The sequence below is a fragment of the Ruegeria sp. D6 genome (assembly GCF_056534365.1).
In genome coordinates this window covers 622,075-677,907 of record NZ_JBQFPH010000002.1, presented here as the reverse complement: position 1 = coordinate 677,907, position 55,833 = coordinate 622,075, and the positions used below count along the sequence as shown (strand labels likewise).

55 protein-coding genes, 1 tRNA gene and 1 pseudogene (2 of these 57 cut by a window edge) are annotated in these 55,833 nt (G+C 57.7%); 15 read left to right on the top strand and 42 right to left on the bottom strand.

Annotated elements, in window-relative coordinates:
- The 3 genes in view from ugpE to ACR0A1_RS10875 are tightly spaced (at most 3 nt apart) and all read left to right on the top strand, a layout consistent with a single transcriptional unit that may run on beyond the window.
- Positions 1-209: the final stretch of a sn-glycerol-3-phosphate ABC transporter permease UgpE gene (ugpE, locus tag ACR0A1_RS10885; protein WP_170392936.1), read on the top strand. Its footprint begins 628 nt before the window's first position; the window shows 209 of its 837 coding nt (coding positions 629-837); the start codon falls outside the window, past its left edge; it ends in the stop codon at positions 207-209.
- A 3-nt stretch (positions 210-212) separates the two neighbouring features.
- On the top strand, positions 213-1,268 hold the full coding sequence (gene ugpC, locus ACR0A1_RS10880) for a sn-glycerol-3-phosphate ABC transporter ATP-binding protein UgpC (RefSeq protein ID WP_480867439.1): 1,056 nt from the start codon (positions 213-215) through the stop codon (positions 1,266-1,268).
- On the top strand, positions 1,268-2,215 hold the full coding sequence (locus ACR0A1_RS10875) for a glycerophosphodiester phosphodiesterase family protein (RefSeq protein ID WP_480867437.1): 948 nt from the start codon (positions 1,268-1,270) through the stop codon (positions 2,213-2,215). Before ugpC ends, ACR0A1_RS10875 begins: the two co-directional genes overlap by 1 nt.
- 431 nt (positions 2,216-2,646) lie before the next feature.
- Here ACR0A1_RS10875 and ACR0A1_RS10870 read toward each other — a convergent pair whose 3' ends face one another.
- From ACR0A1_RS10870 to ACR0A1_RS10835, 8 genes are all read right to left on the bottom strand, one after another.
- Positions 2,647-3,255: a histidine phosphatase family protein gene (locus ACR0A1_RS10870; protein WP_170392710.1), complete on the bottom strand. Its 609-nt coding sequence runs from the start codon at positions 3,253-3,255 to the stop codon at positions 2,647-2,649.
- Positions 3,256-3,672: 417 nt separating this feature from the next.
- A complete protein-coding gene (locus ACR0A1_RS10865; protein ID WP_480752233.1) occupies positions 3,673-5,172 on the bottom strand; it encodes a mannitol dehydrogenase family protein in 1,500 nt (499 codons plus the stop codon).
- Positions 5,172-5,945, bottom strand: coding sequence for an L-iditol 2-dehydrogenase (locus ACR0A1_RS10860; protein WP_480752234.1), 774 nt, complete (start codon positions 5,943-5,945; stop codon positions 5,172-5,174). The genes ACR0A1_RS10865 and ACR0A1_RS10860 overlap by 1 nt, the downstream gene beginning before the upstream one ends.
- A complete protein-coding gene (locus tag ACR0A1_RS10855) occupies positions 5,942-6,946 on the bottom strand; it encodes an ABC transporter ATP-binding protein (RefSeq protein ID WP_480752235.1) in 1,005 nt (334 codons plus the stop codon). Before ACR0A1_RS10855 ends, ACR0A1_RS10860 begins: the two co-directional genes overlap by 4 nt.
- Before the next feature lie 11 nt (positions 6,947-6,957).
- Complete coding sequence (locus ACR0A1_RS10850) at positions 6,958-7,788, bottom strand: carbohydrate ABC transporter permease (RefSeq protein WP_010443328.1); 831 nt, start codon at positions 7,786-7,788, stop codon at positions 6,958-6,960.
- 12 nt (positions 7,789-7,800) lie between these two features.
- Positions 7,801-8,667, bottom strand: coding sequence for a carbohydrate ABC transporter permease (locus ACR0A1_RS10845; RefSeq protein ID WP_170392706.1), 867 nt, complete (start codon positions 8,665-8,667; stop codon positions 7,801-7,803).
- Between the two features lie 109 nt (positions 8,668-8,776).
- A complete protein-coding gene (locus ACR0A1_RS10840) occupies positions 8,777-10,081 on the bottom strand; it encodes an ABC transporter substrate-binding protein (RefSeq protein WP_170392705.1) in 1,305 nt (434 codons plus the stop codon).
- A gap of 95 nt (positions 10,082-10,176) precedes the next feature.
- Positions 10,177-11,202, bottom strand: a complete 1,026-nt coding sequence (locus tag ACR0A1_RS10835) for a LacI family DNA-binding transcriptional regulator (protein ID WP_170565216.1) — start codon at positions 11,200-11,202, stop codon at positions 10,177-10,179.
- Positions 11,203-11,323: 121 nt separating this feature from the next.
- Between ACR0A1_RS10835 and ACR0A1_RS10830 the strand changes: the two are divergent.
- A pseudogene (locus ACR0A1_RS10830) lies at positions 11,324-12,124 on the top strand (FGGY family carbohydrate kinase).
- A gap of 27 nt (positions 12,125-12,151) precedes the next feature.
- Positions 12,152-12,757: an FGGY-family carbohydrate kinase gene (locus ACR0A1_RS10825; protein ID WP_480867432.1), complete on the top strand. Its 606-nt coding sequence runs from the start codon at positions 12,152-12,154 to the stop codon at positions 12,755-12,757.
- Positions 12,758-13,584: 827 nt separating this feature from the next.
- On the opposite strand, the gene ACR0A1_RS10820 is transcribed toward ACR0A1_RS10825, so the two are convergent.
- The 17 genes from ACR0A1_RS10820 to ACR0A1_RS10740 all read right to left on the bottom strand — a co-directional run bounded on the left by ACR0A1_RS10820 (position 13,585) and on the right by ACR0A1_RS10740 (position 32,195).
- Positions 13,585-13,659 (bottom strand) — tRNA-Phe (locus ACR0A1_RS10820).
- A gap of 79 nt (positions 13,660-13,738) precedes the next feature.
- Positions 13,739-13,921: a DNA gyrase inhibitor YacG gene (locus ACR0A1_RS10815; RefSeq protein ID WP_170402469.1), complete on the bottom strand. Its 183-nt coding sequence runs from the start codon at positions 13,919-13,921 to the stop codon at positions 13,739-13,741.
- Positions 13,918-14,940 (bottom strand): ribonuclease E/G, encoded by a 1,023-nt coding sequence (locus ACR0A1_RS10810; protein ID WP_480867430.1) that lies wholly within the window; start codon positions 14,938-14,940, stop codon positions 13,918-13,920. The genes ACR0A1_RS10815 and ACR0A1_RS10810 overlap by 4 nt, the downstream gene beginning before the upstream one ends.
- Complete coding sequence (locus tag ACR0A1_RS10805) at positions 14,937-15,515, bottom strand: Maf family protein (protein ID WP_480867428.1); 579 nt, start codon at positions 15,513-15,515, stop codon at positions 14,937-14,939. Before ACR0A1_RS10805 ends, ACR0A1_RS10810 begins: the two co-directional genes overlap by 4 nt.
- A gap of 10 nt (positions 15,516-15,525) precedes the next feature.
- A complete protein-coding gene (infA, locus tag ACR0A1_RS10800; RefSeq protein ID WP_005978431.1) occupies positions 15,526-15,744 on the bottom strand; it encodes a translation initiation factor IF-1 in 219 nt (72 codons plus the stop codon).
- A 90-nt stretch (positions 15,745-15,834) separates the two neighbouring features.
- The gene (locus ACR0A1_RS10795; protein ID WP_480867427.1) at positions 15,835-16,710 is read right to left on the bottom strand and encodes a carbon-nitrogen hydrolase family protein; all 876 of its coding nucleotides are present in this window, start codon (positions 16,708-16,710) and stop codon (positions 15,835-15,837) included.
- A 703-nt stretch (positions 16,711-17,413) separates the two neighbouring features.
- Complete coding sequence (locus ACR0A1_RS10790) at positions 17,414-17,968, bottom strand: DUF333 domain-containing protein (RefSeq protein ID WP_480867426.1); 555 nt, start codon at positions 17,966-17,968, stop codon at positions 17,414-17,416.
- Positions 17,969-18,054: 86 nt separating this feature from the next.
- Positions 18,055-18,399 (bottom strand): DUF427 domain-containing protein, encoded by a 345-nt coding sequence (locus ACR0A1_RS10785; RefSeq protein WP_170392698.1) that lies wholly within the window; start codon positions 18,397-18,399, stop codon positions 18,055-18,057.
- A gap of 63 nt (positions 18,400-18,462) precedes the next feature.
- Complete coding sequence (locus tag ACR0A1_RS10780) at positions 18,463-20,253, bottom strand: aminopeptidase P family protein (protein ID WP_480867423.1); 1,791 nt, start codon at positions 20,251-20,253, stop codon at positions 18,463-18,465.
- A gap of 77 nt (positions 20,254-20,330) precedes the next feature.
- Positions 20,331-21,497, bottom strand: coding sequence for an alpha/beta hydrolase (locus tag ACR0A1_RS10775; protein WP_480867421.1), 1,167 nt, complete (start codon positions 21,495-21,497; stop codon positions 20,331-20,333).
- Positions 21,498-21,762: 265 nt separating this feature from the next.
- A complete protein-coding gene (gene cobT, locus ACR0A1_RS10770) occupies positions 21,763-23,640 on the bottom strand; it encodes a cobaltochelatase subunit CobT (protein WP_170513326.1) in 1,878 nt (625 codons plus the stop codon).
- Between the two features lie 121 nt (positions 23,641-23,761).
- Entirely contained in the window at positions 23,762-24,748 is a 987-nt protein-coding gene (gene cobS / locus ACR0A1_RS10765) for a cobaltochelatase subunit CobS (RefSeq protein ID WP_010437533.1), read from the bottom strand.
- A gap of 145 nt (positions 24,749-24,893) precedes the next feature.
- Positions 24,894-28,241 carry an error-prone DNA polymerase gene (locus ACR0A1_RS10760; RefSeq protein WP_480867419.1) on the bottom strand — a complete coding sequence of 1,116 codons (3,348 nt, stop codon included), beginning with the start codon at positions 28,239-28,241 and terminating at the stop codon, positions 24,894-24,896.
- A complete protein-coding gene (locus tag ACR0A1_RS10755; RefSeq protein ID WP_480867417.1) occupies positions 28,238-29,713 on the bottom strand; it encodes a Y-family DNA polymerase in 1,476 nt (491 codons plus the stop codon). The genes ACR0A1_RS10760 and ACR0A1_RS10755 overlap by 4 nt, the downstream gene beginning before the upstream one ends.
- A 100-nt stretch (positions 29,714-29,813) precedes the next feature.
- Complete coding sequence (locus ACR0A1_RS10750) at positions 29,814-30,545, bottom strand: amino acid ABC transporter ATP-binding protein (RefSeq protein WP_480867415.1); 732 nt, start codon at positions 30,543-30,545, stop codon at positions 29,814-29,816.
- Complete coding sequence (locus ACR0A1_RS10745) at positions 30,545-31,378, bottom strand: amino acid ABC transporter permease (protein WP_010437538.1); 834 nt, start codon at positions 31,376-31,378, stop codon at positions 30,545-30,547. Before ACR0A1_RS10745 ends, ACR0A1_RS10750 begins: the two co-directional genes overlap by 1 nt.
- 1 nt (position 31,379) lies before the next feature.
- Positions 31,380-32,195 (bottom strand): ABC transporter substrate-binding protein, encoded by an 816-nt coding sequence (locus ACR0A1_RS10740; protein ID WP_170402438.1) that lies wholly within the window; start codon positions 32,193-32,195, stop codon positions 31,380-31,382.
- A 322-nt stretch (positions 32,196-32,517) separates the two neighbouring features.
- Here ACR0A1_RS10740 and ACR0A1_RS10735 point away from each other — a divergent pair, with 322 nt between their 5' ends.
- Positions 32,518-33,078 (top strand): CHAP domain-containing protein, encoded by a 561-nt coding sequence (locus tag ACR0A1_RS10735; protein WP_170392689.1) that lies wholly within the window; start codon positions 32,518-32,520, stop codon positions 33,076-33,078.
- 152 nt (positions 33,079-33,230) lie between these two features.
- On the opposite strand, the gene ACR0A1_RS10730 is transcribed toward ACR0A1_RS10735, so the two are convergent.
- The gene (locus ACR0A1_RS10730; protein WP_170392688.1) at positions 33,231-33,716 is read right to left on the bottom strand and encodes a RidA family protein; all 486 of its coding nucleotides are present in this window, start codon (positions 33,714-33,716) and stop codon (positions 33,231-33,233) included.
- Positions 33,717-33,915: 199 nt separating this feature from the next.
- Entirely contained in the window at positions 33,916-35,307 is a 1,392-nt protein-coding gene (locus ACR0A1_RS10725; protein ID WP_170392687.1) for an aminotransferase class III-fold pyridoxal phosphate-dependent enzyme, read from the bottom strand.
- 221 nt (positions 35,308-35,528) lie between these two features.
- On the opposite strand from ACR0A1_RS10725, the gene ACR0A1_RS10720 reads away from it, so the two are divergent.
- Complete coding sequence (locus tag ACR0A1_RS10720; protein ID WP_480867412.1) at positions 35,529-37,157, top strand: acyl-CoA synthetase; 1,629 nt, start codon at positions 35,529-35,531, stop codon at positions 37,155-37,157.
- Here the strand turns inward: ACR0A1_RS10720 and ACR0A1_RS10715 are convergent.
- The 6 genes from ACR0A1_RS10715 to ACR0A1_RS10690 all read right to left on the bottom strand — a co-directional run bounded on the left by ACR0A1_RS10715 (position 37,154) and on the right by ACR0A1_RS10690 (position 41,666).
- Positions 37,154-37,486, bottom strand: coding sequence for a DOPA 4,5-dioxygenase family protein (locus ACR0A1_RS10715; protein ID WP_480592560.1), 333 nt, complete (start codon positions 37,484-37,486; stop codon positions 37,154-37,156). The genes ACR0A1_RS10720 and ACR0A1_RS10715 overlap by 4 nt on opposite strands.
- 88 nt (positions 37,487-37,574) lie before the next feature.
- Positions 37,575-38,213 carry a maleylacetoacetate isomerase gene (gene maiA / locus ACR0A1_RS10710; protein ID WP_480867410.1) on the bottom strand — a complete coding sequence of 213 codons (639 nt, stop codon included), beginning with the start codon at positions 38,211-38,213 and terminating at the stop codon, positions 37,575-37,577.
- Positions 38,214-38,220: 7 nt separating this feature from the next.
- Positions 38,221-38,763 (bottom strand): VOC family protein, encoded by a 543-nt coding sequence (locus ACR0A1_RS10705; RefSeq protein ID WP_170392683.1) that lies wholly within the window; start codon positions 38,761-38,763, stop codon positions 38,221-38,223.
- A gap of 4 nt (positions 38,764-38,767) precedes the next feature.
- A complete protein-coding gene (locus ACR0A1_RS10700) occupies positions 38,768-38,965 on the bottom strand; it encodes a DUF2783 domain-containing protein (RefSeq protein ID WP_480867408.1) in 198 nt (65 codons plus the stop codon).
- 5 nt (positions 38,966-38,970) lie between these two features.
- Entirely contained in the window at positions 38,971-40,581 is a 1,611-nt protein-coding gene (locus ACR0A1_RS10695) for an FAD-dependent oxidoreductase (protein ID WP_480752249.1), read from the bottom strand.
- Positions 40,582-40,715: 134 nt separating this feature from the next.
- Positions 40,716-41,666: an MBL fold metallo-hydrolase gene (locus tag ACR0A1_RS10690; RefSeq protein ID WP_170497905.1), complete on the bottom strand. Its 951-nt coding sequence runs from the start codon at positions 41,664-41,666 to the stop codon at positions 40,716-40,718.
- A gap of 52 nt (positions 41,667-41,718) precedes the next feature.
- On the opposite strand from ACR0A1_RS10690, the gene ACR0A1_RS10685 reads away from it, so the two are divergent.
- Positions 41,719-42,282 (top strand): DUF2585 domain-containing protein, encoded by a 564-nt coding sequence (locus ACR0A1_RS10685; protein WP_480867405.1) that lies wholly within the window; start codon positions 41,719-41,721, stop codon positions 42,280-42,282.
- A gap of 20 nt (positions 42,283-42,302) precedes the next feature.
- Here the strand turns inward: ACR0A1_RS10685 and fahA are convergent, their stop codons facing one another.
- On the bottom strand, positions 42,303-43,562 hold the full coding sequence (gene fahA / locus ACR0A1_RS10680) for a fumarylacetoacetase (protein ID WP_480867403.1): 1,260 nt from the start codon (positions 43,560-43,562) through the stop codon (positions 42,303-42,305).
- A gap of 22 nt (positions 43,563-43,584) precedes the next feature.
- The gene (locus tag ACR0A1_RS10675) at positions 43,585-44,208 is read right to left on the bottom strand and encodes a LysE family translocator (protein ID WP_170625077.1); all 624 of its coding nucleotides are present in this window, start codon (positions 44,206-44,208) and stop codon (positions 43,585-43,587) included.
- Between the two features lie 65 nt (positions 44,209-44,273).
- Between ACR0A1_RS10675 and ACR0A1_RS10670 the strand changes: the two genes are divergently transcribed.
- Both ACR0A1_RS10670 and ACR0A1_RS10665 read left to right on the top strand, forming a co-directional pair.
- Positions 44,274-44,726: a MarR family winged helix-turn-helix transcriptional regulator gene (locus ACR0A1_RS10670; protein ID WP_170392676.1), complete on the top strand. Its 453-nt coding sequence runs from the start codon at positions 44,274-44,276 to the stop codon at positions 44,724-44,726.
- A 62-nt stretch (positions 44,727-44,788) separates the two neighbouring features.
- Positions 44,789-46,024 carry an adenylate/guanylate cyclase domain-containing protein gene (locus ACR0A1_RS10665; protein ID WP_480867400.1) on the top strand — a complete coding sequence of 412 codons (1,236 nt, stop codon included), beginning with the start codon at positions 44,789-44,791 and terminating at the stop codon, positions 46,022-46,024.
- Positions 46,025-46,080: 56 nt separating this feature from the next.
- Here ACR0A1_RS10665 and ACR0A1_RS10660 read toward each other — a convergent pair whose 3' ends face one another.
- Positions 46,081-47,019, bottom strand: a complete 939-nt coding sequence (locus tag ACR0A1_RS10660) for a hydrogen peroxide-inducible genes activator (protein ID WP_255611813.1) — start codon at positions 47,017-47,019, stop codon at positions 46,081-46,083.
- A gap of 122 nt (positions 47,020-47,141) precedes the next feature.
- On the opposite strand from ACR0A1_RS10660, the gene ACR0A1_RS10655 reads away from it, so the two are divergent.
- On the top strand, positions 47,142-47,828 hold the full coding sequence (locus ACR0A1_RS10655; protein ID WP_480763895.1) for a GNAT family N-acetyltransferase: 687 nt from the start codon (positions 47,142-47,144) through the stop codon (positions 47,826-47,828).
- A gap of 46 nt (positions 47,829-47,874) precedes the next feature.
- Here ACR0A1_RS10655 and ACR0A1_RS10650 read toward each other — a convergent pair whose 3' ends face one another.
- On the bottom strand, positions 47,875-48,684 hold the full coding sequence (locus ACR0A1_RS10650) for a division plane positioning ATPase MipZ (protein WP_170402416.1): 810 nt from the start codon (positions 48,682-48,684) through the stop codon (positions 47,875-47,877).
- 218 nt (positions 48,685-48,902) lie between these two features.
- Between ACR0A1_RS10650 and ACR0A1_RS10645 the strand changes: the two genes are divergently transcribed.
- From ACR0A1_RS10645 to ACR0A1_RS10635, 3 genes are all read left to right on the top strand, one after another.
- Entirely contained in the window at positions 48,903-49,790 is an 888-nt protein-coding gene (locus ACR0A1_RS10645) for an AEC family transporter (protein WP_480867398.1), read from the top strand.
- Between the two features lie 118 nt (positions 49,791-49,908).
- Positions 49,909-51,498 (top strand): MFS transporter, encoded by a 1,590-nt coding sequence (locus ACR0A1_RS10640; protein ID WP_170508534.1) that lies wholly within the window; start codon positions 49,909-49,911, stop codon positions 51,496-51,498.
- Positions 51,499-51,549: 51 nt separating this feature from the next.
- Positions 51,550-52,227 carry an SOS response-associated peptidase gene (locus ACR0A1_RS10635; protein ID WP_480867396.1) on the top strand — a complete coding sequence of 226 codons (678 nt, stop codon included), beginning with the start codon at positions 51,550-51,552 and terminating at the stop codon, positions 52,225-52,227.
- A gap of 86 nt (positions 52,228-52,313) precedes the next feature.
- Here ACR0A1_RS10635 and rpmE read toward each other — a convergent pair whose 3' ends face one another.
- Entirely contained in the window at positions 52,314-52,535 is a 222-nt protein-coding gene (rpmE, locus tag ACR0A1_RS10630) for a 50S ribosomal protein L31 (protein ID WP_170392669.1), read from the bottom strand.
- Between the two features lie 11 nt (positions 52,536-52,546).
- Positions 52,547-52,930: a 50S ribosomal protein L19 gene (gene rplS, locus ACR0A1_RS10625; RefSeq protein WP_170328369.1), complete on the bottom strand. Its 384-nt coding sequence runs from the start codon at positions 52,928-52,930 to the stop codon at positions 52,547-52,549.
- 370 nt (positions 52,931-53,300) lie between these two features.
- On the opposite strand from rplS, the gene ACR0A1_RS10620 reads away from it, so the two are divergent.
- Positions 53,301-54,101: a glycoside hydrolase family 25 protein gene (locus ACR0A1_RS10620; protein ID WP_170508530.1), complete on the top strand. Its 801-nt coding sequence runs from the start codon at positions 53,301-53,303 to the stop codon at positions 54,099-54,101.
- 2 nt (positions 54,102-54,103) lie between these two features.
- Here ACR0A1_RS10620 and trmD read toward each other — a convergent pair whose 3' ends face one another.
- The 3 genes in view from trmD to rimM are tightly spaced (each overlapping or abutting the next) and all read right to left on the bottom strand, a layout consistent with a single transcriptional unit that may run on beyond the window.
- A complete protein-coding gene (gene trmD / locus ACR0A1_RS10615) occupies positions 54,104-54,907 on the bottom strand; it encodes a tRNA (guanosine(37)-N1)-methyltransferase TrmD (protein ID WP_480567467.1) in 804 nt (267 codons plus the stop codon).
- The gene (locus ACR0A1_RS10610; protein ID WP_480867393.1) at positions 54,904-55,719 is read right to left on the bottom strand and encodes a hypothetical protein; all 816 of its coding nucleotides are present in this window, start codon (positions 55,717-55,719) and stop codon (positions 54,904-54,906) included. The genes trmD and ACR0A1_RS10610 overlap by 4 nt, the downstream gene beginning before the upstream one ends.
- A protein-coding gene (rimM, locus tag ACR0A1_RS10605; protein WP_480867391.1) for a ribosome maturation factor RimM crosses the window boundary here: on the bottom strand, positions 55,719-55,833 show its 3' end. It continues 389 nt past the right edge of the window; only the last 115 of its 504 coding nucleotides appear in the window; the start codon falls outside the window, past its right edge; the stop codon is at positions 55,719-55,721. Before rimM ends, ACR0A1_RS10610 begins: the two co-directional genes overlap by 1 nt.

Below are 55,833 nucleotides of genomic sequence, written 5' to 3'. Positions count from 1 at the left end.
ATCAATATCTCTGGCCGCTGCTCATCACTACCGATCCTGAAATGAACACCATCGTGATGGGTATCAAACAGATGTTCCCATCCGGCGACGACGTGGCGGAATGGCCGGTCATCATGGCCACTTCGATTTTGGCAATGATCCCGCCGGTCATCGTAGTGGTGTCGATGCAAAAGCTCTTTGTCCGCGGCCTCGTCGATAGCGAGAAGTAAGAAATGGCAACAGTAAACTTAGAGAATGTCAAAAAGAGCTTTGGCCCGACGGATGTTATCCATGGCATCGACATAGATATTGCGGACGGTGAATTCATCGTGATTGTTGGCCCTTCGGGCTGCGGAAAATCCACGCTTTTGCGAATGGTTGCGGGCCTTGAAACCGTAACGTCCGGTGAAATCCGGATTGGAGAAGAACGAGCCAACGACAAAGAGCCGATGGATCGCGATATCGCGATGGTGTTCCAGAATTATGCGCTCTACCCACATATGTCGGTGCGCCAGAACATGGGGTATGGGCTAAAAATCGCGGGGCTTCCAAAAAACCAGATTGACCAGAAGGTGACCGAGGCCGCCAAACTGTTGCAGCTGGAAGCTTTGTTGGACCGCAAACCCCGGCAGCTTTCAGGCGGTCAACGCCAAAGGGTGGCAATGGGGCGGGCAATTGTTCGCGAGCCGGCGGTTTTCCTGTTTGATGAACCACTCTCAAATCTTGATGCCAAGCTGCGTGTTCAGATGCGTTTAGAAATCCGCGAGCTTCAGGAAAAGCTTGGAATTACATCGCTTTACGTGACTCACGATCAGGTCGAAGCGATGACGATGGCAGACAGGATGATCGTGATGAACGGAGGCATCGCTGAGCAGATTGGGACGCCATTGGAGGTATATGAAACACCAGGAACCCTTTTCGCGGCTCAGTTTATTGGTAGCCCTGCAATGAATATCTTTGATGCTCAGCGTGAAAACGGAACGGTTAAGATAGGGGGCATAGAGATTGGCCCATCCACGGGGCCTGATACCCCACTAAAGCTTGGAATCCGACCAGAGCATCTGTTTCTGGACGACAATGGTCCGTTGGAAGCCGCTATTCAGATGGCGGAACCGCTAGGCGCAAACACCTTATTGCATGGCCAGCTCACGGATGCAGGCGACGCGATTACGATAAGTCTTCCGGGTGTCCACCCAATCGAAGGCCGGCATCCGAGCATGCGGTTCTCAGTTGCCTCAGAGCACATGCATCTGTTTGACCATTCATCCGGCAAGAGGTTGGAAGGCTGATGGTCTTTCCACAGGTTGAAGCCTTTCGTGGTGGCAAAAACCTGATCCGGGTTGTGGGGCATCGAGGTGCGCGGGGTGTGCTGCCCGAAAACAGTATGATTGGCTTTGACTTTTTGCTCTCTATCGGCGTCCCGCTGCTTGAGTTTGATGTTGTCCTGACGGCCGATGACGTACCGGTCATAACCCACAACCATCGGCTGCACGCTCCCAGCTTTCGTGACGCAAATGGCCTGTTTCTGACCGGAGAAGAGCCGAAGGTCTCGTCATTGACGTTCGAGCAAATCCAGCAATTTGACATCGGGCGGTTGGATGGTCATTCGGCTTATGGCCAACGGTTTCCGGACCAGGCTCAACTGGATGGCATCCGTGTTCCAAAGTTGCAGGATTTGCTGGATTTGGTTGATGATCCAAAATACGGCGATGCCTATTTGATGCTCGAACTGAAGTCGGATCCGGAATTGGCTCACGATGCGCTTTATAGGAAGAAATTTGTCGGTCGGGTTCTTCAAGAAGTACGTGACAAAGGATTGTCTTCGCGCGCGGTGCTCCACAGTTTTGATTGGAACCTGTTGGAGGAGTGTCAGCGGCAGGCTCCTGACATGCCGTCTTCCTACCTGACGCAGCTTCCGGAAAACGCCGCGGATGTTGGTGAGGATTCCTCGAAAGCGGTTTGCCCTGACTTTCGTGGTCGTCGTGATGAAATTCCAAATTTGGTCAAGCAAGCTGGCGGTTCGCTTTGGTGCCCATACTACACGGATGTAACGGCTGAAAATGTGGCGCGCGCAAAAGAACTGGGCCTATGTGTTGCCGTGTGGACGGTCAATTCGCACGAAGAAATAGGCAGAATGATCGACCTGCGCGTGGATGCAATTGTATCTGATTATCCTGGGCGGGTTCAAAGGCATCTGTCGGATTTGGGCGTGAGGTGGAGTGTCGATTGCCGGTGAGCACCGCGCCACAAACGCTGACGCCGTTCATGTTCTTTTCAGTTGCAGTTGGGAAGGATCAGACACATCAACTAGCCTAAATTTGCAAAAGAACCATCGTCTAAAGCACCGTGCAATTGTTAGGTAGCCGCATTGGATCATGCCGAAAGGCTGGCCAATGGATGCGATTAAGATCCGTGTGCAGCAGAAATTGCTTCGCTTGGAGAGGTCGGCGTGAACAGTGTGTTACACTAACAAAAAAACATACCGAGAAAAACAAATCTATCCTTGAAGTGGCGCATTCAACTAGAGGGGCGCAGTTTGTGAAAACTCAGTGTCGTATTGAATTTGCGGTGAATGAGCCGATATCCCCCGCTTCATCGAGATAATAATTTGGACCTGCAACCAACGGAAAACCGGATACTCGGGACAAATGCCCAATCAACGAAGCTTTAGTGTTCAATGTAGGCTGAATGTCCGTCTTGCAACCTGATGAAGCCGTCTTGAGGTTCGTTCAATTCAAATACCTCTTGTGCGGATAGGCCCAGGAAGATTCCTCGAAACACGCGGGATGTTAATCCGTGGCCAACAATTATCACTGTTCCTTCGAACGAGCTGCTCGAATACCATGAGGAAACACGATTGTGCACGTCAGCATAGGACTCTCCACCCGGGGGTGGATAATTCCAGCGATCAGAGCATCGCGCTTCCCATTCCTTGGGAAACTGTCGAGTGATCTCTTTTTCAGTCAATCCTTCCCATTGCCCGAAACTGCATTCCACCAAACTGGTCTCGTACTCGATGATTTCTGGCGGCAGACCTAGTTCCTTGATCACGATTGATGCTGTCTGTGCAGCTCGGCCAAGCGGGCTCGAAAATATTGAAAGCGAATGATCGAAAGAAAGGCGGCTTCGTAGTTTACTTGCGTTTGCCAATGCTTGACGAATGCCTCGGTCGGTCAGGGGCGAGTCCCGACGTCCTTGCCTCCGTTTTTGGGAGTTCCATTCGGTCTCGCCGTGACGAAGCAAATAGAAGGTTGGGCTGATGTTCTGGTCTCGCACTTGTTGACTACTTTATTCATCGACGCAAAGCGAAGTAATTCTGATTTTTAGTTTAAGCAGTGTCTCGTCTAAGCGGGCAACTATTGTCGAAAAAAGCAACCAATCCTCTGGTTGACACAATTGATAACACGAATGAAGGGCCGCTACACGACCTGTGCGTTAAATGAGGCGTCGCTCATTTTGATCCTTTAAGGGCTCTCCGCCGACTTGGTTTGCGCTTAAATTCGATGACAACTTCTCGGATGCGTGGACATGATGGAAGAACTTATAGGCGAAAATCGCAAAACTTGCGCGTAGTGGGTATTGGGGTCGTATCAAAATCAACGGCTTCGCTAAGGCCGGATGGCTGAATACTGTGTCGCTCGATATTCGTATCGGCGACTGACCCTGCTCTGCAAAGCGCGTTCAGAAAAGGGCTCAACTGCGATTGATATATTCCGCGATAGCTGCCCGACTGCCGTGTTTCCAGATCGTAGTTAGCCAGAAGGCAAAAGCTCTGGGAAAGTCTGCGCCGAGGGCGCAAGCATCGCTATAGTGTTGCTGGCCGACCCAGAGTTCTGGATCGTCTTTGGACGCCAGCGAAGCTTTCTGTAGACTCTCCCATTGGGGGTCATTGGGGGCGATTTCGGAGCCATCTTCACGGTATCCTGCACACATCCGACACCAGAAAGCTTCGGCCAGCGCGAGCCCGCTTATGGAAGAGCCTGCCGCAAGTGCATCACGAAGTGACGGCAGCAAGAACCCGGGGTGTCGCGCCGATCCATCGAAAGCAACCCGGCGCGTCGTGTCGTGAATGGCCGTATTTGCAAATCGCGTCTCAACTTGCTCAAGGTATTCATTTGCAGTCGCTCCGGGGACGGCTGCGACATGAGGCAGAATTTCTTCTTCTTGGACCTTTCTGAAAAACGCCAAGATATCCCGGTCCTGCATGCAATCCGAAATTGTCGGGACATTCAGTATTTCGCCGACATTAGCAAGCAACTGGTGACCGCCGTTCAAGATGCGCAGTTTCATCGTCTCATAGCTTTGGACATCACGGGTCAGCGTGACGCCGACCTGTTCCAGGGGTGGGCGCCCGGCGCAGAAATCGTCCTCGATCACCCATTGGCGATAGTTCTCGTGCGATACGGGTGCTTGGTCATCGACGCCAAGTGCGTGGCATTGTGATATCACTTGGTCTGTTGTAGCGGGCACGATGCAATCCACCATTGAATTGGGGAATGCGCCGTTCTGGTCTATCCAGTCGGCCAGAGCAGGGTCAGACAGGCGTGCTAGACCGACAACACAGTTCCTCAGGATCACGCCATTATCCTTAAGGTTGTCGCAGCTCAGCGCGGTGAAGGGTTTGATGCCCTGCGCCCTGCGCTGCTTGAGCGCCGCAATGATCGCACCGAATACTGTGCACGGCTGGTTTGGATTTGCTGCATCATGAAGAATTTCTTGGTGATCTGTGTCGAGGGCACCCGTGTTGGCATCTCGGTAATATCCACCTTCGGTCACTGTCAAAGACACAATCTTGATGGAAGGCTCGGACATCTTGCGGATCAACGCTGCATTGCCTGCCTCGACCGGAAGATAGTCGATCATCGGACCAATTACCTGGGCGGACATCCCTTTCGGGTCCAGTTCGATCAATGTCGTCAAGCAGTCCTGCGCCAGCAGACGCCCTCGCATCTCGGAATCGTAGCTTCGCACACCGGCTCCGATGATTGCCCAGTCGTGGGCCTGACCTTGCTGCATCAACTGGTGGATATACCAAGCCTGATGCGCGCGGTGAAAATTCCCGAGACCGATATGGACAATGCCGGGCGTCAGGTCCGAGCACCTGTAAGATGGGGTCCTGACAGTTGTCGGCAGGTTTGAAAGGTTATCTCGCCTTAGATGTACTGCAGGATTTGCGTTTGCCACAGGATTCATCAGCTCATCCAGTTTCCGCCATCGACGTTATATGTCTGGGCGACAATGTACCTGGCTTCGTCAGAGGCCAGAAACACAGCCATCCCGGTCAGATCCTCTGCGCGACCAATCCGCCCGTAGGGAACAGCTGCCGCCACTTCGCGTTTCTTTTGGCCGAGCGGTTTATCTTCATGTTTTGCAAAGAACGCATCAACGCCATCCCAATGCTCGCCATCAACAACACCCGGAGCAATTGCGTTCACGTTGATCCCATGAGCGATCAGGTTCAGCCCCGCCGATTGGGTCAGCGATATGATCGCCGCCTTGCTGGCGCAGTAAACTGCGACCAAAGGTTCCCCCCTTCGCCCAGCCTGAGATGCCATGTTGATGATCCGACCTTTGGTCCCGTGCTCGATCATGTGCCGGGCGACCGCCTGCATCGTGAACAAAGCACCCGAGACGTTGATGTCAAACACGCGGTTGTAGTCTTCCCGCTCAATCTCAACGATTGGGGCGGCGGTGAAGATTGCCGCATTGTTGATCAGAATGTCGATAGGGCCGAAATGTGTAGCGGCTCTTGCGACGGCCTCATCTATGCTTTCTTGGTTTGTCACGTCCATCTCGATGGCGAATGCAACCTGACCCAATTCTGCGGCGGCGTCTTTCGCACGCTGGATGTCGATGTCGGCAATGGCAACACGCGCGCCTTCTGCAACATAAGCTTTGGCAAAGGCCAATCCGATGCCTCGCGCAGCCCCGGTGATCAGGGCGGTTTTGCCTGCCAAGCGTGTCATTCGATCCGCAAGCCTTTCGCATCAAACCGATGGATGACATCTGCACGCGGTGTCAGGTGAATTCGATCCCCATGGCGGAAGCCGACCTCACCATCTGCGCGGACGGTAATGGTTTCGGCCAGTCCGGTCTCGTGGACGTGAAAAAAGGTGTCCGATCCCAAGTGTTCTGAAACGCTGACGATCCCGGACCATTCACCTTCAGTTTCCGAAACCGCGATGTGTTCCGGGCGAATACCGATTGTTTGTGCACCGTGTTTCGCCGCCTCTGGTCCTTCGATGAAGTTCATTTTGGGCGAGCCGATGAACCCTGCAACAAACAAGTTGCGCGGCGTCCGATATAATTCAAGCGGGCTGCCGACCTGTTCGATCACACCGGCCTGAAGCACGACGATCTTGTCGGCCATTGTCATGGCTTCAACCTGATCGTGCGTCACGTAAATCATCGTTGTCGCCAGACGTTCGTGCAGTTCGCTGATCTCCAGCCGCATGCCAACGCGCAGCGCCGCGTCTAGGTTTGAAAGGGGCTCGTCGAACAGGAATGCCGCGGGCTCACGAACAATGGCGCGACCAATGGCAACGCGCTGGCGTTGCCCACCGGAAAGTTGCCCCGGGCGGCGGTCGAGATAATCGCTCAGGTTCAGGACGCTTGCTGCGCCTTCGACCCGCTTGTCGATTTCGGCCTGATCCAGCTTGGCCATACGCAAGGGAAAGGCGATGTTCTTGCGCACACTCATATGCGGGTACAGAGCATAAGACTGGAACACCATTGCCAGACCACGTTTGGCGGGCGGTACGTCGGTTGCATCCGCGCCATCAATGTCGATGGAGCCCGAAGTGATGTCCTCTAGCCCCGCAATGAGCCGCAACAGCGTGGACTTGCCACAACCAGAGGGCCCGACGAAGACGGTGAATTCACCGTCCTCGATAGTCAAATCTAGTGGTGGAATGACCTCTATGTCACCGAAGCTTTTGGTCACTGACTTGAGTTGGATACGTCCCATAGTCGTCTTCCTTATTTCACAGCGCCGAAAGTCAGGCCGCGGACAAGTTGTTTTTGGCTGAACCAGCCAAGGATGAGGATTGGTGCGATCGCCATGGTCGATGCCGCGCTGAGCTTGGCGAAGAACAGGCCTTCGGGGCTGGAATAGCTGGCAATGAATGCGGTAAGCGGCGCTGCGTCAACGGCAGTCAGGTTGAGCGTCCAGAATGCCTCGTTCCAGGCAAGAATGAAGTTCAGTAACACGGTCGAGGCGATGCCGGGCACGGCCATGGGTGTCAACACATAGAGGATTTCCTCTTTCAGCGTGGCACCATCCATCCGGGCGGCTTCCAGAATCTCACCGGGGATTTCACGGAAATAGGTGTAAAGCATCCAGACGATGATCGGCAGGTTGATCAGCATCAGCACCACGACCAGCCCTCCGCGCGTGTCCAGTAGACCCAACCGGATGAACAGCAGATAGATCGGGTAGAGAACACCCACCGCGGGCAGCATCTTGGTGGACAGCATCCACAGCAGGATGTCCTTGGTACGCTTGGACGGCACGAAGGCCATGGCCCATGCTGCGGGCACTGCGATGATCACGCCCAGAATGGTTGATCCACCTGCGATGATCACCGAATTCCACAGGAACCGCATGTAATCCGAGCGTTCCTGTACGATTGCATAGTTCTCGAGCGTCCAATCGAAGTTCAGGAACAGCGGTGGGCTGGCGATCGCCTGAGCTTCGGTTTTGAAGCTGGTCAGGATCGTCCAGAGGATCGGGAAAAAGATCAGCAGACCAACGGCCCAGGCAAGGGCGGTGTTCAGCGATTTACGACGGGATGTGACGGCGCGGGCCATGGTCGTTCCTCCTCACGCGTCCAGGTTTTTGCCGACGATGCGCATCAGGAAGATCGCAACGATATTGGCAAGGATGATGGCGTAGACACCTCCGGCTGATCCGAGGCCGACATTCTGGCTTTCCAGCACACGCTGGAAGATCAGGTAGGTGAGGGTGCGGGTGCCGAAGGCGCCGCCGGTGGTCACGAAGATTTCGGCGAAGATCGACAAAAGAAAGATCGTCTGGATCAGGATCACGATGGTTATCGCGCGGCTCAGATGTGGCAGGACGATGTGATAAAAGCGTTTCAGGACTGGCGCACCATCCATTTCGGCTGCTTCCAGCTGTTCACTGTCCAGTGACTGAATTGCGGTCAGCAGGATCAGTGTCGCGAAGGGTAGCCACTGCCATGAGACGATCATGATGATCGAAGTCATTGAGGCCTCGGATAGCCATGAGATCGGCTCGGCCCCGAAAAAGCGCCATAGATGGGCCAGCAACCCATTCACAGGATCCATGAACATGTTCTTCCACACCAACGCAGACACGGTGGGCATGACAAAGAAGGGAGCGATCACGAGGATACGGACAACGCCCTGACCCCACATGGGTTGATCCAGCAGCATCGCTAGTAGAATGCCCAGAATTACGGTGATCACCAAGACGCCGCCTACGATCATCAACGTCGCTTGCACGGCGGGCCAGAAGGAGCTGGACGAGACGAACCGGACATAGTTGTCGAACCCGACCCAGCCCAAGTCGCCACCGCGAAGGGGCAGATACTTCTTGAAGGAAAAATACAGCGTCATCGTCAGGGGCACGAGCATCCAGCCAAGTAGCAGGACCACTGCGGGTGCCATCATCAGGCGCGCGACGGATCGGGAATGTTGAGTTGCCATGACGCAAACCCTCTCTGTTCAGGCATAACCAAAGCCTGCGAGAAAAACGCGAGTTGTGGAAGGGTAGAGCGGGGGGCAGACCTCTGCCCGCCCGCCGGGGAGGGATGCCTCAGTAGCCTGCGGCTTCCATTTCTTCGGTGGTGAAGGCCTGCGCTTTGGCGAGTGCTTCGTCCACTGACTGCTGTCCGGCATAAACTGCCGAGAACTCCTGACTTACTTGCGTAGCGATACCGGCAAACTCGGGGATCGCGACGAACTGGATACCCGTGTATGGCGTCGGCTGTGCGCAGCAATTCTGTGGATCGGCCATCAGGATCGACTCTAAGGTCATGTTCGCAAAGGGAACTTCCTTGTAGTTCGGGTTCTCATAAAGCGAGGTTCGCGCGCCCGGCGGCACATTGGCCCAGCCTTCATTTTCGGCCACCAACTCAATGTAGTCTTTCGAGGTCGCCCATTCGATGAATTGCTTTGCCGCGTCCTCTTGCTGCGTGCCCGCTGGGATCGCTAGCGCCCAGGCCCACAACCAATTGGCGCGTTTATCTACGCCTTCCGAGTTCGGTGCCAGTGCAAAACCAACCTTGTCTGCCACTGTTGAGTCGTCAGGATTGGTCACGAAGGATGCCGCGACGGTTGCGTCGATCCACATGCCACACTTGCCCTGCTGGAACAACGACAGGTTTTCATTGAACCCATTGGTGGCGAAGCCTGCCGGGCCAGATTCATTCATCATGTCGACGAAGAAAGTGAGCGCTTCTTTCCATTCCGGCTGATCGAACTGGGGCTTCCAATCCTCGTCAAACCAGCGCGCGCCGAAGGAATTGCCTGTCACGGTGATAAAGGCGCCGCCTTCACCCCAACCAGCCTTGCCACGTAGGCAGATACCGTTGATGTCATTGTCCCGATCCGTCATTGCAGCGGCAGCTTCGCGGATGAATTGCCAGGTAGGCGCGTCGGGCATTTCAAGGCCGGCCTGTTCCATCAGGTCAGTGCGGTACATGATCATCGAGCTTTCACCATAGAATGGCGCTGCGTACAGCGTCCCTTCATGGCTTAGGCCCCCCGCCATTGCGGGCAGAATGTCCCCGACATCGTAGTCTTCGGACAAACCATCTAGCGGAACCAACCAGCCATTCGCGCCCCAGATGGGCGTCTCGTACATGCCGATGGTCATGATGTCGAACTGACCGCCCTTGGTCGTGATGTCGGTGGTGACGCGCTGACGCAGCACGTTCTCCTCCAGCGTTACCCATTCGACGTCGATACCGGTCGCTTCGGTGAATTTGTCAGTATAGCCCTGCATCCGGATCATGTCGCCATTATTCACGGTGGCGATCGTGATAGATTGCGCGTGGGCTGCGGCCGTAGCGACGAATGTCAATGCAGTCGCCGCGCGAAGTGCGTGCTTCAGATACATCCCTGTCCTCCCTGAGCTTGGATGTCGTGCAGAGAGCGTAGAGCGTAAATTGTCGCGCCGTCAATAAAAACTTTACGCGCGTTAAAATTATCGAGTTATGCCGAATTCCTTAATACGAGCCGCGCAGGGAAAAGGGTTTCTGTTCGTGTCTCAAATTCTCCCCCATTTTCAATGAGTTCGAACAGCGTTTCGACACTTCTTCCGGCCACGTTGTCGTAGTCATGCGCAGCTGTGGTCAGAGAAGGGCAGGTGAATTTTGCGAACGGATGATCGTCATTTGAGGCCACGCGCAGCGTGCAATCGTTCTTGCGTCCGACCCGAATCCCCTGTTCGTAACAGGCCGCAAGAAAGCCAATTGCGAGTCGGTCATTGCTGCATAGAACTGAATTCGTCCTCAATTGACGCTCGTCCAGAACTTTCAACGCGCCCCGGTGACCGATTTCTTCAAATGCCCAGCCTATGCCGTCGACTTTGATGATATGAGGCTCGAACCCGAGACGCTCCATCACCTCAACATAGGCTTTTCGACGTTTGTTGGCGTTCGGATTCGCAGGCGTACGCATTTCAAAGAAAGATGGCGGTTCGCCCGTGCGGGTCATGTATTCGACCGTTTGTGACACAAAACTGAAATTGTCCGATCCAACAAAGGCAGCCCCCAAACCATCCAGGTTACTGTCAAATAAGACCGTTGGCACGTTGGCACAGAATTTCTCGATCGCGGATCGGTCCGAGATACGCCCCAAAGGGGCTAGCAAAACCCCGGCGGGTTTCAGGGATTGCAGGCCGTCCAGAATTTCGTTCTCGAGCTTTTGCTCGCCATGTGAGCTGAAGAGAGACGGTCGATAGCCCGCCGCGATGCAGGATTGTTCCAGATACCGTGCGATTTCTGCAAAGAAAGGGTCAGACAAATAGGGTACGACGATGCCGATATTCTTGGTCAGCTTTCGGTTCTGGTTCACCGCATAAATGTTAGGGCGGTAATCAAACCGTTCGAGCGCTTCTTCGATGCGCGCCCTTGTCGTCGGGCGAACACTTTCGGGATCATGGAAATATTTGGATACTGTGGGCCGCGAAATGCCGCTGAGGGCCGCGAACTCTTCCATATTCTTAATCTTGGTCATGCTAGTCTGCCTGCGGATCATAGCCGCCTTGATTTTATCGTATCTTTACATATTCTTTGCGCGCGCTAAAAAATCAATAGCCAGACGGTCTCCGAGTAGTTGAACGGGGCGAGGGGTTTGAGTGTATCTCGGGATCGATATCAGAACTTCGGCTGTCAAGCTTGCCTACGCGGATAGGGACCGGATTCTCGCGACATCTTCGGTGGGGATACAGACATCTTCACCCCAGCCCGGCTGGTCTGAGCAGCACCCGGACCTTTGGTGGAAGGCGACAGTAGACGCTTTGAACCAACTTGTAGGCCGAATTGGATTGTCCGAAATCAAGGCCGTCGGATTGTCCGGTCAAATGCATGGTGCCGTTTTGCTGGACCGCGATCTGCGTCCGATCCGCCCGGCGATCCTTTGGAATGACAGCTGATCAGCACGCGAGTGTGATGAACTGCGTGCGGCCGAACCACAGATTGGACAGATTGCGGGTGTCCTGCCCTTGCCAGGCTTTACCGCACCTAAGATTGCATGGCTTAGACAACATGAGCCCGAACATTACGGTCGACTTGCCCATATCCTGCTGCCCAAAGACTACATCGGCTTATGCCTGCATGGAGAATTGGCAACCGATACGTCCGATGCGGCCGGAACAATGTGGCTTGATCAGGCGTCGCGCAAATGGAATGCCGCTGTCGCCGAAGCCACATTTGTAAAGCCCGACTGGTTACCGCCAGTATTCGACGGTCAAACGGTTGTTGGGAAAGTGACCGCGCGAGCTGCGGCAGAGACAAGGCTGAAACCCGGTATTCCCGTCGTGACCGGAGGAGGGGACGCGGCAACAGGGGCGGTGTCATTGGGTGCTACCGAGCCAGGGCGTGGGTTCATCTCACTCGGGACATCCGGTCAGCTATTTGTGGCTAATCGAAGTTATTAGCCTAACCCTGAAAGCTATGTTCATGCTTTGGCACACACGCTGCCCGATCGTTGGTATCAAATGGCTGCGATGCTGAACGGGGCAAGGCCCATTTCATGGATTGGGGATCAGTTGGGGCTGACTTCTACCGAAGTTGTCGCGCTTGCTGAAACGGTCAACGGTGATCGCGTTCCGATTTTTCTGCCCTATCTGACGGGTGAACGCAGCCCGCACGGAGACCCACGTATTCGGGCCAGTTTCTTTGGACTGGAGGACTCAACAACGCGTGCTGACATCTGCCGCTCTGTAGTTGAGGCAATTGCGTTTTGCTTTGCCGATGCAGCGCTCAGTTTTGGTGACACAATTGACGACCTGCCCGAATTGGCCGCCAGAGGCGGCAGCCGATCAGAATTGTTGCTTGGTTTGATCGCAACGGTGATTGGAAAACCCATTGTACGATCTGATGGGGCGGATTCCGGTCCGGCATATGGCGCAGCCCGGCTCGCGGCGTGTGGTCTCGGCGCGTTGACGAAAGCCGATTTGGCATATCACCCGCCCACAACCGAAGGGTTTGAACCCGCTGAAATGGCTGCACTTTCCGAGCGGTTGATGAAATTCCGCCGACTTTATTCTGCGGTTAAAGGTGTAAATTGATCGCACTAATAATCATCAGTATTTAGATCGTCCCCCGCGCTAGATGGACCTGCGTTGGTGAAGCAATAGGCATGACATGGATCGACGTATGGGTGATAACTACGTCTGGGAGGTGCAGATCATGCCGTCAATTTTCGGTAGGATTAGGTGCTGCGGATCTGAGTTTTGGGCTGAGCTATGGCTATCTTGACCACAATGAAATGCGTGATGTTAGCGACCCAGAGCCCCTCAGGAACAAATCTGCACCATTACAGCAAGAGCGAAAGGGGTTGCGAAGCAAAAACTCGTTATCGGCATAGCCATAGATTAAACCATGTTTCTTGGCGGTTGTTGATAGATACTCGTGGCCCTCAATCTTGTGCTAAGGCGGTAGCACATACTCCCTAGCTGCGCGAACCGCTTGCCGTGATTGGTAGTCTTTTCGGGCGCACGGAAGAACTCTTTCCAACACTTTTGACTGCGAAGCATTTTTTCGATAGGCAGTTTCAATTACTCGACCGAAACGTGTTTCGCACCACAATCAGCGAATCCGCGAATTAGTCTTGCCGCGTCTTCTTCGTTGTCCGGTACAAGCGGCTGCAGCCTCGCCGAGACGGGAATCCCCAGCCTCACGAGTTCAGCCATCGCATTGAGTCGCTCGGAGACCGCCGGAAAGCAACACTTCTCTGCAGCTAGTGGTGATCGAGGTCTTTCGGGACCCGTCGTGTGAAGTAGAAAACCTCTGCATTCACAAATGAGAAGGGAACGGTTTTGTTCTCCAGCATGTACTACGCCCTCGGTCAGCTCCAGTTAAAGCTGAAGGGAAACAGTAGCTTACCTGTTGGGAATGGTGCCCGGGGGCGGAATCGAACCACCGACACGAGGATTTTCAATCCACTGCTCTACCCCTGAGCTACCCGGGCACGGGAATGGCGTTTGCCATTGGGTGGAGGCCTTCTATGACTTGCCACAGGCGGTGTCCAGAGGCTTTTTAACATTTTTTCAATGCGGGAGGGACGTGGGGCTTTCGGTTGGTTCCGAGGTCGTCTCGGCGTCTTCTTCACGTTGCGATGGCACCGCATAAGAACCGTTTAGCCATTTTGCCAGATCGATATCCGCGCAGCGTTTGGAGCAGAATGGTCGAAAGGCCTGCTGGGTATCTTCTCCGCAGATCGGGCAGCTCATTTCAGGATCTCCGTCAATGGGATACGACCACGTTTGCGCTGTAGTTCGAAATGGCCAAGCGGGGTCCAACCGGCCAGGATCGTCTCGTCAGGATCGGACTTGAATGCCGACCGCAAGGCCGATTCGAAACCCCTCCGGTCTTTCTTGGGCATCGGTGCAAGGTCCAGAGTGATCTGCCCCCCCAACCCGCGCACGCGCAGGGCGCGCGGCAGGGCTTTGGCGCAGGCGAAGTTAGCTTTGGTTCCCGCCGCGAGAGATGTGTCGGCGCCGGTGTTCACATCCACCGCAACCAGCGCGCGGGTCGGTTGGATATAGAGGTGTCCTCCACCGGGAAGCGTTTCGGAAATCCCCTTTGCTGCATCGAGCGCATCAACGACACCGTGGTCCTCAAATCCGCCGGATGCGGTCACGACCTCGGCCGGGTCCGTCCAATCACGCCAGGCCAGGATATGCGGACCATCGCCCTCGCTCAGCAATTCTGGTTCACTGCCCGTATCAGCCAATACCTGCTCGGCAAGTACCAGCATGGCTGAGATATCTTCAGCGATTTCATCTGCATCCGCCGCCTGACAGCACGAGCGCAGGATCAGGCCGTGCGTGCTGTTTCCCATTTGCTCATGCGCGATTTCGAGAAGTTGGTCGCGCATATCTTCATCACGGATTCGGCGCGAGATGTTCAGGCCGGGCGCGTCAGGTGTCACGATCGCAAAGCGGCTTTTGAACAAAATACGGTTCGAGACGGGTATGGCTTTGCCGGGCTCGGCGTATCCAGTCACCTGCACCAGTAGCAAAGCACCGGGCGCCAACCCTTTGACTTGCCTCAGAAAAGCCGGGCCGTCGGGTGTGGTGAGAAACATGCCGCCCTGACCTTTGACCGGGCGATCGGCGCGGGCGCGGTAGATCGTACCTGGCGCAGGGGCATCTGTGGCGATCAGGAAATCGTCGAGAATACCATCCACCATCAGAGCTGCAGCTTCGCGTCCCTGAATATGATCCAGAATGATGGTACGACCCTTCATGAAACCTCGCGATATAAGGGATAGCCGATGCCTTGCAGCAGTGCAGCAGTTTCGGACAGGGGCAGGCCGACGATACCGGTGAACGAGCCTGAAATCCACGGGATGAACGCGCCGGCAGGACCTTGTATTGCATAGGCTCCGGCCTTGCCCTGCCAGTCATCCGTCGCAAGATAGGCATTGATTTCGCTGTCGGACAGACGTTTCACTTTTACCTGAGAAACCACATCACGCTGGAGGATTTTATCCCCGCGCCGCACAGCGACCGAAGTGATCACCCGATGGCGTCGGCCGGACAGGGCGTGCAGAAACTCAGCAGCTTGTCCCGCGTCTTCGGGTTTGCCAAGAATGCGGCGACCCAGTGCGACCGTTGTGTCGGCACATAAGGTGATATCATCGCTATCAGCTTGAACAGCCTGAACTTTTTGCCGCGTGATGCGGCTGCAATAGGGGGCTGGCAGTTCGCCTTTCAGCGGCGTTTCATCGATATCCGGCGGACGGATCGCATCGGGCCGAACGCCAAGCTGCGCCAGCAGGTCCAGCCGCCGCGGGCTGCCCGATCCGAGGATAAACGCCATGTACGAAGCGTTACTTGAAGCGATAGTTGATCCGACCCTTGGTCAGATCATATGGGGTCATTTCGACCTGAACTTTGTCGCCGGCCAGAACACGGATGCGGTTCTTGCGCATCTTGCCTGCTGTATGTGCGATGATCTCATGGCCGTTTTCCAGCTCGACCCGAAACGTCGCATTAGGCAGGAGTTCCTTCACGACACCGGGAAATTCGAGCGTATCTTCCTTGGCCATGTTGTCTCCATCATTAGGTTGCACCTGCAGAATCTGCAGATCGTGCGCTTAAATGAGCCTATTTCGGCCTTATTTCAAGGGCGAAGTCACCTAAAGGGGTGATATTGTGACTGAATCGACCCGAGCGTCTTGCTCGGTCCAGTGCGTGCGGTTCAATACCCACCCGTCTGCGCGGACGTTTGCAATTGTGGACAGGTCGGCCTCGGCATAGGTCCAGCCGGCGGTATTCAGCGTGCCCTCGGCAAGCACTCCCGTCGGTGGGAACCCGATATCGGGCGGGCCAAACACGCCACCCATGCCGGTATTCATGTCGACTGCTTCGGACCATTCATTGCCGCCAACTAACGATGACATTACCGTAACGCATTGATTTTCAAGGGCACGAGACATGGCGCCGATCCGCACACGCCAATACCCGGACAGGGCTTCGGTGCAGGATGGTACGAGGATCAAGTCGGCCTCGCTCAGGGCCCGACCCAAGAGAGGGAACTCACTGTCATAGCAGATCAGAACGCCGATTTTACCCAATGCGGTATCAAACAGTTTCAACGAACCGCCCGGGGCGATGTCCCAGGCCTCGCGTTCAAACCGTGTCATGATCTGCTTGTCCTGATGATCGAGACGACCGTCAGGAGCGTAGAACACTGCGCGGTTCACCGGGCGCCCTGGTCCGTCGATGACTGGGGCGGAAGCCCCCAGAATGTATGTGTCGTACATCTTTGCAAGGCGCGAATGCACAACTTGTACATCTTCCATCCGGTCGGAAACCGCCCGGATTGAGCGTTCGAGATCACCGGCCACCTTAGGGCCGTCGAGCGTCGACAACTCCATTGCGCCATATTCGGGAAAGACCAGAAGGTCGGCACCTTGTCCTGCGGCCTCGGAAACCCATGCCTCAAGCTTGTCTTCATATTGAGCCCAACTATCGAGCCAATCGAGGTCGTAGGCGGCGGTGGCGATTTTCATTCCCGAGTCCTATGTCTGGTCGCTGCGCGACACTAGAACAGCAGATCGTCCAGGGCTACTGCAATCGCGGCGCGGGTGGTTCTGAAACCTATGTTGCGACTTACTGTTTCGAGGCGGGTGTGTGTTTATTGGCAGGCTTTCTCGGCCGCCGGTGCAGAGATTGCATCGAATGGCTGATCAGAGGTCGTTTTGACCTATCGAAGAACCTGAACGAAACAGGCAAGGAACTCCACCTCGGGCATCAACTTTGCAACTTCTTCAAGCGCGCGAAGGGGTAGTTTTACATCAAGAACATTGGCCCCGGGGATATCGACTCACAGAAACAAGGCGTTGTCATTTGTAACGGCATCGAGCACCAAGGATGCGGTCTGAAGGGCAAATCCGGAGATCAGGTATGTCGTCGATCCGGTCGGTCAGGCTGGTTTGTGCAATCCCGAAAAAGCGGTGAAATGCCCTGTCCAGACTTTCGTGAATCTCGAACCCTTCATCGAAAGCGAGGAAGGCAAATCCTAGTGAAATCTACAGCCAGATGATGTGCTTCCGTCCAGGAAAACCTGAAAATTAGCCAAGGCGACTTAATGGACGCGATCAGGCTGTCGCAAAACGGTCACCAACACGCGCTCTGATCGTCGATAAACTGCGGCTCAATCGGGGCTTCAGGTTCATTTTGGGTGTGGATGTCGGGCTTGATTACCGGATCGGATCACTCGGGATTTTCCGCACGGAACAGGGCCCATGCGTCCTGCGAGGTGCCGTCCGGCTTGGTGCATATACCCACCTGACCCGAACCAGTGTCTTTGATCTTGTAGCTGCCGCCGATCTCAAGGCAGTAGGCTGCTGCTGGGTTCACCACCTGATGCGTTTTTCCATGTGCCTTGCGGTACAGTTCCCATGCATCGGCGGACGTACCGTCGCTCAGTGCGCAGCGAGACGTGGTCAGGTCATATTCGCCTCCAATTGAGCCACAGTACACGGCGGCGGGATTTGCAAGGCCGACCGGCTTGCTGCCATCCGTGCCCGCATGGTGTTCGCGAAAATAGGTCCAGGCATCGATCCGGGTGCCGTCGGGCAATTGGCAGATACCGCTCTGACCGTCCGGGCCGTCATGTATACCGTAGAGCCCGCCTTGCGCGATGCAATATGTTGCCGCGGGATTGGCCAGACCGGTGTTGGCAGAGCTTGCGGCGGGCAGGGCCATTGAAAAGGCCATCGTCAGGGCCGCAATCGGGCCTGCGGAATTCAATAGACGCTTTGTCATGGTCACCTCGCAACATTGTGGACAGGGCAGGTTCTGAGGATTTTCGCCGTTTTGCAGATCGATCCGGTCCTGCACGGATACTTGGATCAGAGTTGTTCCACCTTGATCGAGTCTGCGGGATAAAAGGCCAAGTGATCCTTGATTTCGGCCACCGCGTCGATCGGGTTTTCATAACTCCAAGCGGCGTTTTCGGTGACTGAGGATTTGTTTACGATCGAGAAATGCGTGGCGTCTCCCTTGCCTGCGCATTGGGTGACTTTGTTGGTCCGATCCAGAAAGGCCATCGCAATGTCCGCACGCGGGAAGTAGATAACCGGGTCTTTGTCGCCTTCCAGAAGTTCCAGCGCGTTGTTGGTTTCACCCAAAATCGCGCCGCCTGAGCGGACGCTCCATTTGCCCGGTGCTTTGCGGATCGTGATGGTGTCTGTCATTCCTGTTCCTTCCCTCGTCGTGTCAGGGCTTCTCCTCTGCCCAAACTATGTAACAATCCGGTGTCAGACCGGTGCGGTTGCGGCATCCAACCACAGTTGAGCGGCGTCGCCCAGCCTTGGCCGGACTTTTTCCGCCACGTCGCGGTGATAGGCGTTCAGCCAAGCACGTTCCTCTCGTGTCAGCATATCGACTACAATCAAACGCCTGTCGATTGGGACATAAGTCAGCGTACGCCAGTTCAGCATGGCGCGTTCGTCGTCACCGTTGGGCAGGTTTGGGGCCTCTTCCACTACGACAAGGTTCTCAAGCCGGATGCCAAAAGCACCCTCGCGGTAATATCCCGGCTCGTTCGACAGGATCATACCCGGCTCAAGCGGGACATGGCTGACCCGAGACAGGCGCTGAGGGCCCTCATGCACGCTGAGATAGGTACCGACCCCATGACCGACCCCATGGTTGAAATCCTGCCCAGACAGCCACAGCGGCAGCCGCGCTACGCATTCGATATCGCGTCCTGCCAAGCCAACAGGCCAGCGTAGCATCGACATGGCGATCATGCCTTTGAGGACGCGTGTAAAGCAGGCCTTTTCCTCATTCCCAACATCGCCGATTGCAATTGTGCGGGTGATATCGGTGGTGCCGTCCAGATATTGCCCACCGCTGTCCAGCACCAGCAGGTGACCGTTTTCCAGCCTGCTGTCGGTTTCCTCGGTCACGCGATAATGCATGATGGCCCCGTTCGGCCCGGTGCCCGCGATGGTGTCGAATGAGATATCCTGCAGCGCGTTGTCCCGGCGGCGGCTTTCTTCCAGCCGCGTTACTACCTGTGTCTCGGTCAGGGTGCCGGGCTTCCGCGCGTCCAGCCAACACAGCAGTTCGATCACCGCTGCGGCATCTCGCAGATGTGCCTCGGCCGTGCCTGCGATTTCGGCCGGGTTCTTGCGGGCTTTGGGCAGGGCGCAGGGATCGCCGCCATCGACCATACGGTCCCCCAACGCATCCGCTACGATCTGCGGAACCGTTCCCGGATCGACCTGTACCTTGCCTTCAAGTGCCTCAACCGCTGTCAGGAACGCGTCGGGTTGGTGTTGGGTGACCTGCGGGCCCAGATGATCCCCGATCCCGGTCAGTTTGGTAGCGGCCAAGAACAGATCCACCCGCCCATCACCGTGCAGGATGGCAAAGCCATGGGCCACAGGGTTGTATGCGATGTCCGCGCCGCGAATGTTCAACAGCCACATGATCGAATCCGGCAAGGTGATCACCGCTGCCGCACGATCTGCGCTCTGCAGGTCACTCGCGAGGCGCTTGATTTTGCTCTCGGCGCTTTCACCTGCAAATTCAATCGGATGTGCCCTGACAGGATTCATCGGAGGGTCGGGTTGATCCGCCCAAATTCGGTCTACAAGGTTATCACAGCGCACCAGTTCGACGCCGCTGCCTTCAAGCTCTTTCTGTGCAGACGAAATCTGTCCTGCAGCGTGGAGCCACGGATCAAACCCGACTTTGCCGCCATTTGGCAATTGCTCTTTCAACCAGGCGCTCAGGCTGACATCTGGCCATGGGACCGGCGTGTAATCCTGTGCGACCTGGGCCTTTACCTGAGTGCGATAGCGCCCGTCGATGAAAACCCCGGCAATGTCCGTGAGCGCCGCGCAAAACCCCGCAGAACCGGTGAATCCGGTAAGCCAGGCCAGCCTTTCATCCCGAGGGGCCACATATTCACCCTGATGCGCATCCGCACGCGGGATCAGGAAGCCCTGCAGGCCTTCGCGCGCCAGCTCGTCCCGCAAAGCGGCCAGTCGTGGTGGGCCTTGCTCGGGGCGTGCGGTCACTTCGAAACTCTGGAACATGGGCGGCCTCATTCGTCAGTCTTGCTGCGCGCAAACCTGCGGCCTGCGGTAGGAAATGTCCAGCGCCCCGGCGCACACTATTCTTCTGTCTCAAGAAAGCGTTGAATGGCCTGGATATACGGGTTGTAGGCCTCATTTCCAGGCAATGGTATCTGGTTGCCGGTCTCAAGGATCACAAGCGAGGCATTGGGGATTCCAGCCGCCAGTTTGCGCGCCTCGGACAGGGGGTGAACGGCTGTGTGCCGCCCGTGCAGAACCAGCGTGGGGCATTGCACCATCGGAAGAAGTTGCAGCACCGAGGTGCTATTGGCGATGTCACGGTAGTGAAGTCTTTCCTCGCTTGAATAAAGTGTCTGCAATTCATTCACCATGTGCCGAACGCTATCCAGCGGACCTTCGGGAAAATAGCTGAATTCAGCGCCCATAGCATAGCCGCTGCCCGGCTTGTTCCAGCCTTCCGCGATCAGTGACCGGATCGAGTCGGGTTGTTTGGTATCTTCCCGGTAATCTCGCCCTTCTGCCCATCCGCCGGAGATAATCAGCTTGTCAATCCGCTCGGGGTGCCTTGCGGCGAAGTGTAGGGCAGGGAAGGTGCCGCCCATTTCACCGAGAATGGAAAAGCGGTCAAACCCCGCTGCATTCACGACGGTCAGGATTTCTTCTATTCTGCGGTCATACACCGCCTGATGATCGATGTTTGAGCTGACGTCATTGTCCTTGTTGTAGCGTAACAGGCGGAAACGGTTTGCCATGTCCTGTAACCGGGTACGCTCGGACGGGATGCGCCATTCCGCCTCCAGATCGTGCACGACCGAACCGATGCGCAGCACCGGCAACCCATCACCGGAAAGCGTGTATGGAACAGCGCGGCCCTTCGCACCGCGCGCGTAATGCAGCCGTTGCGTATGGTTTTCTACGCCTGAACTGGTGTCGGCGTCGCAGGTCACATCCGCCGCCATTTGCAACCCGCGCCGTACGACTGTCCGAATGATCCGTTGCGCTTTGCCATCGTCGCCGACTGCTTTACGCGCCGCTGCAATTCGTGCGCTGATGGTGGAATCCGAGACAAAGCGGCCACTCCATACCCGCGCGATGATCTCGTCCCGGGGCACCAGCTTACCTGGGTGCTGGGCCAAGAGGACCAACAGATCGAATACCTGAGGTTCGATTGCGACGGGCTCACCCCGGCGGGTCAGGACGTGTCGATCCACATCCAGAATACAGTCTGCAAACTCATAGCGCATGGGGCAAATACACTCCGTTTCTCGCGGAACGACAAGGTTCAACAACAATCTCAAGGGTTTCTAGGGCGTATCTCAGGACCAGCTACAAGCAGGCCGGGCAGGGTTGGGACACTATCCAAGCAGATAAACAGGAGAACGAATGATGTTCCTGCCCTTCGATATAGCGCTTATGCGCTATCCGTTGCGCCACCATAAGCAAAGTCGCCTTCAGCGGTGCAAAAACTGGCTTGGATGGCACTAAGTCTGCACTGTCGAAGCAGGGCCGTCAACTGGCCCGCTTCATCCCCATCACGCGCGCGCGGGCGCGCGGGTCGCTGTCGAACAGTGCGGCCAACTGCTCGGTCATAGCACCTGCAAGCTGCTCGACATCGGTGATCGTGACGGCGCGGTCATAATAGCGCGTCACGTCGTGGCCGATGCCGATGGCCAGTAGTTCTACCATCTTGCGTTTTTCGACCATGGCGATCACGTCGCGCAGGTGCTTTTCCAGATAGTTTGCCGGGTTCACGCTAAGCGTGGAATCATCCACCGGCGCGCCGTCCGAGATCACCATCAGGATCTTGCGGGCCTCACGCCGCGCGAGCATCCGGCGATGCGCCCATTCCAACGCCTCACCGTCGATGTTTTCCTTCAGCAGGCCCTCTTTCATCATCAGACCCAGATTGGGTCGCGCGCGACGCCATGGGGCATCGGCGCCTTTGTAGATGATGTGGCGCAGATCGTTCAGTCGCCCCGGTTGTTGCGGGCGGCCATCGTTCAGCCACGCCTCGCGCGCCTGACCGCCTTTCCAGGCCCGGGTGGTAAAGCCCAGAATCTCGACCTTGACGTTGCAACGTTCCAGCGTCCGCGCCAGGACATCTGCACAGATCGCGGCAATCGAGATCGGACGGCCCCGCATCGAGCCGGAATTGTCCAGAAGCAGCGTCACCACTGTATCGCGGAATTCGGTATCTTTTTCGACCTTGAAGCTTAGCGGCGTGGTCGGGTTGGCCACGACGCGCGCCAAACGTCCGGCATCCAGAATGCCTTCCTCGCGGTCGAACTCCCAAGACCGGTTCTGCTGTGCCTGCAAGCGACGCTGCAGCTTGTTGGCGAGACGGCTGACCGCACCTTTCAGCGGCTCCAACTGCTGATCCAGATACGCACGTAGGCGCTCCAGCTCTGCCGGTTCCGCCAAATCTTCAGCTGCGATCTCTTCGTCGTGGGTGTTCAGATAGACCTTGTAATCCGGGTCCGCCTCGGACGCAGGTGGCGGGGCAGGCGGTTCTAGCGGAGCCTCGCCCTCGGGCATTTCAGCCTCATCGCCCATCTCATCCTCGGCCATCTCGTCCATCGAGACCTGAGCCTGAGACTGGTCCTGCTGTTCTTCCTGAGTTTGTTCAGGCGTCGCGTCGGCGTCTTGTTCGTCCTGATCATCCTGCCCGGTGCTGTCGGGATCGGGCTGTTCTTCAGCGTCATCCTCGGCCTGATCTTCCTGCTCGTCGTCCAGTTCATCCGGGTCATCACCCAGCTGATCGCCGTAACCCAGATCTTTGATCATCTGTCGGGCGAATTTGGCAAATTCGGCCTGGTCTGAGAGGATTTCGTCAAGATTTTCCAGCGTCCCGCCGGCCTGTTCCTCGATAAATCCGCGCCACAGGTTCATGACATTCTCGGCGGCAGGCGGCATGTCGCGGCCCGTGGCCAGATGCCGGATCAGATAGCCCGCCGCCACAGCCAATGGCGCATCCGCAGGCTGTTTGCACTGATCATAGCCGCGCCGGATCGCCTCATGCCCGATCTTGACGTCGATATTCGACGCGGTGCCGGGCATGTCCCGCGCACCCATCGCCTCGCACCGGGCGGTCTCCATCGCCTCATAAAGATCCCGTGCCATATCACCCGGAGGGGCATATCGCGCATGGGTCGCGTCATCATGATATTTGCGTTGTAAAGCTAATGCGTCTGCCGTCCCGCGCGCCAACAGAACCTCTTCGCGCGTCATCCGGCGTGAGACCTGCGGCAAACGCATCGACTCGCCCGACAGGCCCGATGGATCAACAGTGTAGCTCACCGACAATTCGGGGTCGTCGGCCATAACTTTAGTAGCCTCGGCCAGAGCCTTCTTGAACGGATCAGCAGGATTGTCGTTCTTCTGCACCATGTTCAATCGCCCTTTGTGTTGCAGTGACCCGCCGCATCAATGCGAAATCGGATCCCCCTTCATTTGGCCAAAAATACCTCCGCCGGAGGCATTGCGCCCCGCAGGGCGCAATTCATATTGCTTAGCCCAAGCTCGCGCTCGCCGCGCTTTCCGGCAGTTCCTCATCAAAACAGCGCTGATAGAACTCAGCAACCGTCTGGCGCTCTAGCTCGTCACATTTGTTCAGGAACGACAGGCGGAAGGCATAGCCGATGTTGCGGAAGATTTCTGCGTTTTGGGCCCAGTTGATCACGGTCCGGGGGCTCATCACGGTGGACAGATCGCCGTTCATGAAGGCGGTCCGGGTTAGGTCGGCGACGGTGACCATCTGGCTGACGGTCTTGCGGCCCTCGGCGGTGTTGTAATGCGGCGCTTTCGACAGAACGATCATAGTCTCGGCATCGTGGCTGAGATAGTTCAGCGTCGAAACCAGCGACCAGCGGTCCATCTGCGCCTGGTTGATCTGCTGTGTACCGTGATAGAGGCCGGTGGTGTCGCCCAGACCCACAGTGTTGGCGGTCGCAAACAGGCGGAAGTTCGGGTTCGGTGTGATGATCTCGTTCTGGTCCAGCAAGGTCAGCTTGCCGTCATGCTCCAGCACGCGTTGGATCACGAACATCACATCCGCACGGCCCGCGTCGTATTCGTCGAAGACGATGGCAACGGGGTTGCGCAGCGCCCAGGGCAGGATGCCTTCGTGGAATTCAGTGACCTGCTTGCCGTCGCGCAGTTTGATCGCGTCCTTACCAATCAGGTCGATCCGGCTGATATGGCTGTCGAGGTTCACGCGCACGGCAGGCCAGTTCAGACGGGCGGCAACCTGTTCGATATGGGTCGATTTCCCGGTGCCGTGATAGCCCTGAATCATCACCCGGCGGTTATGGGTAAAGCCCGCAAGAATCGCCAACGTGGTTTCGGGATCGAACTTGTAGGTCGGGTCGATCACCGGCACGCGGTCGCTGCGTTCGGCAAAGCCTTTGACTGCCATATCGCTGTCAATGCCAAACACCTCGCGAACCGAAATGTCCTCGGTGGGTTTTGCGTTGATGTCGATCGATCCGTCAGCCATGCGCCTTGTCCTTATCCTTTGGCCCGTTCACCGGGTTTGAACCCGTGTGTGGTGCAACATATTGCGGGCAAGGGCAAGGGAAAGAGGTGACCGGATCACGTTAGCCAGATGTTTCTTTGAAACTGGCCTTATGCTGGCGCGGGTTCTAGTGAAAATCCCGGCTTGGGAACAGACGCTTGGCCTGTTCGCGCGGATGGCGGGCGCTTGGGCCGTTCTGCCGGGGGCGCGGGGTGTCATCCGCTTGCGGTTGGGTGATGCCGATGGCCTCATCCAGCGGATGCCCAAGCTCGGACAGTTTATGCGACATATCGGTGATCTCCTGCGCGATCAGATGCACGACGATCCCCTCGCGCTGCAGATACCCGCGAACCTGCAGCAACCGCCCGCCCATCACGATGCGGCGAAACCGTTCATAGACCTTGGGCCAGACAACCACATTGCTGACCCCGGTTTCATCCTCAAGCGTCAGAAAGATCACGCCCGAGGCAGTTCCCGGCCGCTGGCGCGTAATCACCAACCCGCAGACGCTGTAGCGGCCCAGCGGGATGTCCTGCAGCGTGGCATGCGGCACAAGGCCGGGCAGGGACGGGCGCAACAGCTCCATCGGGTGCGAGCGCAGGGTCAGGCGGGTCGAGACGTAGTCTTCGACAACCTCCTCGCCCAGATGCATCACCGGCAGGTTGACCTGCGGCTCACTGATGCTCTCGCCATCGATGGGGTCATTGAACAGCGGCAGGGCGGTCCGGCTGCGAATGGCTTTGACATGCCACAGGGCGTCGCGCCGGGTCAGGTCCATGCCGGAGAATGCATCCGCCTCGGCCAGACGGGTCAGAACATCCGGGCGCAGCCCGGCCCGCAGCCACAGCGTTTCGGGGTCCGGATAGCCATTGCCGCGCGCAGCCACGATCCAATCCGCGTCCTCCTGCTTGAACCCTTTGATCTGGCGAAAGCCCAGCCGCAGGGCCAGCGCCCCGTCAGCACGACGTTCCAGCAGATTGTCCCAGGTCGAGGCGTTTACGCAGACTGGGCGGATCTCGACCCCATGCTCGCGCGCGTCGCGCACGATCTGGGCGGGGGCATAAAACCCCATGGGCTGCGAGTTCAGTAGCGCGCAGGCAAAGATCGCCGGGTGGTGGCATTTCATCCAGGCCGAGACATAGGCCAGCATCGCAAAAGCCGCCGCATGGCTTTCGGGAAAGCCGTAATCGGCAAAGCCTTCGATCTGGCCAAAGCAGCGGTCGGCGACCTCGGGCGTATAGCCGTTGTTCAGCATCCCCGCGATGAACTTGTCGCGATAGGTGCCAATCGTCCCCATGCGCCGGAATGAGGCCAGCGAGCGGCGCAGGTGATCAGCCTCTTCCGCCGAAAACCCTGCACCAACCACGGCGATTTGCAGGGCCTGTTCCTGAAACAGCGGCACGCCCAGCGTGCGCCGCGTCACCTCTTCCAAGGCAGGGCCGAAGGGTTCGGATTTTTCCAGCCCGTTGCGCCGCCGGATATAGGGCTGCACCATATCGCCCTGAATGGGTCCGGGGCGGACGATGGCGACCTCAATCACCAGATCGTAGAATTCGCGCGGCCTCATCCGGGGCAGGAAATTCATCTGTGCCCGGCTTTCGACCTGAAACACACCCACCGCATCAGCGGCGCACAGCATGTCATAGGTCGCCGTATCCTCTTGCGGGACGGTGGCGATGCTGAGGGTCACGCCGTCATGCTGCTGCATCAGGTCAAACGCCTTGCGGATACAGCTGAGCATCCCCAGCCCCAGTATATCCACCTTCAGAATGCCAAGCGCGTCGATATCGTCCTTATCCCACTCGATCACGGTGCGGTCTTCCATCGCGGCGTTTTCGATCGGGCAGAGCTCATCCAGCCGCTGCTTGGTGATGACAAACCCGCCCACATGCTGCGACAGGTGGCGGGGGAAGCCGATGATCTCGCCAATCAGGCGAACCGTCTGCATCAGGCGTCGGTCTTTGAGGTCGAGGCCCAGTTCCTGCAACCTCTCGGCATCAACGCCGCCATTGCTCATCCCCCAGATCTGGCCGGACAGACCTGCGGTGACGTCCTGAGACAGGCCCATCACCTTGCCCACCTCGCGGATTGCCGCGCGGGATCGGAAATGGATGACCGTGGCACAGAGGCCCGCGCGGTGGCGGCCATATTTCTCATAAATCCACTGGATCACCTCTTCGCGCCGCTCGTGTTCGAAATCCACATCGATATCCGGCGGCTCGCCCCGGTATTTCGAGACAAAACGCTCGAACACCATGGCGATCATGTCGGGGCTGACATCGGTGATGCCCAGCAGATAGCACAGGATCGAATTGGCGGCTGATCCACGCCCCTGGCACAGAATGCCTTGCGAGCGGGCGAATTGCACAATGTCATGCACGGTCAGGAAATAGGCTGGGAAATCCAGATCGGCGACCAGGGCCAGTTCCTTTTTCATCAGACTGATGGCCTTCTCGGTCGGGCCATCGGGATAGCGCCGTTTCAACCCCTCGCGCGCCAGACGTTCCAGTCGCGCCAGCGGGGTCTCAGAACTGGCGATCTCGTCTGGGTATTCGTAAGACAGCTCGCTCAGGTCAAAGCTGCAGCGGTCGGCGATTTCCAGCGTGCGGCGCAGCGCGCCGGGGTGATCCTGAAACAGCCGGGCCATATCCGCGTAGCCTTTCAGCCGCCGCTCGGCATTGGGCAGGGCGCGGGTGCCGATCTGGTCAATCGTGATGTGTTCGCGCATGCAGGTCAGCACATCGGCCAGTTGGCGGCGGTTGCCACGGTGCATCAGCACATCGCCTACCGCCACCATGGGGGCCGAGGCCCGCAGCGCCGCCTGCGCACAGGCCGTCAGATAGGCCCGGTCACTGCCGTCATAACGCGGCACCGCCCCCAGAAAGACCGCATTGGGAAACTGCCGCCGGACGGTCTGAATGTCGGGGATGGCCTGTTTCAACCCTGCCTGAGGCAGCGCGATCAGGATCATCCCCTGACAGGACGCCAGCATGTCCTGCAGATCCAGATGACAGTCGCCTTTCTCGGCCCGTCGTTTGCCCCGCGTCAGCAGCCGGGTCAGTCGCTGATAGGCGGCGCGGTCGCGGGGCAGGGCCAGCCAGTGCACCGCGCTGTCGCGCAGAACCAGACGGCAGCCGACGATCAACTTGGGCAGGGCGGGTACGTCCGGTTTGTCGATCGGCTGCACATGCCCGACCTCTTGCCGGGATGAGGAATCGAGCCGGTGTTGCGAGCGGATTTGAACTGCGCCTTCCGCCTCGCGCCGCAGTTCTTTCAATGCGCTCCAGCCCCGGACCACCCCGGCCAGTGAGTTCCGGTCGGTGATCGCGATGGCCTTCAGGCCCAGCTCTGCCGCGCGGGTTACCAGCTCTTCTGGGTGCGAGGCTCCGGTCAGGAAGGTGAAATTGGTGGTCACGCACAACTCGGCATAGCCGGGGTCCTGCGCGTGTGAGCTGGGCGGGTTCGGTTTGCTCATGCGAATTCCCCATGCACGAACCATCCCGGATTCTGCGGCGTGTAATACAGCCACAATCGCCGCCCCTGCCGGGTTTCAACCTGCCAGTAATCGCGCAAGCCTGTGCGCCAGTTCTCATCCTCCAGCCACCATTCGGGGCAGATGCGTTCGGGACCGGTTGAGCGGCCTGTGGTCAGCGACATCCGCCGCCAGCGAAAGCGGCGCGGCGGGTGCGGGCCCGATCCGGCGATGGGTTCCGGCGGAAACAGCTGCAGGGGGCGCGGGCGCAGGGCGCACCAACCCCCTGCAGGGTCGGAATAGGCGGCGGGCGAGATGATGAAGCTGCGCTCGGGGATATGGCTTTGCGCGGGCAGTAGGCGGTGGACCTGTTCCAACCCGATCCGGGTGCCGATGCGGGTGATCAGGTCATCCAGTTGATCCTTGCCCCGGCTTGCGGCGCGGCTGATCTGGCGCACGGGCAGGGGTTCCACCAGCGTGGCCTCCAGCCGCAGCTGATCGACGCCAAAGCCTGCATCCACCTCGGCCAGTCCACGCTCGAACAGGGGCAGGATGCGATATGGATCACGCAAGGGGCGGGCCAGCCGCAGTTCGACCTGCTGATGATCCTGATCCACCCGGCGCAAGGTGATGCACAGCTTGCGCGCGCCCATTTCCTGCGCTTTCAGCTTGTCGCAGAGCCGTTCCAGCAGCCGTTCCGCCCCGGCCATCATGTCGGACAACAGCCCAATGGGCTCGGGCAGGGTCATGCGCACGCCGTAATGGGGCGGATCGGCCAACGGGGTAATCTGTTCGGGCTGATCCCCCAACGCCTGATCCAGCCGCATCAGTACCTCGGGGCCAAAGCGGCGTGTCAGCGGCGCGCGCGGGGTTTGCGCCAGTTCGCCAATCCGGCGCAGGCCCAACCGTTGCAGCGCGACCGAGGTATCCTCATCCAGCCGCAGCGCTGCCACCGGCAGGGCGCGGATGGCCTTCAGCGTATCTTGGGTTGCGACCCCCTCGCCATAATGTGCCAAGGCCCAGGCCGCGCCGCGTGTCGGGGCCAGACCGATCTGCACCGTCAGCCCGGCCCGGGCCAGACGCCTGCGCATGTCGGTCAGCATCATCTCTTCCCCGCCCGCCAGATGAGCCGATCCGGTGATGTCCAGAACCAGCCCGTCCTCACCTTCCAGCCCGACCCAGGGGCAATAGCGCGTGGCCCAGCGGCGCAGGGCGTGCAGAAACCGCTGATCCCCTTGCGGGTCGGCAGGATGGCTTTGCAGATCGGGGCAAAAGGCGCGGGCATCGGAATAGGGCATGCCGCTGTGCAGGCCCTGCCGCTGGGCCTGTACATTCAGGCAATACACCCGGTTTGCATTGTTCTGTTTCAGCGTCAGAACAAACGGCCCATCGACCGGGCGCACACGCAAAGCCCGGTCACTTGCCAGCCGGGGAAACCAGAGTGAAACGATGCGGCGCTGCATCCCGCCGAACATATAAAACCCCCAAATGTTCTACATTTGTTCTTATATGTTCTTGACCCTCAAAGAGTCGAGTCCTTGAGGGCCAGATCGTCAGGGATTCAGAGCCGGGCGCTTACTTCAACGCCCGTGCCAGAAACGCCTGTGTGGTCTGGTGCGAAGGGTGGTCAAACACCGCTTCGGGCGGGCCTTCTTCGATGATCCGACCGCTGTCGAGGAAACAGATCTTGTCGGCGGCCTCGCGGGCAAAGCCCATTTCATGCGTGGCCATCACCATCGTCATGCCCTGTTTCTTAAGCATCAGCAGAACATCCAGCACCTCGCCCACAAGTTGAGGGTCGAGGGCCGAGGTGATCTCATCAAACAGCATGACCTCAGGCTGCATGGCCAAGGCGCGCACGATGGCGACGCGCTGCTGCTGACCGCCCGACAATTGGTCAGGATAGTTGTGCATCCGGTCGGCCAACCCGAACCGGGCGAACAGCGCTTCGACCTCGGGCTGCAATTCAGCGCGCGTCAGCCCACGCACCCGGCGGGGCGCGAGCATGACATTCTCAAGCGCGGTCATATGCGGAAACAGGTTGAAGCTTTGGAACACGATCCCGATCCGGGCACGCACCGATTGCGGGTTCAGACCGGGGATTGAGATATCCTCGCCATCCAGAAAGATCGCGCCGTCTTCGATGGGTTCCAGCAGGTTGATACAACGCAGCAGAGTCGACTTGCCCGACCCGGATGCGCCGATCAAGCAAACCATTTGGCCCTCATCAACGGTGAGATTAATCCCGTCACAGACCGTGCGGTCGCCAAAGCGTTTCACCACGCTCTGAAGTTCCAGTTTGGGCATCAGCGCCTCTCTCGCATTTGGCGGGCCATCAGGTGATCGGCGTAGCGTGTGGCGGGGATGGTGACGATCAGGAAGATGATCGCCGCGCCCACATAGGGAGTGAAATTCGCCAGCAGCGACTTGAACACTCCGGCCTGACGGAAGATTTCGACCGGGCCGATGAAGCTGAGCAGAGAGACATCCTTTTGCAGCGCAATCAGCATGTTCATCTGTGAGGGCACCACGTTGCGGATCGCCTGCGGCAACACCACGTCGCGCATCACCTGCCGTTCCGACAAACCCAGCGATAATGCGGCGGCGCGCTGGCTGTGGTGGACGCTGTCGATGCCCGAGCGGAAGATTTCAGCCACATAGGCCGAATAGGTCAGGATCAGCGCCAGCGAACCCCAGATATAAGGTGAATTCCACGGGCGCGGCAGGCCCAGCCCCGGAATACCGAAGCCGATCAGATAGACCGTCAGGATCACAGGCACGCCGCGGAAAATGTCGGTGAACGCCGCGCCAAAGATGCGCAGCGGAAACAGGGCGGGCGATTTGGCATCCCGCGCCAAGGCAATCAACAGGCCAAGCACGGCGATCGCCGGTGCGGACCACAAAAAGATCATCACGTTGATCCGAAACGCCTCAAGCAGTTTCGGGAAGGTTTTGACAAGCGTCTCGCCGTTAAAAAAGCTCTGCTGAACCTTCGACCAGCCCGGAGCCAGCGGCACCAGAAAGTAGATCGCGGCCACAACAGTGACCGTGCTAATCGTGGCGATCACCAACGACCTGCGTCGTTGGTGGGCCTCGTACCGTTCGCGGCGGGTCATCCCCGCCGCCTTATGATCTGCCATGTTACTTGATCAGAGGGACACCAGTGGTGTCCTGCAGCCATACGGCCTCGATCTCGGCCAGTTTGCCGTTAGCTGCCAGTGCCGCCAGCGCCTCGTCCACGCAGGCTTTCAGCGGGTTGCCTTCTTCCATCAACATGCCGAAATGATCCGGATTATCATTTTCATCCGCCGGGAACTGACCGATGACCTTTGAGCCTTCGATCATCACTGCGCTCAGGAACAGGGCGGTGGGCAGGTCGAACAGGGCCGCATCGATCTGGTTGGCCGACATGGCGGCGTTAACGTCAGCATTGTCACCATAAAGCAGCGGATCACTGTCAGGTTGGATGATGCTGGCCAGTTTTGGCACCGCCGTGGTCGAGCCAACGGCCCCCCATTGCAAACCTTTCAGCGCTTCAAGCGTCGGGGCAGTGTCGGTCGAATTGGGGCTGACCAGAACTGCCATCGGGGCGGTGTAGTAAGGGGTAGAGAAATCGACCACCTGATCCCGTTCGGGCGTGATCGAGTATTGCTGCATGTTGACGTCAAATTCCTTGGCGCCGGGTTGGATCGCCTCATCGAACGAGGATCGGACCCAGACCACATCATCGGCCGCGAACCCCATTTCTTCGGCGACGGCGTAAGCCACAGCAGCCTCGAACCCTTCGCCGCTTTCTGGCGCGTCATCGATCACCCACGGATAGTAGGCCGGGTTGCCCGTTGCGATGGTGAATTTGCCGTCTGTCAGCGTTTTGCCAGCAGCGCATTGTTCTTGCGCATAGGCCGCTGTTGACAAAAACAGAATTGAAGTTGCCGCGATCGAGAGTGTCTTGGACATCCGATACAAACCTCCTGTTGGATTGGGTTGCGGTCAAAGTAATTCTGCCTAACCCGACTGTCCAGCGGATGCTTGATCGTCGACCATCATGAGGGGTTGGCGTTCATGTGTCCGATGACCTTGTGCCGGTCTCTTGGCCTGCCAGGAATCCCAGGGACGACACAGTGAGGAAACCTGTTGCATAAGTGACCGCACGTTCGGCCGACGGTCGGAATGTGGCGCAGGAACTGGCAATATTCTGCCGGGGAGCAGTTGGGCTCTTTTCTTTTTCCTAAAGATATTATTAAAACTGCTTCACCACTCACACCGGCAAAGAACCTTCTTGCAGTACAACGCACGCAATACCGATACGATCTGGTCGCGCCTGCCCGGCGTCGCGCGAATTGCCGTTGTTTTGGGACTTTTCAGTCTGATCTCGGCCTGTGCTAAGAATCCGAATGAGGTGGACTTGGATCCCGAACGTCAGGCCATGGCGTTGCAAGAGGTCTCAAGAAAACATGCGCTGGGACAAAGGGTGTGGTGCGTGCCCTACGCACGCAACCTCAGCGGCATCGAAATTCGTGGCAACGCCAAGGATTGGTGGGGCAAGGCCCGCAATGGATTTGACCGGGGTAATGAACCGGAGGTCGGTGCGGTGATGTCGTTTCGGGCCACCAGAGGGATGCCCCTGGGACATGTGGCTGTCGTGTCCGATATTGTCACCGAGCGGGAAGTCATTGTGAACCACGCAAACTGGCTCCGGAATAAGGTGTCGTTGCAGATGGGCGTGAGGGACGTGTCCAAAAACAATGATTGGACGCTTGTTCGGGTTGAAAGCCGGCCGGGCAGTTACGGCAGTTCGTACCCGGTGAACGGGTTTATCTATCCGAATTTTGGTGAGTAATCTAAGCTCTCCGCGCCCTCGCCGGTAGCTGATACGGTGAAGCCGAGCGTCCGACGTGCCGCTGTCATCCGGGCGCGTGTGTTCGGTGGCGGGTATGTTTACTTTGACACATGATCAATGACTGCAGGGCGGACTAAGCCGTCGCAGGCCTGTCAGGCAGAGATCATGACTTCGCCCTCAATTTCCATTGCGAAACCGAGCGGTAGTCCAGACACACCGATAGCAGAACGCGCATGGCGACCGATGTCTGGGCCGAACACCTCAATTATCAAATCGCTAAAGCCATTTACCACAACATGTTGATCCGAGTATCCGGGCGCAGATGTCACCATACCAAAGACGCGGACCCATCCAACAATTCTTGATAGCTCGCCTATTTCTGCTTTCAGGTTAGCCAGTACCGTTAGTGCCACTTCGCGGGCCTCAGCATACGCTTGATCCGTAGTAATTTCGGCTCCGACAACTCCAAAGGGCCCGGCCAGACTACCATCCATTGCGTTTTTTGGGTGACCAGAGAAAAAGGCTCGGTCACCTCTGACATTAACAAATTCGAAGGGTATGTGCAGGCCATCCGGTAACTTGGTAGGCGCAGGTAATTTCAAGCCCAATTCTTCGAGCCTGCTTTCTGGCGTCGACATAGTAATCCCTCCAACTAATGCATGACCTGCAAGCTAGGCGGAAAGAAAACCAATGTCATCTTCGGGCTCTTACCTGCCCCTTGAATGCAAACCGAGTATCCTTGGCATCAGCTCATAAACTTGGCCGATGTCCACATAAAAAGAAACCCGCCAAAAGCTGGCGGGTTTCATCTGTTTTAGCAATACTACAGTGGTCGGATCAGCCGAACACACGTCCCAGCGCGCCGTCGACGGCGTCGGTGATCTGGTCGATATCGTCCGCTGTTGCAATCAGCGCTGGCGAGAAGCACAGCGTGTTGTTGCGGCTGGGGATCGAGCGGTTGGTGGCACCGATGATGACGCCCTGCGCCATACAATCTGCGACAACGGCCTGAACGCGCTTTTCGTCCATCGGATCCTTAGTGGTCCGATCGGTTACTAGCTCGGCGCCAAGGAACAGGCCCTTGCCGCGCACGTCGCCGATGACTTTGTGCTTTTCCATCAGCGCCTGCAGGTTGCCCATCATGCGATCACCCATGTCCACGCAGTTCTGCAGCAGGTTTTCATCCTGAATGATGCGCATGTTTTCAACCGCTGCCGCCGGACCGGCAGTGCAGCCGCCAAAGGTCGAGATATCACGGAAATAGTTCATCGGGTCTGCCGCGTCGTCTTTGAACATGTCAAAGACTTCCTCGGTGGTGACCATGCAGGCGATCGCGGCATAACCCGAGGCAACGCCCTTGGCCATGGTCACGAAGTCCGGCTTGATGCCGTACTGCTGGTAGCCGAACCACGTGCCGGTCCGACCTACGCCGCAGACAACCTCGTCAATGTGCAGCAGGATGTCGTATTTCTTGCAGATCTCTTGCACGCGGGGCCAATAGCCTTCAGGCGCTTCGATGACGCCACCGCCTGCGGTCACGGGCTCAAGGCACAGGGCACCAACAGTGTCGGGGCCTTCGCGCAGGATGACCTCTTCGATCTGATCTGCAGCCCATTCGCCAAAGTTCTCTTCCGGTGCGCCGTCCAGCTCGTGCTTGCGGTACTCCATGCAATGAGGCACGCGCACGAAATCGGGTGCAAAGGGACCGTACTGCGCGGTGCGCTCGTCCTGACCACCTGCCGACATGGTCGCCAGGGTGGAGCCGTGATAGTCGCGGTCACGGTACAGGATTTTGGTTTTCTTGCCGCCATATTTCTTGTGCGCGATCTGGCGGATCATCTTGAACGCCTTCTCGTTCGCCTCAGAACCTGAATTGGTGTAGTACACGCGGCTCATGCCCGGCATCTTGTCGATCAGCATTTCCGCGAAATTCGAACCGGGGATCGAGCCTGCGGTGTTGGCGAAGTAGCACAGCTTCATCAGCTGGTCATAAACCGCCTTACAGATAGATTCGCGGCCATAGCCCACGTTCACGGTCCAGACACCGCCTGATACGGCATCCAGGTGCTCTTTGCCCTTTTGGTCCCACACGCGCATGCCTTTGCCTTCGACAATGATACGGGGATCGTTGGTCTCAAACGGCTTGTGCTGGATCAGGTGATGCCAGAGGTGGGCGCGGTCGGCTTCGACGACGCGGGAAAGATCGTTTTCGTTGAACGTGCCGTCCATGACATGTCCTTTCAAAAGTGGGGCGCGCGGGGAATCAGTAGGTCCCGGCGGGCGCAAAGTGACGTGATACTGCAGATCAACGCGAATGGTGCGCGTGAAGTAGGGCCAGATTAGCCCATAGGATATCTCCAGTGTAGCTCAAACGCGTATTAATACGGGTTTGTTATGACGTAAACTTTGTGCTCAATACGACAATCTGACGAGTTTGGGAGGATCGCCGGATGACAGCCACACCTATCTACCAGCAACATCTGGATAAAACCCCGGCGAATTTCACGCCGTTGTCTCCGCTGAGCTATCTTGAGCGGACGGCGGCAGTGTATCCGGATTACCCATCCGTTGTGTATGGCGAGCGCCGGTATAGCTGGGCAGAAACCTATGCGCGGAGCCGACGTCTGGCCAGCGCGCTGACTACGCGTGGCGTAGGCGTGGGCGATACAGTCTCGATCATCGCGGCCAATATACCCGAGCTGTATGAGGCGCATTTTGGCGTGCCCATGGCAGGGGCGGTGCTGAACGCGATCAACACGAGGCTAGATGCGCCGATCATCGCCTTCATTCTGAACCATGCCGAAGCCAAGGTTCTGCTGGTCGATCCCGAGTTTTCAGGCGTCGTGAAACAGGCGTTAGCGCAGGTGGATCACAACATTCTGGTGATCGACATCGAAGACGCCAGTTTTGACGGTGGCGAGCGATTGGGAGATCTGACCTATGAGGCTCTGTTGGCCGAGGGTGATCCAGAGTTCGACTGGTCTTTGCCCGCAGATGAATGGGATGCGATCACGCTGAACTATACCTCGGGCACCACCGGCAACCCCAAGGGTGTGGTCTATCACCACCGCGGCGCGGCGCTGAACGCAACGTCGAATATCCTGACATGGGGGATGCCGCAGCATTCGGTCTATCTGTGGACGCTGCCGATGTTTCACTGCAATGGCTGGTGCTTCCCGTGGACGATGGCGGCCAATGCGGGCACCTCCGTCTGCCTGCGCGCCGTGCGGGACGAACCGATCTATCGCGCCTTCCGAGAAGAGGGTGTGACCCATTTCTGTGGCGCACCGATCGTGTTGAATATGCTGGCCAACGCGCCCGATCATCTCAAGGATTTCACGCAGCAGATCAAGGCGATGACCGCTGGCGCTCCACCGCCGGCCAAGGTGATCGAAGCGATGGAAGGGATGGGTGTTGAGGTTACCCATGTCTATGGCCTGACCGAGACCTATGGTCCGTCCGTTGTCTGTGCATGGAAGGACGAATGGAACGAGAAAGGCGCGGAAGATCGCGCCGCGCTGAAGGTGCGTCAGGGGGTGAAATACGTCGCCCTGTCCGGGTTGATGGTGGCTGACCCCGAGACGATGGAACCCGTGCCTTCGGATGGCGAAACCATGGGTGAGATTTTCATGCAGGGCAACATTGTCATGAAGGGCTATCTCAAGAACGCTGAGGCGACAGACAAGGCCTTCAAGGGCGGGTGGTTTGCCTCGGGCGATCTGGGGGTGATGCATCCGGATGGCTATATCGCGCTGAAGGATAGGTCCAAGGACATCATCATCTCGGGCGGTGAGAACATCTCGTCGGTCGAGGTCGAAGATACGCTGTATAAACACCCGGCTGTGATGGAGGCGGCGGTGGTGGCCCGCCCGGATGAGAAATGGGGCGAAACGCCATGTGCGTTTGTGGAATTGAAGCCTCAGGCAGAGGCGAATGAGGCTGATATCATCGCTTTCTGCCGGGATCATATGGCCCATTTCAAAGCCCCCAAGACGATTGTCTTCGGGGCGTTGCCGAAAACGTCGACGGGGAAGATTCAGAAGTTCATCTTGCGCGATCGCGCGCGTGAGCTGGGTTAATCAAAGATCGACAGATCAAGCTCCAGCATCTCACCCATCCAAATGGCGCGATCCCGATGATCGGCCAAGTGATCGCCGGTTTCTGGATGGGTAAAGATGGTCAGCCCTTGCCGGTTTAGGATCAGCCAGGGAAAGACCTGATCAAAGGCTTCGGCGGGAAAGCCCAGCTGGCAACTCCAACGCGGATGAGGGCCAACGTTGCGCGCATGCATGCGGCCCATCTGCACGGTGGGAAACAGGCGCGCGGCCTCTTCACAGACCTGCTGTGCCGTATCCTGCGTGTCGGCGTCAAAATAGACATGGGCGTGGTAGCCGGTGATCTCGGGCATGGGGGTCTCCGTCTGTCGTTACACAGAAACCTAAGGACGGCGCGAGGATTTGTGCACCCGCACCGCCACACAGACTCTGTGCGCCGGTTCAGAGCGGAGCATGCAGGTCGGGATGGGCTGCGGCAAAGGCCGAATGCTCGGCGCAGACGGCCTCGACTGCTGTCAGGCGCGGCATGTCGGATAGATCAACTTCCCACCGGCGCGCATTATAAAGCTGCGGGATCAGGCAGATATCGGCCAGACCGGGGGTGTCGCCGGTACAGAACGGGGATTGATCAAAGCCACCCAGAAGCGTTTCAAACGCCAGCAGGCCCGGCCGGATGAAGTGACGCATCCAGTCGCCGGGCATGTCGCCTGCACCTTGGCTGAGCGCGGTGGCATGTTTGGCAACCGACAGATTGCAGACCGGATGGATATCCACCGCGATACTGTGCGCCAATGCCCGCGCCGCGGCTCGCTTGGCCGGATCGGTTGGCAGCAGACCCAGATCGCGGGTCTCATCCAGATAATCGATGATCGCCAGCGATTGGGTCAACCGAACCCCATCGATATCCAGCACCGGGACCAGACCTTGCGGGTTGCGGTCCAAATGATCCGGGGCGCGATGCGCCCCGTTCACCAGATCCACGACGACCGGGCGGTAGGTGATCCCAGCCAGATTCAGTGCAATCCGCACCCGGTAACTGGCGGACGAACGCCAGTAATCAAACAGAACCACTTCGGACATACGATGGTTAGCCTTTGCTTAGTTCCTTGGCATGCAGCCAGTCGGCATGCTGAGGGGCTCGTTTGGTGCGCGACCATTCTTCGAGCATATCCCATTTGACCGAATCCAGCCGGGCCAGCATGGCCTCTTCCTCGGGGTCGGGGCAAGCCAGTTCCACCCGGTGACCGTTCGGATCGAAGAAATAGATCGAATGAAAGATCGAATGATCCGTGACACCCAGAACCTCGACGCCGTTGGCTTCGAGATGGTCCTTGAATGCGATCAGCTCATCACGGTCCTTCACCTTGAATGCGATGTGCTGCACCCAAATCGGCGTGTTGGGATCGCGCCCCATTTCCGGCTTGGTAGGCAGCTCAAAAAACGCCAGCACATTGCCATTTCCGGCATCCAGAAACAGGTGCATGTAGGGATCAGGTTCATGGGTGGAGGGCACATGGTCTTCGGCAATCGCCAGAATGAAATCCATGTTCAGCATCTTGCCGTACCATTCAACGGTCTCTTTCGCGTCCTTGCAGCGATAGGCGACGTGGTGAATCTGTTCGATTTTCATGGGCTTACTCCTGTTTCAGGGCTGCGGCATCCAACGCCTGCTTCAGCACCGCGTGGTCGCCGATGTGGTTTGCCAGAACCAGCACAAGGCGCGCGTTGAACGCTTCGCTTTCGGCTTTCTCAAGCCCTTCATGGGCGGCCACCAGATCGGCATAGAAATCGTCTGCCTGGGTCAGATTGGATGAGAGGATCAGATCAGCCATGTCGCTTACTCCTTGCCTGTGGCGCGGCGCACCGCGTGCCGGAATGCATTTTCTTCGTAGGTGTCGCGGCGGGCGGCCACGTGCTGATCGGGACGGATCAGATAAACCGCTCCGCTGGCATCGCCTAAATAGCGGCGCTTCAGCGTTAGGGTCGGGTCGTCTTTGACCGAGAGTGCCAGGCGTTTGACGATGATGCCATCGACCTCGATCTCATCTGGTGCATCGGCGTCGATGGTCAGCAGCGTGAACTGTCCAGCCAGTTTAGGCAGTAGAAAGCCATCACCCAAAGGCGCATCGGGACAGGACGCTCCGGGACGCGTCTGCGTCGGCCCGTTCAACGCATCCGCCGAATTCAGCGACGAGCCGTCATAGACGCAAGGTACGCTCAAGCGGCCAGAATTCACCATCGGGCGGGCGAAGTCATAATGTTCGCTCAAGTCCAGCACCGCGTCGCGCAGGATGCGGGACATCTGCGATTTCGGGGTGATGAAATCGGTCGAGCGGGTCGAGTTCAGGATGTTTTCGTCCGCACCGTGAATGCGTTCCTGATCGTAGCTGTCCAGCAGCGACTCAGGCGCTTTGCCGTCAATCACCAGTTTCAGTTTCCAGCATAGGTTGTCGGTATCCTGCACGCCCGAGTTTGCGCCCCGTGCGCCAAACGGGCTGACCTGATGGGCACTGTCACCGGCAAAGATCACGCGGCCATGGCGGAATTGCTCCATCCGGCGGCACTGGAAGGTGTAGATGCTGACCCATTCCAGCTCGAAATTTACCTCCTCGCCCAGCATGGCCTTGAGGCGCGGGATCACGTTTTCCGGGCGCTTTTCGCGTTCCTTGTCGATATCCCATCCCAGTTGCAGATCGATGCGCCAGACGCCATCGGGTTGTTTATGTAGCAACGCAGATTGGCCTTTGTTGAACGGCGGATCGAACCAGAACCAGCGTTCCGAGGGGAAATCGGCCTCCATAATCACATCAGCGATCAGGAAGTTGTCTTCGAACACGCGGCCCACAAAATCCTTACCCATCATGGCGCGCATGGGTGAGCCCGCGCCGTCGCAGGCGATGACCCAATCCGCTTCGATGGTGTATGATCCCTCGGGCGTTTCGACCTCAAGCTTGACGTGATCGGGGTGGGTTCCAACGGCTTCGACCTTGTTGCGGCCGCGGATTTCGATCGGTGCACCCTGCGCTTGCAATTCGCGGACGCGGTCGACCAGAAACTGCTCGAAATAGTATTGCTGCAGGTTGATGAAGGCCGGGCGCTGATCGCCGCTGTCGGGCTGCAGGTCGAACTCGTAAACCTGACGTTCGTCGAAGAACACTTTGCCCTTGTTCCAAAGAACGCCCTTGTCCACCATCGGCTGCCCGCAACCCAGTCGGTCGAGGATTTCCAGCGGGCGCTTGGCAAAACAGATGGCGCGGCTGCCAAAGCTGACCTTGTCGTTGTCGTCCAGCACCAGCACCTCAACCCCTTGCTGGGCCAGATCGATGGCGGCGGCCAGACCCACCGGACCGGCCCCAACAACGATGACCTTGTGACGCACGGGCGCTGGCGCGGATTGATCCGGGCTGGCCTCGTAGGCATAAAGTGGAACTTCGAAAATCTTGTTCACGGTCTCTCTCCCAGTTCTGGTGCAGCGGGCACAACTCATCTGTTCTCCGGCGGGATAGCGCCGGAGGGTTGGTCTTAGCGTTTCACTGTCAAATCCGGGCCGCCACGATCTGGATCAAATCCGGCCCGGAAATCTTAGCCCTGCAGGGCCTCCCACATCTCCAGATCGCGCTGGGCGGTCCAGATCCGGGGCGTGTCGATGCCGCGGGCCTCGTCATAGGCGCGGGCAACATTGAAGGGCAGGCAGTGTTCGTAGATCGCATAGTCAGCGAATTTTGGGTCGCATTCTGCGCGCACGGCGTCCCAGGCTTCTTTCAGGCTGCCACCGCGCGCCGCAACCTTGGCCGCCGGGCGATAGGTGCTTTCGACGAAATCGCGAGTGTTCTCGATGGCCGCATTGACCATGTCCTTACCAACCAGAGCGTCGCCGCGCCCCGGCGCGATGGCGTCCACGTCAAACCACTTGATCTCATCCAGCGTATCGCCCCAATCGCCGAAATGCCCGTCGCCGCAATAGCAGGCCGAGTGGTATTCGACGATATCACCGGTGAACATGACGTTCTGATCGGGCACGTGGATGACGATATCGCCAGCGGTATGGGCGCGGCCCAGATGCATCAGGTCGATCCGGCGGTTGCCCAGATAAACCGTCATGGTGTCGCTGAAGGTGGTGGTGGGCCATGTGAGGCCGGGAATGCTCTCATGCCCTTCGAACAGGCGGGGGAAGCGTTGGAATTCGCTGTCCCAGTCTTCCTGACCGCGTTCAACCACCATGGCGCGCGCCATATCCGACATCAGGATCTGTTGCGCACCAAAGGCGCTCGCGCCCAGCACGCGTACTGCGTGGTAATGGGTCAGCGCCACATGGGTGATCGGCTTGTCAGTCACCGACCGCACGCATTCGATCACCTTGTTGGCCAGACGCGGGGTCGCCTGCGCCTCGACAATCATCACGCTGTCATCGCCGATGATCACGCCCGAGTTCGGGTCGCCTTCGGCGGTGAAGGCATAGAGCCCTTCGCCCACCTCGGTGAACGAGATTTTCTTTTCCGACATGTCCCCCTGGGACGCAAATGCCTTGGCCATATCAGTGATTTCCCTTCTGGACAGCGACTGGCTTTGATGATGTTGTCGCCATATGTTTGAACGTCGATTTTTGCCTTATTGGGCAACCGCTTGTGTTGTCATTGCCTGCGCCATCATCCTGCTGTGGATGGGCCGCGAACCGATTTGCAAATGCGGTTATGTCAAGCTGTGGCATGGTGAAACCTTCAGTTCCGAAAGCTCGCAGCATCTGACCGATTGGTACACGCCCAGCCACATCATTCATGGCTTTCTGTTTTACGGTCTTCTGTGGCTGGTGGCGCGCCGCCTTGCCGTTGGCTGGCGGTTGTTCATCGCCACCTTGATAGAAGTCGCGTGGGAGATTTCCGAGAACACCAATGCCGTGATCGAACATTACCGCGCGGTCACGATCTCGCTGGATTACTACGGCGACAGTGTCGTCAACTCGATCGCCGATATTGGCGCGATGATGCTGGGGTTCTGGTTGGCGCGTCGCCTGCCGATCTGGATGACGGTCACCATTGCGCTGGGATTCGAGATCCTGACCACCACGCTGATCCGCGATGGTCTGACGCTGAACGTGCTGATGCTGCTTTATCCCATCGAGGCCGTTAAGGACTGGCAGAGCACGCTCTGAATATGCGGACTGGACCTGCATCAATCTCTGGCGAATGGATTTTCGAGTGCGGGCAGCACGGTGCCGGTGCAATCGCCGAACCCGACGGTATAGCCGTCGCCCTTGGCTGCGCCGGTCAGGGTCAGCGTGTCGCCGTTCTCGATGAAGGTGCGGGTCTCGCCTGTGTCCAGCGTCAGTGGCTCTTTCCCGCCCCAGCTGAGTTCCAGAAGTGATCCGCGCTCTGGCTTGTTCGGCCCCGAAATGGTGCCGGACCCCAACAGGTCGCCCGTGTTCATCGGACACCCAGACGTCGAGTGATGCGCTAACTGCTGCGCCGCCGAGTAGTACATCTCGCGATAATTGGTTCGTGCGATGGTCGTGGCGTCTTTATTCTCGGGCGCCATCGTCACGGCCAAATCGATGTCATAGAGCATCGGGCCGCAATCCTTCAGGTGGTCCAGCAGGGCAAACTCACGATCGGGCGTATCGCAGCGGAACGGTTCCAGCGCCGCTTTGGTCACGATCCACGGGCTGATCGAGGTCGCGGTCGCCTTGGCCTGAAATGGCCCCAGCGGCTGGTATTCCCAGGCCTGAATATCGCGCGCGGACCAGTCGTTTAGTAGGACATAGCCAAAGATGTTGTCATCGGCTTCCTGCACTGAAATTGGGCCGTCAGACGGTGTGCCCACGATTGCACCCATCTCTAGTTCGATATCAAATCGACGGCTGGGCAGGAAAGCAGGCAGGTCCTGATCGGGCGATTTCAACTGACCCCAGGGGCGACGGATATCTGTGCCTGAAACGACAACAGACGACGCGCGGCCGTTATAGCCGATGGGGATGTGCAGCCAGTTCGGCGGCAATGCGTTTTCCGGGCCGCGGAACATGGTGCCCACGTTCTGGGCATGGTGGCGGCCCGCGTAGAAATCGGTGTACTCGCTGACGGCAAAGGGCATGTGCATCTCGGCCTCGTCCTGCGGGATCAGCAGACTTTCGATCTTGTGCTGTTCGTCCGAATCTTCAGCCAATAGCGTAGATAGGCGGTCGCGCAATGCAGCCCATACGGCAGGGCCTTCTTCCATTAGCGGATTCCAGAAGGGCAGATCGAACAGCGGCTCATCCGACAGCGCGATTAATCCATCAGCCTCGGCAGCAGTCACGTCGAAGATCATGTCGCCGATGGCAACGCCGCAGCGGGGCTCGGTGGTTTCGGTCGAGAACACGCCATAAGGCAGGTTGTTCAGCGGGAAGGGGTGGTCGGCGGAATTGGCCGATGCGACCCAGGATTTCTTCAAAGGCATATTGCGTCCTTATGTCTTTCGGTTACGAGGCGGCGCGCAGGGATTTGAAGCCCAGCAGGACTGCCGCCAATATCATGAAGCTGCCACCGATCCGGTCGAGCCAAAGCCTTGCCGGCCCCTGCAGTCGCCGGGCCAGCCAACTGGCAGTGGAGCCATAGGCCATCAGAAACAACCCGTCTATGATCAGATATGTGGCCGAGAGGATGGCGAATTGCGGCCAGAAAGGCAGCGCGCCATCGATGAACAGCGGAAACAAAGCGGCGAAGAACACCACCGCCTTGGGATTCGCGGCAGAGGTGATGAAGCCCTGCATCCAGAGCGCCCTGCGGCTGGCACGTGGCGCATCGTTGGTTTCGGCAACACGTGCCTTCACGATTTGCTTGACGCCGAGATAGACCAAATAGGCCACGCCCAACCACTTGATCACGGTAAAGGCCGTCCCGGACGTGGCGATCAGGGCAGCCAGACCCAGACCGGCGGCCAACATTTGAAAGAAATTGGCCGTCAAATCACCCGCAGCGGTAAAAAAACCTCGCCGCAGCCCATTGGTTGCCGAGTTCGACAGCATCAGCAACTGGCTTGGCCCCGGTGTGCTCATCAGCAGCAACACCGTCGCCACATAGGTGATCCAGATATCAAAACTCATCTCGTCTCCGGTGATCCTTCAACTTGTCACTTGTCGAATAATAGTTGATTTTGTAACTAACAAGGATGACCCAGCCTAAAAATGACCAAAAAGATGAGTTTGATTTGCGAAATTTCCTTCCGTTCCTGTTGAATCAGGCGGCCGAGGAAAGTTCGCTTGAGTTTCAGCGCGTTTACAAGGATCGCTACGGAATGCTGCGCACCGAATGGCGGGTGCTGTTTCATCTGGGCAATCATGGTGAGATGACCGCACGCGACATTGTTGAGCGTGCCAAAATCCACAAAACCAAGGTCAGCCGTGCGGTCAGCCGATTGCAACAGCGCCGATATTTGCAAAGGTTGCGGGATGAAAATGACCGGCGGGTTGAGCGGCTATCGCTGACCTCGGCTGGCCAGAAGGTTTATCGCGAATTAAGCGGTATCGCACAGGATTATGATCAGAAACTGGCATCGCGTTTCACCACGGGTGAGGCCGCCTTGCTGCGCATGATGCTGCGACGTCTGGCCGGAATGGATTAGGGTACTGGTAATCCGGTACAGCTGCCCCCAGATCAACGTCATAACGGACACAGGAACGACACATGACAGCGCCGGATTCCCCAACGGCAAAATCCCATGATCTGATAGATTGGTTGGTGACCCGCGGCCTGGAAGGGGCCGACAAACAAGAACTTCTGGACGGGTATTGCACCCGTTTAGTTGATCTTGGTGTGCCCTTGATGCGCTTTCATGCGGCGCAACCGGCCTTGCATCCCGTCTATGGCGGAACGGGCTATAGCTGGTACCGCAGCAAAGGAAGTAATCTGGAAACCTTCGAGTATTCCGAAGAGCCCAGTGAAGTTTGGACACAAAGTCCGCTGTATGCCGTATTGCACGAAGATATCGATGCTATCCGTGAACGGCTGGTCGACCAGAACGAACCCAGCCGCTTTCCTCTGCTAAACGAGTTGCGGGAAAACGGAGCCACGGACTACTACGCGACTGGCATCAGCTTTGATGTGCCGGCTCAACGCAACCCCTATGATGCGAAAGAGGCAATCGATGGCGTCTTGATGTCCTGGTCCAGCAATGCGCCGGAAGGATTCTGCGACGATGATCTGGACGTGATCAATACGGCGTTACCGCATCTGGGGCTGGCTCTGAAGTCAGCCTCGAACGCGCGGGTGTCGAAAGATTTGATGCGGGTTTATCTGGGCCGCGATGCCGGTCGTCGGGTCTTGTCCGGTGAAATCCGTCGCGGGTCACTGCAGCAGATCGATGCGGTGATCTGGAACTTCGATCTAGAAGGGTTCACCAGCCTGTCAGAAGAGATGCCAGGGATCGAAGTTATAGATATGCTGAATGACTACCTGGGTGTGGTGGTTGATGTTGTTCATCAATGCGAAGGCAACATCCTGAAGTTCATGGGCGACGGTGTCATGGCGATGTTTGATGTCGGCGAGATCGATGCCGATGCCCGCGCTGCGCTGGCTGCGGCGACCATGCTGCAAGAGCGCATGGCCGAATTGAACACTCAGCGGAGTTCACGGGGACAACCGATTTCGAACTATACGCTGGCATTGCACTCTGGTGAGATCCTCTATGGAAACATCGGCTCCGAAAGTCGGCTGGATTTCACGGTAATTGGTCCGGCGGTCAACCAGACGTCCAGAATTGCGGGGATGCATCGGTCACTGGGGCAGCGCATCCTGATTTCCGACGATGTAGCCCGCGCGGCGCATCCTTGTGATCAGGACCTGATTTCGGTCGGGCGCTATATGTTGCGGGGTGTGGCTGAACCAAAAGAGTTGTTTACCATCTACAGAACAGCTGGCTAGATCTGGCCATTGTACAGCTGCTTAATGCGGTAGCTTGAGGCCAGAGGTCAACACCACTATTTTTCAACGCTGACCAATCCAGAATAATCTGTCTTGGCAACGCTGCGAATGGCGTCTGAGATAAAGCTGAATGCGCGATGGTGGCCACTGGAGGCGCGCCAGACAAGGCCAATCGACCTATTCAGGCGGCCGGGCCTATAGGGCACAAGTGCCACGTCCCCGCCAAATTTGGGCACTTCGGACGCCACATAAAGTGATGGAAGGAATGAGATTCCGATATTCATAGCGGTCATCTGACGAATGGCATCCAAACTGGTGCCTTCATAGTCATACAGCAGATTTGCGCCGACCTCCTTGGTCAGGTTTTCGATCTGGCTGTGGAGGGTGAAGCGCCGCGACAGGACCAAAACGTTTTCCCCCTTTAGATCTTCGTCTTCTACATATTCCTTTTTTGCCAGCGGATGGCTGAGGGCCACAGCCAGATGAAGAGGCTCTCGCAGTAATCGCTGAACAAAAACATCGGCCGATTTCACCGGCAGTTGCGTCAGAATAACGTCGTGCATTCCGCTCAGCAGTTCTTGCAGCAGTTCTGAGGGGGGGCCGTCACGCACGATCAATCTCAGATCTGGGTGGTTCTGATGCAAATGCAGAAAAACGCGCGGCAACAGATAGGGCCCCAGCGTTGGGGATGAGCCGAGGCGAAAACTTCCTGAAAGTTCGGATTTCATCCGATTGTGTGTTTCTTGTAGGGCCATCACATCAGATAGTATGCTTCGGGTTTGCTCAAGAATTTCTCGTCCTTCAGGCGTCAGCATCGCTCCGGCGCGGCCTCGTTCGACGAGGTTCAGACAAAGCACAGATTCCAAATTGGCAATCTGCAGGCTAAGGGAAGGCTGGCTAATGCCGATACGCTCGGCGGCTTTCCTGTAGTGGCCAGTGTCGGCCAGCGTACGGAAATAGGACAGTTGTTTCAATGTCAGCTGGATGTCGATCAATAGGTTTTTCCAATCAAATATTGTTGAATAATAGGCTATCCTATTTTGTTGGAATATCCAACAATTGGCGCAGTCTCTTGTTTCAGAGCACTTGGTGTTGGTGTGTTCGCTCGGAGGACGTCATGAACATTCAAAACAAATCTATTCGATCTGAACACTCCTGCGGGCATTCGAGATCAGTTGATCTGCGCAGATTGAGGTCGCAGGGCGTTCTTTCCGAACGTGAAGTCAAATGGTGTCAGTCGAACGGTGTCGAGGTCGCTTACGACCCGATTCAAATAGGCTGGGTCCCACTGGAATGTGAGGATGACATCCTGGGCACATTTGGGCGTCCGAATCCCCGGCCATTCCACTTCCGTGCATGGGATCTGAAGGACTCGGCAGAGTATGCGGCGATGCTTTCCTCTGAGCGCCTGTGGCGCTATCTGCCGGAGGTCTATCCAGGCCCAATCAGTGCGGACGATGCCGCCCAATTGATCGAACTGGGCTACGAAGATCATCATCAGGTGTTGGCCATCGAGAAAGATGGGCACGCAATCGGACAGGTTCGTATGCTAGAAAAGGGATCGGGCAGCGCCGAAGTCAGCTATTGGTTGGGTGAGAAGCATTGGGGCAAGGGGTACGCCAGTTCGATCGTCGCACAGTACTGTGACGAATATTTGCGCCAACGCCCCAATGTTTACCGGGTGATCGCGGTTGTGCACGCAGACAACTTGGCATCTCAAGCTGTTCTCCGGAAATGTGCGTTTACTGACTCTGCGCGCGACGGAGAGTGGCTTACACTTGAGCGGCTACGTAGAGCATCTTAAGGCACTTGGATTTACTTTGGTTAGCTGTGCAGGCGCTGCCACGCGGCTAGAAGTCGATCTCAACACCCGGCAAGCTCAGTTCCTTCATCATGTCGCGCAATTCCTGACGTGCGGCGATGTTTGAGATGTTTAATTGCTTGACCCCGATATCCTTGAGGTCCAGCAAAGTCAGTCCGCGCGGGAACAACTCGCGGAAAATCACTCGCTCGGAAAAGCCCGAGGCGACGCGGAAGCCGATGCGCTGTGACAGCATCTCGATCGCGCGTTGCATCTTTTCCTTGTTGACCATGCGCTGGGTGCCGACCCGGTTGCGGACGACGACCCAGTCGATCGGTTTCAGCCCAGCTTGGGCGCGCAGTTGGCGGGCATTCCAGACCATCTCGGAATAGACTGAGGGGCCAAGGATTCTCTCACCTTTGGAATCGATCCGCGCCAGCAGGTCAAAATCGATGAAACTGTCGTTCAGCGGAGTAATCAGCGTATCGGCCAGCGAATGCGCAACCTGGCTGAGTCGAGTGTGCGAACCGGGGCAGTCGATCAGGATGAAATCGCTATCGCTTTCCAGTTCGGCCACGGCGGCTGAAAGGCGGTGGTCATAGATGTTTTCACCGGGTTGCAGAGCGCTGGCGTCAATCTCGGGCAGGTCGTGGTGGCGTGGGCTGGGCAGAGACAGGTCCGAGCCGTTCAGGAAGTTCAAGCGGTTCTCGAAATACCGGCCCAGACTGCGCTGCCGCAGGTCAAGATCGAGTGTGCTGACCTTGTGCCCCAGCCGTGCCAATGCGGTGGCCACATGCATCGACACGGTTGATTTGCCTGCGCCGCCCTTTTCGTTCCCGACCACAATGATATGTGCCATGCCTGTATTCCCAAGTCCCGCCGTGTTTGCCTACACGTTGTTGGCAGCCACTATATGTTGTGTAGGCCGGGAAGGGAAGAACCTCGGGCCGTCTTGAGCGGTATTATCAAGCCTCAAATTGGAAAAGTGCTTGGTACTTGGGGGTTAGGGTAAATCCTTGCCAAACACACACCCCTGTTTCACTGTCCATCCTATGGATTTGTGATCGAGGGCAGCCATTGGATCATCTGTTTCTGAACGTTTTGAACGTGGTTCTACCTGTCCTGATTTGCGCTGGAATCGGTTACGCTCTGGCTTTGATCAAGGCCCCCTATGACAACAAGGTTATTGGCGGGATCGTCTCGCGGGTCGGGTATCCGACGCTGATTATCTCGCACCTTTCAACCACCCAGATTGCGGTCGGCACCTTTCTTGATGTCATGATGGCCGCCGCTTTGGCGATTGCAGGTTTTGGGCTGTTGGGGCTTGTCGCGCTCAAACTGGTGCGGCTGCCGGTGCGGGCATTTCTGACGCCACTGATGCATGGCAATGTCGGCAATATCGGCCTGCCCATTACCCTTTTGGCGCTGGGCGATGCGGGAATGGCCTATACGATGGCATTTGTGGTGGTTGTGCTGATCAGTATCTTCACGATCGGCATGTGGATTCCGGCCGGAGAGTTCTCACCCAAGAAACTGGCGACTTCGCCGATTATTTACGCGGTCGCACTGTCGCTGGTGTTGATGGCGACGGGCACCAGCCTGCCCCAACCGGTGGCCAAATCCTTTGATATTCTGGGCGGTCTTTCAATCCCGCTGATGTTGCTGACGCTGGGCCACACGCTGGCGACCCTGCGGATCAAAAGCCTTGGCCGAGCCGTTTTGCTGACAGCGCTGCACCTGCTGATGGCTGCGGTGATTGCCAGCGCGTTGGTCTGGAGCTTCGGCTTCACCGGGGCTGAGCGGGGCGCGTTGATCCTGTGCTGTTTGATGCCATCCTCTGTCGCGACCTATTTGTTTATCGATCAGCATGCGCCGGAATACGGACCCGATGTGGCCGGGTTCATTCTGGTTTCGACTCTGTCCACGATCCTGGTGCTGCCATTGGCGCTGTCCTACTGGATCTAATAGGCGCTGGGCGCGCAGCGCGCTAAAAACAGTATCTATCAGCAAAAAACCGTTTAATAATAGGCACAACACGGTGCCCGAAGGGCCAGCGCGCTATTCCTGAACGGGGGACAGGCAGATGCCAAAAGACGTCACTGAGGACACATCCGGCGCGGGAGGGGCACGTCTGGTTCTGGTGATGACCGCGCTGTGCATGATGGTTGTTGGCTTCAACACAACCGCCGTTGCGACGATCCTGCCAAATCTGAAGGCCGAGTTCGATCTGTCACCTTCCAGCCTGCAATGGGTGATGGCGATCTATACGGTGGTTAGCGCGACCCTCGTCACCATCGTCAGCCGACTTGGCGATATCACCGGCAAGATGGGCGTCTTCTTTGCTGGAATGATCGTGTTCGGTCTTGGCTCGGCCCTTGTGTTGTTTTCGCAGGATGCAGCCATGTTGCTGGCAGGCCGCGGGGCCCAAGGTGCCGGGGCGGCAGCGCTGTTTGGCACCTCGCTTTCGCTGCTGACTGCCGCCACGCCCGAGGAACAACGGGCCAGCGTCACCGGTGCCTGGGGCGCGATCGTCGGGCTGGCAATTGGTGTTGGTCCGATCGTTGGCGGCGCGTTTGCGCATTACCTCAGCTGGCGGGGCGTGTTCGCCACCGATCTGGCGCTGCTGATCGTGGCCTTTGCGGTCGGGTTGCGGGTCAGCAAAGAGCATTACGTCCCCGACACCCGTCTTGCAGGCGCAAAGTTCGATCTTGCGGGTGCAGTCGCATTGGTCCTGCTGCTTGGCCCGCTATCCTTCGCGCTCAGCAACGGGGAAAGCCACGGATGGGCCACAAGATCGACCCTGATCCCGCTTGCCGTGTCGGCTGTAGCGGTGATTGCACTGATCATCACCTCGCGCCGCAGCGCGGACCCTCTGATCGAGCTGCGCTACTTCCGCCACCCCCGTTATTTCATGGCGGCGGCAGGGATGTTCATTACCGGCTTCGCGCTGTTCAGCTTTTTCGTCTATTTCAACGTCTTCGTGCAATCGCCAGATGCGTTTGGCCTGTCCGCTGTTGGGGCGGGGGTGGCGATCCTGCCGTTGAGCCTCAGTATGTTCGTCGTGTCTGTGGTGGCTCCGCGTTTTCTTGCACCTTACAGTTTTCGATGGCCGGTGATCCTGGGCATGGGGTTCATGACCTGTGGGTTCATGCTGTTGACGACAACGACGAACACAACAGGCATGGGTGCGATTTGGTGGAAGCTGGTGATTATCGGGATCGGGCTTGGCATCGGTTTTTCGTTATTGCCGCGTCTCGGGCTGCGCTTGTTGCCGGAAGAACATATGGGGCAGGGCTCGGGCGTGGTGAATGCGTTCCTCTATTTTGGTGCCACCCTTGGTGCCGTGGTTGGAGGTCTGGCCGAAGCAATCACTACCCGACGCGGCCTGTCCGAAGTGATCAACGCCTTGCCCACCGGGTCCGAGCAACGGGCCGACCTGGCCCATGCACTGACACATGGCACCGCCAGTCAGGTGCAGCAGCTTATAGCGGCGCTTGATCCGACCACGGGCGAAGCGTTGGCGCGCGCCTTGCGAGATCTGCAGGATGATGCATTTAACAGTGCCATGCTTGTCGCCGCTATCGCTGCGCTTTTGGGGATGATCCTGGCTGCCGTAATGCTGCGAGGCCCGGTGCCTCCACCGCACAGCGCGGTTGATCTGACAAGGGACTGATCGTCGGTGGGGCCACTTGTGACCGGCACTCAATCGGCCTAGGCTTTTGTCATGTGTGGAAAGTTTGCAGCCGGTCACCTGACGCAGCGGGAAATGCTGGCGATTACCGAGTATTTTCTCTACGGCAAGGTCTCGCCTGATCTGCCCGAGCAGCTGCCTTCGGGTGGGTACAATGTGTCTCCGACCAATCGGGTTGGCATGGTCCGTTGGGACGGCGATCAGGCCGAATTGGCTACTGCGCGCTGGCAAATCAAGGATCCGCGCAGCAAGAAGTCGATGATCAATTCGAAGATCGAAAATGTCAGCTTCTGGCAGCAATACTGGAACAAGGGGCGCTGTCTAATTCCGGCACTGGGATATTACGAGTGGCCCAAGGACCAGGGCCATGATTGCCCGGTCTACATCACGGTTCAGCGCAATGCCCCGGTGATGTTTTTTGCGGGGTTTTACAGGACTGATGACGGCAGCCATAGCTGTACGATCCTGACCCGGACACCCAGCCCGCAGATCGCGCATATTCACAGCCGAATGCCGGTGATCCTGACCCCGGATGAGATCGAAAACTGGCTATCAGGCGTCACGACCACGCAAGAGGCGCAGCAGTCGTTGGGTGCGCAGTACGAAGGCCGGTTTGAATATCACACCGTCAAACCCATCAAGCGCGGAGCTGAGGGCGAAGATATGATTGAGCCTTACACGCCCCCGGTCCAGACCGGGTTTGATTTCTGAAACAGCCGCAAAGTGCAGTGGGGTAATTCCAAAACAAAAAAAGGCCGCCCAATTGGACGGCCTTTCGCATTTCAACCAGGTCGGGATTAGAAGCCCAGACCTTCGTATTTCTTCTTGAACTTCGACACGCGGCCGCCTGCGTCCATCAGGCGCGACGAACCACCGGTCCATGCGGGGTGCACGGAAGGGTCGATTTCCAGAGCCAACTGGTCGCCTTCGCTGCCCCAGGTGGATTTCATCTGAACCACAGAGCCATCGGTCATTTTGACGTTGATGACGTGATAATCGGGATGGATGTCTTTTTTCATCTTTCCGCTCCTTACGCCTCGGCGCCAGCCTTGGGCTTGTAGTTGGTGACTTCTGCGATACGCGCGGATTTACCACGGCGCGAGCGCAGGTAGTAAAGTTTGGCGCGACGAACGCGGCCACGGCGGACAACGGTGATGCTGTCGATATTGGTCGAATGCAGCGGGAACACACGCTCCACGCCTTCGCCAAACGAAATCTTGCGAACGGTGAACGAACCGGCGATGCCGCTGCCACCTTTGCGCGCGATGCAGACGCCTTCATAGTTCTGCACACGGGTACGCGACCCTTCGGTCACTTTAAAGCCGACACGGATGGTGTCACCGGCTTTGAAATCGGGGATGTCTTTCCCCAGGGCGGCAATCTGTTCCGCCTCAAGCTGTGCGATCAGGTCCATCGCAGTTACTCCTATCTGCTCGTGGTTGGTCCACGAAGTTTGGGCACGGCCTGAGAGCTCTTGGTCTTCACCGGGTCCTGCGCACAGCCCGCCAGAGGTCAGATCGAATGTTCCTTTTGGTCCGGTCCGCCCTGTCGCGCCGGTGCCGAAGAAAGCTGGGCGTCACGTCAGGATGCAAACCAAAACACCGGAGTCGCATAACGCCACACCGGATTGCGCTGCTTTACGGGCTTTGCGGGCGGGGATCAAGCCTTATTCTTGGTGAAACAGGTGAGTTTTTGCCACCCGTCAAATCCACCGTTGCCTTGTTCACCAGATCAGGCATTCTGGGATTAATTATAAGAGCAGATATTTGATACAGGATCATAAGATGCGCAAAGCACTTCTGCTGGCCGTTATGGCGCTTGCAATTGTCTCATGTGGTCGCCGCGGCCCGCAACCTCAGGCGGTTGAGCCGCAGGCCTTCGCGGACACGACCCCGCCTTCGATCATCTACCCCGCCTTTGGTGACGCTGACCCGCACCCGTGGGAAGGTCGCCACCCCGGCCAGTACCCCGTGCACGGGCTGGATGTCTCGCGTTGGCAGGGGCCGATTGATTGGCGCACCGCACAGAAGAACGGTGTCAGCTTTGCCTTCATCAAAGCCACCGAGGGCGGAGATTTTACCGACCCGATGTTCGACGAGCACCGACGCGGCGCACAAGCTGCCGGAGTGCCGTGGGGGGCCTATCACTATTACTATTTCTGCCGTCCGGCCCATGAACAGGCGCGTTGGTTCATCCAGAACGTGCCCAAAGGGGCCGACCTGCCGCATGTGCTGGATATGGAATGGACGCCTCATTCCAAAACCTGCACCCTGCGCCCTGATGGCCGAACCGTTCGGGCCGAGGCGCAGCGGTTCCTTGATATTCTCGAGCGCCACTATGGCCGACGCCCGATTGTCTACACGACGGTAGATTTCTACGGCGACACCGATATCGGACGACTTCCCAAAACTGAGTTCTGGCTGCGCTCGGTCGCGGGCCACCCGCGCAACGTTTATCCAGGCTCGGTCTGGCGGTTCTGGCAATACACCGGCACCGGGCTGGTGCCGGGGGTTCAGGGTAAGGTGGACATCAACACCTTCAATGGCACGCCGGAAACCTGGGCGTTGTGGAAGGCAACCCGTTAGTCTTAGCCCTTATCTTCTGATTTTCGATAGGCGTCCCACAGATCGGGCCGCCGTTCGCGGGTGATCTGTTCCGACATTTCATGACGCCAATCCGCAATGCGTCCATGGTGGCCTGACATCAGGATCTCGGGGATCGGGCGGCCTTTCCAGTCGGCGGGGCGGGTGTATTGCGGATGTTCCAGCAGGCCCGACGAAAAGCTTTCTTCCTCGGCTGAGGCCTGATTGCCCAGCACACCGGGGATCAGCCGCACAGTCGAATCGATCAGCGCCTGCGCCGCGATCTCACCACCGGTCATGACAAAATCGCCAAGGCTGACCTCCTGCACGCCGTAATGCTCCAGCACGCGCTCATCGACGCCTTCGAAACGACCACATAACAGGGTCATGCCATCGCAGCGAGCCAGGTTTTGCATCATTTTCTGATCCATCCGACGCCCACGCGGGCTGAGGTAGATCAACGGCCAGTTGCCCCGGATGCCCGCCATCGTATGCTCAATGGCCTCACCCAGCACATCGGCACGCAGGACCATGCCCGCACCGCCGCCCGCAGGGGTGTCATCCACATTGCGGTGCTTGCCGATCCCGAATTGGCGCAAATCCACAGTTTCCAATTGCCATAGCCCTTCTTGCAGGGCCTTGCCGGTCAGGCTTTCGCCCAGAACACCGGGGAAGGCAGATGGGAACAACGTGATGATCTTGGCCTTCCACACCCCGTGCAGATCGGGCGTCGGCGTCATCAACTCGCGCGGCTTCAACGTTGGACGGATGGCTTTGCGGCCATGGGACTTTCCGGGTTTATCTGTCATCTCGAGCCGATCAGATCGTTCTGGGTGCTTTGAACCAAAGCCGTCTTTTGATCGATCAGCGCAGCATCGTCCAGATCGGATCGGTTCATTTCCAGCATCTGCTGCAAGACATCCTCGGGCAGGCGTGGGTTTGATCGGGTCGGGCCTACCAATTCGGCGGCTTTGTCCGCAGGCAGGTCAAGGAATTCAGCAAAAGTGCTTCCAAGCCCATGTCGCTGGCCCTGCAGGTCTTCCAGCCATTCGGTGCGGACCGAGACCGAGGGCAAACGGTCGCGCACAGCCGCAGCAGCAATCTGAGGCGACGGCAACGGTTCAAGCCGGGCGCGAAAGGTCTCAAAATCCTGAATCAGGCGCGATCGTTGCAGATCATGCGCCCACAGGCTGCGTAGCCAGCTTCCCCGTTGGCGCAGCGAGTAGTAGATCGTGATATGCACCTCTTCCCCGGCAAACCGGTCGCGGATCAGGCCGACAAGGCACGAGGCGAGCTCGGGCGCGGCCTCATATCCCACCGCGACATTGCGGCTGGGGCGCAGGCCCGAGAAATTCTCTTCGCTCAGAACCAGCCCACGTTTCTGGCCGAATTCCAGCGAATTCAGAAAGTGCCGCATCTGATCCTTGAAATCGCTCATCGCGCCGGGTGTGCCGTAGACGGAATAGCGAGTGGCTGCTTCGGACAAGCCGGTTTTGCGGGTCCGATAGGGCAGGACCAACGCATGGTGCGGCCAGATCAGTGACCGGTTTTCGAACAGAAAGGACTGTGCCGCCGTCGTCCCGGTCTTGTGCAGACCCAGATGCAGCAACACGCGGCGCATTACACCAGGCCCTCAGGCGGATCAGCGATGATGCGGCCCTTGTCCAGATCAACGGTCGGAACGGATTCGAGTGTAAACGGCAGCAGCACGGTGGCCTTTAAGCCCGGCCCATGC

What these genes read in the sequence shown, in the direction of transcription:
- ACR0A1_RS10675 (WP_170625077.1), bottom strand. Translation starts at nt 44,208, where the DNA reads ATGAGTTTTGATATCTGGATCACCTATGTGGCGACGGTGTTGCTGCTG.
- ACR0A1_RS10840 (WP_170392705.1), bottom strand. Translation starts at nt 10,081, where the DNA reads ATGTATCTGAAGCACGCACTTCGCGCGGCGACTGCATTGACATTCGTC.
- infA (WP_005978431.1), bottom strand. Translation starts at nt 15,744, where the DNA reads ATGGCCAAGGAAGATACGCTCGAATTTCCCGGTGTCGTGAAGGAACTC.
- ACR0A1_RS10760 (WP_480867419.1), bottom strand. Translation starts at nt 28,241, where the DNA reads ATGAGCAAACCGAACCCGCCCAGCTCACACGCGCAGGACCCCGGCTAT.
- ACR0A1_RS10780 (WP_480867423.1), bottom strand. Translation starts at nt 20,253, where the DNA reads ATGTTCCAGAGTTTCGAAGTGACCGCACGCCCCGAGCAAGGCCCACCA.
- rpmE (WP_170392669.1), bottom strand. Translation starts at nt 52,535, where the DNA reads ATGAAAAAAGACATCCATCCCGATTATCACGTCATCAACGTCAAAATG.
- ACR0A1_RS10855 (WP_480752235.1), bottom strand. Translation starts at nt 6,946, where the DNA reads ATGGGACGTATCCAACTCAAGTCAGTGACCAAAAGCTTCGGTGACATA.
- ACR0A1_RS10705 (WP_170392683.1), bottom strand. Translation starts at nt 38,763, where the DNA reads ATGAAAATCGAACAGATTCACCACGTCGCCTATCGCTGCAAGGACGCG.
- ACR0A1_RS10725 (WP_170392687.1), bottom strand. Translation starts at nt 35,307, where the DNA reads ATGGACGGCACGTTCAACGAAAACGATCTTTCCCGCGTCGTCGAAGCC.
- ACR0A1_RS10810 (WP_480867430.1), bottom strand. Translation starts at nt 14,940, where the DNA reads ATGAAGGGTCGTACCATCATTCTGGATCATATTCAGGGACGCGAAGCT.
- ACR0A1_RS10860 (WP_480752234.1), bottom strand. Translation starts at nt 5,945, where the DNA reads ATGACACGCTTGGCAGGCAAAACCGCCCTGATCACCGGGGCTGCGCGA.
- ACR0A1_RS10845 (WP_170392706.1), bottom strand. Translation starts at nt 8,667, where the DNA reads ATGGCAACTCAACATTCCCGATCCGTCGCGCGCCTGATGATGGCACCC.
- ACR0A1_RS10745 (WP_010437538.1), bottom strand. Translation starts at nt 31,378, where the DNA reads ATGGCAGATCATAAGGCGGCGGGGATGACCCGCCGCGAACGGTACGAG.
- ACR0A1_RS10875 (WP_480867437.1), top strand. Translation starts at nt 1,268, where the DNA reads ATGGTCTTTCCACAGGTTGAAGCCTTTCGTGGTGGCAAAAACCTGATC.
- cobT (WP_170513326.1), bottom strand. Translation starts at nt 23,640, where the DNA reads ATGGTGCAGAAGAACGACAATCCTGCTGATCCGTTCAAGAAGGCTCTG.
- ACR0A1_RS10655 (WP_480763895.1), top strand. Translation starts at nt 47,142, where the DNA reads ATGAACATTCAAAACAAATCTATTCGATCTGAACACTCCTGCGGGCAT.
- ACR0A1_RS10665 (WP_480867400.1), top strand. Translation starts at nt 44,789, where the DNA reads ATGACAGCGCCGGATTCCCCAACGGCAAAATCCCATGATCTGATAGAT.
- ACR0A1_RS10750 (WP_480867415.1), bottom strand. Translation starts at nt 30,545, where the DNA reads ATGCCCAAACTGGAACTTCAGAGCGTGGTGAAACGCTTTGGCGACCGC.
- ACR0A1_RS10730 (WP_170392688.1), bottom strand. Translation starts at nt 33,716, where the DNA reads ATGTCGACGCCAGAAAGCAGGCTCGAAGAATTGGGCTTGAAATTACCT.
- ACR0A1_RS10785 (WP_170392698.1), bottom strand. Translation starts at nt 18,399, where the DNA reads ATGACAGACACCATCACGATCCGCAAAGCACCGGGCAAATGGAGCGTC.
- cobS (WP_010437533.1), bottom strand. Translation starts at nt 24,748, where the DNA reads ATGGCTGACGGATCGATCGACATCAACGCAAAACCCACCGAGGACATT.
- ACR0A1_RS10740 (WP_170402438.1), bottom strand. Translation starts at nt 32,195, where the DNA reads ATGTCCAAGACACTCTCGATCGCGGCAACTTCAATTCTGTTTTTGTCA.
- maiA (WP_480867410.1), bottom strand. Translation starts at nt 38,213, where the DNA reads ATGTCCGAAGTGGTTCTGTTTGATTACTGGCGTTCGTCCGCCAGTTAC.
- trmD (WP_480567467.1), bottom strand. Translation starts at nt 54,907, where the DNA reads ATGACAGATAAACCCGGAAAGTCCCATGGCCGCAAAGCCATCCGTCCA.
- rplS (WP_170328369.1), bottom strand. Translation starts at nt 52,930, where the DNA reads ATGGACCTGATCGCACAGCTTGAGGCGGAACAGATTGCCGCCCTGGGG.
- ACR0A1_RS10835 (WP_170565216.1), bottom strand. Translation starts at nt 11,202, where the DNA reads ATGACCAAGATTAAGAATATGGAAGAGTTCGCGGCCCTCAGCGGCATT.
- ACR0A1_RS10790 (WP_480867426.1), bottom strand. Translation starts at nt 17,968, where the DNA reads ATGACAAAGCGTCTATTGAATTCCGCAGGCCCGATTGCGGCCCTGACG.
- ACR0A1_RS10670 (WP_170392676.1), top strand. Translation starts at nt 44,274, where the DNA reads ATGACCCAGCCTAAAAATGACCAAAAAGATGAGTTTGATTTGCGAAAT.
- ACR0A1_RS10795 (WP_480867427.1), bottom strand. Translation starts at nt 16,710, where the DNA reads ATGAAAATCGCCACCGCCGCCTACGACCTCGATTGGCTCGATAGTTGG.
- ACR0A1_RS10815 (WP_170402469.1), bottom strand. Translation starts at nt 13,921, where the DNA reads ATGAGCTGCCCGATCTGCGGAGAAGATACCCAGCAGGCCTTTCGACCA.
- ugpC (WP_480867439.1), top strand. Translation starts at nt 213, where the DNA reads ATGGCAACAGTAAACTTAGAGAATGTCAAAAAGAGCTTTGGCCCGACG.
- ACR0A1_RS10775 (WP_480867421.1), bottom strand. Translation starts at nt 21,497, where the DNA reads ATGCGCTATGAGTTTGCAGACTGTATTCTGGATGTGGATCGACACGTC.
- ACR0A1_RS10690 (WP_170497905.1), bottom strand. Translation starts at nt 41,666, where the DNA reads ATGGCCAAGGCATTTGCGTCCCAGGGGGACATGTCGGAAAAGAAAATC.
- ACR0A1_RS10620 (WP_170508530.1), top strand. Translation starts at nt 53,301, where the DNA reads ATGCGCAAAGCACTTCTGCTGGCCGTTATGGCGCTTGCAATTGTCTCA.
- ACR0A1_RS10865 (WP_480752233.1), bottom strand. Translation starts at nt 5,172, where the DNA reads ATGAATCCTGTGGCAAACGCAAATCCTGCAGTACATCTAAGGCGAGAT.
- ACR0A1_RS10805 (WP_480867428.1), bottom strand. Translation starts at nt 15,515, where the DNA reads ATGGCGTTTATCCTCGGATCGGGCAGCCCGCGGCGGCTGGACCTGCTG.
- ACR0A1_RS10610 (WP_480867393.1), bottom strand. Translation starts at nt 55,719, where the DNA reads ATGCGCCGCGTGTTGCTGCATCTGGGTCTGCACAAGACCGGGACGACG.
- ACR0A1_RS10755 (WP_480867417.1), bottom strand. Translation starts at nt 29,713, where the DNA reads ATGTTCGGCGGGATGCAGCGCCGCATCGTTTCACTCTGGTTTCCCCGG.
- fahA (WP_480867403.1), bottom strand. Translation starts at nt 43,562, where the DNA reads ATGCCTTTGAAGAAATCCTGGGTCGCATCGGCCAATTCCGCCGACCAC.
- ACR0A1_RS10720 (WP_480867412.1), top strand. Translation starts at nt 35,529, where the DNA reads ATGACAGCCACACCTATCTACCAGCAACATCTGGATAAAACCCCGGCG.
- ACR0A1_RS10650 (WP_170402416.1), bottom strand. Translation starts at nt 48,684, where the DNA reads ATGGCACATATCATTGTGGTCGGGAACGAAAAGGGCGGCGCAGGCAAA.
- ACR0A1_RS10715 (WP_480592560.1), bottom strand. Translation starts at nt 37,486, where the DNA reads ATGCCCGAGATCACCGGCTACCACGCCCATGTCTATTTTGACGCCGAC.
- ACR0A1_RS10685 (WP_480867405.1), top strand. Translation starts at nt 41,719, where the DNA reads ATGTTTGAACGTCGATTTTTGCCTTATTGGGCAACCGCTTGTGTTGTC.
- ACR0A1_RS10640 (WP_170508534.1), top strand. Translation starts at nt 49,909, where the DNA reads ATGCCAAAAGACGTCACTGAGGACACATCCGGCGCGGGAGGGGCACGT.
- ACR0A1_RS10700 (WP_480867408.1), bottom strand. Translation starts at nt 38,965, where the DNA reads ATGGCTGATCTGATCCTCTCATCCAATCTGACCCAGGCAGACGATTTC.
- ACR0A1_RS10850 (WP_010443328.1), bottom strand. Translation starts at nt 7,788, where the DNA reads ATGGCCCGCGCCGTCACATCCCGTCGTAAATCGCTGAACACCGCCCTT.
- ACR0A1_RS10635 (WP_480867396.1), top strand. Translation starts at nt 51,550, where the DNA reads ATGTGTGGAAAGTTTGCAGCCGGTCACCTGACGCAGCGGGAAATGCTG.